63 protein-coding genes, 6 tRNA genes and 2 pseudogenes (1 of these 71 running past the window's edge) are annotated in these 55505 nt (G+C 38.2%); 39 read left to right on the top strand and 32 right to left on the bottom strand.

Annotated elements, in window-relative coordinates:
- Both rimO and panC read right to left on the bottom strand, forming a co-directional pair.
- On the bottom strand, window positions 1-1103 hold the 5' portion of the coding sequence (gene rimO / locus CYP26_RS02725) for a 30S ribosomal protein S12 methylthiotransferase RimO (protein WP_103630276.1). The gene continues 208 nt to the left of window position 1, outside the view; only the first 1103 of its 1311 coding nucleotides appear in the window; its start codon is at window positions 1101-1103; its stop codon lies beyond the left edge, outside the window.
- 2 nt (window positions 1104-1105) lie between these two features.
- The gene (gene panC, locus CYP26_RS02720; RefSeq protein WP_103630275.1) at window positions 1106-1927 is read right to left on the bottom strand and encodes a pantoate--beta-alanine ligase; all 822 of its coding nucleotides are present in this window, start codon (window positions 1925-1927) and stop codon (window positions 1106-1108) included.
- A 119-nt stretch (window positions 1928-2046) separates the two neighbouring features.
- On the opposite strand from panC, the gene prfB reads away from it, so the two are divergent.
- Window positions 2047-3147: a peptide chain release factor 2 gene (gene prfB, locus CYP26_RS02715; protein ID WP_103630274.1), complete on the top strand. Its 1101-nt coding sequence runs from the start codon at window positions 2047-2049 to the stop codon at window positions 3145-3147.
- Between the two features lie 21 nt (window positions 3148-3168).
- On the opposite strand, the gene CYP26_RS02710 is transcribed toward prfB, so the two are convergent.
- Window positions 3169-3720, bottom strand: a complete 552-nt coding sequence (locus CYP26_RS02710) for a tetratricopeptide repeat protein (protein WP_103630273.1) — start codon at window positions 3718-3720, stop codon at window positions 3169-3171.
- A 78-nt stretch (window positions 3721-3798) separates the two neighbouring features.
- Here CYP26_RS02710 and CYP26_RS02700 point away from each other — a divergent pair, with 78 nt between their 5' ends.
- The 4 genes from CYP26_RS02700 to CYP26_RS02685 are packed head-to-tail and all read left to right on the top strand — an operon-like array spanning window position 3799 to window position 6759.
- A complete protein-coding gene (locus CYP26_RS02700; protein WP_103630272.1) occupies window positions 3799-4116 on the top strand; it encodes a type II secretion system protein in 318 nt (105 codons plus the stop codon).
- Window positions 4113-5453 (top strand): dihydrolipoyl dehydrogenase family protein, encoded by a 1341-nt coding sequence (locus tag CYP26_RS02695; protein ID WP_103630271.1) that lies wholly within the window; start codon window positions 4113-4115, stop codon window positions 5451-5453. Before CYP26_RS02700 ends, CYP26_RS02695 begins: the two co-directional genes overlap by 4 nt.
- 10 nt (window positions 5454-5463) lie before the next feature.
- Complete coding sequence (locus CYP26_RS02690; protein WP_103630270.1) at window positions 5464-6123, top strand: tetratricopeptide repeat protein; 660 nt, start codon at window positions 5464-5466, stop codon at window positions 6121-6123.
- A gap of 12 nt (window positions 6124-6135) precedes the next feature.
- Window positions 6136-6759, top strand: coding sequence for a tetratricopeptide repeat protein (locus tag CYP26_RS02685; RefSeq protein ID WP_103630269.1), 624 nt, complete (start codon window positions 6136-6138; stop codon window positions 6757-6759).
- Window positions 6760-6802: 43 nt separating this feature from the next.
- Here CYP26_RS02685 and CYP26_RS02680 read toward each other — a convergent pair whose 3' ends face one another.
- The 8 genes from CYP26_RS02680 to CYP26_RS02645 form a co-directional block, all read right to left on the bottom strand.
- Window positions 6803-7117, bottom strand: a complete 315-nt coding sequence (locus CYP26_RS02680) for a winged helix-turn-helix domain-containing protein (RefSeq protein ID WP_103630268.1) — start codon at window positions 7115-7117, stop codon at window positions 6803-6805.
- 285 nt (window positions 7118-7402) lie between these two features.
- On the bottom strand, window positions 7403-7939 hold the full coding sequence (locus CYP26_RS02675; protein ID WP_103630267.1) for a hypothetical protein: 537 nt from the start codon (window positions 7937-7939) through the stop codon (window positions 7403-7405).
- Window positions 7932-8453: a membrane protein gene (locus CYP26_RS02670; protein ID WP_002941847.1), complete on the bottom strand. Its 522-nt coding sequence runs from the start codon at window positions 8451-8453 to the stop codon at window positions 7932-7934. The genes CYP26_RS02675 and CYP26_RS02670 overlap by 8 nt, the downstream gene beginning before the upstream one ends.
- A complete protein-coding gene (locus CYP26_RS02665) occupies window positions 8450-9454 on the bottom strand; it encodes a hypothetical protein (RefSeq protein WP_021089561.1) in 1005 nt (334 codons plus the stop codon). Before CYP26_RS02665 ends, CYP26_RS02670 begins: the two co-directional genes overlap by 4 nt.
- A 60-nt stretch (window positions 9455-9514) precedes the next feature.
- Window positions 9515-9961, bottom strand: a complete 447-nt coding sequence (locus tag CYP26_RS02660; RefSeq protein ID WP_103630266.1) for a hypothetical protein — start codon at window positions 9959-9961, stop codon at window positions 9515-9517.
- Window positions 9951-10730 (bottom strand): lysophospholipid acyltransferase family protein, encoded by a 780-nt coding sequence (locus CYP26_RS02655; RefSeq protein WP_103630265.1) that lies wholly within the window; start codon window positions 10728-10730, stop codon window positions 9951-9953. Before CYP26_RS02655 ends, CYP26_RS02660 begins: the two co-directional genes overlap by 11 nt.
- A complete protein-coding gene (miaB, locus tag CYP26_RS02650) occupies window positions 10711-12012 on the bottom strand; it encodes a tRNA (N6-isopentenyl adenosine(37)-C2)-methylthiotransferase MiaB (protein ID WP_103630264.1) in 1302 nt (433 codons plus the stop codon). The genes CYP26_RS02655 and miaB overlap by 20 nt, the downstream gene beginning before the upstream one ends.
- Window positions 12012-12254, bottom strand: coding sequence for an HP0268 family nuclease (locus CYP26_RS02645; RefSeq protein WP_002941786.1), 243 nt, complete (start codon window positions 12252-12254; stop codon window positions 12012-12014). The genes miaB and CYP26_RS02645 overlap by 1 nt, the downstream gene beginning before the upstream one ends.
- 172 nt (window positions 12255-12426) lie before the next feature.
- Here CYP26_RS02645 and nusA point away from each other — a divergent pair, with 172 nt between their 5' ends.
- On the top strand, window positions 12427-13530 hold the full coding sequence (gene nusA / locus CYP26_RS02640; protein WP_103611714.1) for a transcription termination factor NusA: 1104 nt from the start codon (window positions 12427-12429) through the stop codon (window positions 13528-13530).
- Entirely contained in the window at window positions 13530-14009 is a 480-nt protein-coding gene (locus CYP26_RS02635) for a GNAT family N-acetyltransferase (RefSeq protein WP_103630263.1), read from the top strand. Before nusA ends, CYP26_RS02635 begins: the two co-directional genes overlap by 1 nt.
- Before the next feature lie 48 nt (window positions 14010-14057).
- Here CYP26_RS02635 and CYP26_RS02630 read toward each other — a convergent pair whose 3' ends face one another.
- Window positions 14058-14660 carry an outer membrane beta-barrel protein gene (locus CYP26_RS02630; RefSeq protein WP_103630262.1) on the bottom strand — a complete coding sequence of 201 codons (603 nt, stop codon included), beginning with the start codon at window positions 14658-14660 and terminating at the stop codon, window positions 14058-14060.
- A gap of 159 nt (window positions 14661-14819) precedes the next feature.
- Here CYP26_RS02630 and CYP26_RS02625 point away from each other — a divergent pair, with 159 nt between their 5' ends.
- Window positions 14820-15032, top strand: a complete 213-nt coding sequence (locus CYP26_RS02625; RefSeq protein ID WP_002941953.1) for a transcriptional regulator — start codon at window positions 14820-14822, stop codon at window positions 15030-15032.
- A 143-nt stretch (window positions 15033-15175) separates the two neighbouring features.
- On the opposite strand, the gene rho is transcribed toward CYP26_RS02625, so the two are convergent.
- From rho to CYP26_RS02610, 3 genes and pseudogenes are all read right to left on the bottom strand, one after another.
- Window positions 15176-16519: a transcription termination factor Rho gene (gene rho / locus CYP26_RS02620; RefSeq protein WP_103630261.1), complete on the bottom strand. Its 1344-nt coding sequence runs from the start codon at window positions 16517-16519 to the stop codon at window positions 15176-15178.
- Window positions 16520-16682: 163 nt separating this feature from the next.
- A pseudogene (locus CYP26_RS02615) lies at window positions 16683-17500 on the bottom strand (pyridoxal-phosphate dependent enzyme).
- A gap of 278 nt (window positions 17501-17778) precedes the next feature.
- Window positions 17779-18162, bottom strand: coding sequence for a RidA family protein (locus CYP26_RS02610; protein WP_103630260.1), 384 nt, complete (start codon window positions 18160-18162; stop codon window positions 17779-17781).
- A 147-nt stretch (window positions 18163-18309) separates the two neighbouring features.
- Here CYP26_RS02610 and CYP26_RS02605 point away from each other — a divergent pair, with 147 nt between their 5' ends.
- From CYP26_RS02605 to ccoS, 3 genes are read left to right on the top strand one after another with little or no spacing between them, the layout of a single operon-like run.
- Window positions 18310-18930: a helix-turn-helix transcriptional regulator gene (locus CYP26_RS02605; RefSeq protein ID WP_103630259.1), complete on the top strand. Its 621-nt coding sequence runs from the start codon at window positions 18310-18312 to the stop codon at window positions 18928-18930.
- On the top strand, window positions 18927-21305 hold the full coding sequence (locus tag CYP26_RS02600; protein ID WP_103630258.1) for a heavy metal translocating P-type ATPase: 2379 nt from the start codon (window positions 18927-18929) through the stop codon (window positions 21303-21305). The genes CYP26_RS02605 and CYP26_RS02600 overlap by 4 nt, the downstream gene beginning before the upstream one ends.
- Window positions 21305-21574 (top strand): cbb3-type cytochrome oxidase assembly protein CcoS, encoded by a 270-nt coding sequence (gene ccoS, locus CYP26_RS02595; protein WP_103630257.1) that lies wholly within the window; start codon window positions 21305-21307, stop codon window positions 21572-21574. Before CYP26_RS02600 ends, ccoS begins: the two co-directional genes overlap by 1 nt.
- Here the strand turns inward: ccoS and CYP26_RS02590 are convergent.
- Window positions 21509-22117 carry a LysE/ArgO family amino acid transporter gene (locus CYP26_RS02590; RefSeq protein ID WP_258031379.1) on the bottom strand — a complete coding sequence of 203 codons (609 nt, stop codon included), beginning with the start codon at window positions 22115-22117 and terminating at the stop codon, window positions 21509-21511. The two genes, ccoS and CYP26_RS02590, sit on opposite strands and share 66 nt — an antisense overlap.
- Before the next feature lie 117 nt (window positions 22118-22234).
- On the opposite strand from CYP26_RS02590, the gene CYP26_RS02585 reads away from it, so the two are divergent.
- Window positions 22235-23896 (top strand): DNA polymerase III subunit gamma/tau, encoded by a 1662-nt coding sequence (locus CYP26_RS02585; RefSeq protein ID WP_103630255.1) that lies wholly within the window; start codon window positions 22235-22237, stop codon window positions 23894-23896.
- Between the two features lie 788 nt (window positions 23897-24684).
- On the opposite strand, the gene glnA is transcribed toward CYP26_RS02585, so the two are convergent.
- A complete protein-coding gene (gene glnA / locus CYP26_RS02580; protein WP_103570159.1) occupies window positions 24685-26115 on the bottom strand; it encodes a type I glutamate--ammonia ligase in 1431 nt (476 codons plus the stop codon).
- A gap of 88 nt (window positions 26116-26203) precedes the next feature.
- Entirely contained in the window at window positions 26204-26983 is a 780-nt protein-coding gene (locus tag CYP26_RS02575; protein WP_103570160.1) for a histidinol-phosphatase, read from the bottom strand.
- A gap of 136 nt (window positions 26984-27119) precedes the next feature.
- Here CYP26_RS02575 and CYP26_RS02570 point away from each other — a divergent pair, with 136 nt between their 5' ends.
- From CYP26_RS02570 to CYP26_RS10660, 17 genes are all read left to right on the top strand, one after another.
- A complete protein-coding gene (locus tag CYP26_RS02570) occupies window positions 27120-27878 on the top strand; it encodes a chemotaxis protein (RefSeq protein ID WP_103630254.1) in 759 nt (252 codons plus the stop codon).
- Window positions 27878-29137: a peptidase U32 family protein gene (locus CYP26_RS02565; RefSeq protein ID WP_103630253.1), complete on the top strand. Its 1260-nt coding sequence runs from the start codon at window positions 27878-27880 to the stop codon at window positions 29135-29137. Before CYP26_RS02570 ends, CYP26_RS02565 begins: the two co-directional genes overlap by 1 nt.
- Window positions 29134-29628 carry a 5-(carboxyamino)imidazole ribonucleotide mutase gene (gene purE, locus CYP26_RS02560; RefSeq protein WP_103630252.1) on the top strand — a complete coding sequence of 165 codons (495 nt, stop codon included), beginning with the start codon at window positions 29134-29136 and terminating at the stop codon, window positions 29626-29628. Before CYP26_RS02565 ends, purE begins: the two co-directional genes overlap by 4 nt.
- An 11-nt stretch (window positions 29629-29639) precedes the next feature.
- Window positions 29640-30113 carry a DUF3972 domain-containing protein gene (locus CYP26_RS02555; protein ID WP_103613014.1) on the top strand — a complete coding sequence of 158 codons (474 nt, stop codon included), beginning with the start codon at window positions 29640-29642 and terminating at the stop codon, window positions 30111-30113.
- A gap of 3 nt (window positions 30114-30116) precedes the next feature.
- Window positions 30117-30533 carry a GyrI-like domain-containing protein gene (locus tag CYP26_RS02550; protein WP_103573267.1) on the top strand — a complete coding sequence of 139 codons (417 nt, stop codon included), beginning with the start codon at window positions 30117-30119 and terminating at the stop codon, window positions 30531-30533.
- A gap of 10 nt (window positions 30534-30543) precedes the next feature.
- Window positions 30544-31404, top strand: coding sequence for a glycine--tRNA ligase subunit alpha (glyQ, locus tag CYP26_RS02545; protein ID WP_021084368.1), 861 nt, complete (start codon window positions 30544-30546; stop codon window positions 31402-31404).
- 6 nt (window positions 31405-31410) lie between these two features.
- Complete coding sequence (locus tag CYP26_RS02540; protein ID WP_103630251.1) at window positions 31411-32133, top strand: Nif3-like dinuclear metal center hexameric protein; 723 nt, start codon at window positions 31411-31413, stop codon at window positions 32131-32133.
- Between the two features lie 16 nt (window positions 32134-32149).
- Window positions 32150-32857 (top strand): zinc ribbon domain-containing protein, encoded by a 708-nt coding sequence (locus CYP26_RS02535; protein ID WP_103630250.1) that lies wholly within the window; start codon window positions 32150-32152, stop codon window positions 32855-32857.
- A 9-nt stretch (window positions 32858-32866) separates the two neighbouring features.
- On the top strand, window positions 32867-34003 hold the full coding sequence (waaA, locus tag CYP26_RS02530; protein ID WP_103630249.1) for a lipid IV(A) 3-deoxy-D-manno-octulosonic acid transferase: 1137 nt from the start codon (window positions 32867-32869) through the stop codon (window positions 34001-34003).
- A complete protein-coding gene (locus CYP26_RS02525; protein ID WP_103630248.1) occupies window positions 34000-34758 on the top strand; it encodes an RluA family pseudouridine synthase in 759 nt (252 codons plus the stop codon). The genes waaA and CYP26_RS02525 overlap by 4 nt, the downstream gene beginning before the upstream one ends.
- Before the next feature lie 62 nt (window positions 34759-34820).
- Window positions 34821-36161: a signal recognition particle protein gene (gene ffh, locus CYP26_RS02520; protein WP_103575948.1), complete on the top strand. Its 1341-nt coding sequence runs from the start codon at window positions 34821-34823 to the stop codon at window positions 36159-36161.
- A 71-nt stretch (window positions 36162-36232) separates the two neighbouring features.
- Entirely contained in the window at window positions 36233-36460 is a 228-nt protein-coding gene (rpsP, locus tag CYP26_RS02515) for a 30S ribosomal protein S16 (RefSeq protein WP_009293992.1), read from the top strand.
- A complete protein-coding gene (locus CYP26_RS02510) occupies window positions 36460-36702 on the top strand; it encodes a KH domain-containing protein (protein ID WP_009293991.1) in 243 nt (80 codons plus the stop codon). Before rpsP ends, CYP26_RS02510 begins: the two co-directional genes overlap by 1 nt.
- Window positions 36695-37225 carry a ribosome maturation factor RimM gene (gene rimM / locus CYP26_RS02505; RefSeq protein WP_103630247.1) on the top strand — a complete coding sequence of 177 codons (531 nt, stop codon included), beginning with the start codon at window positions 36695-36697 and terminating at the stop codon, window positions 37223-37225. Before CYP26_RS02510 ends, rimM begins: the two co-directional genes overlap by 8 nt.
- Complete coding sequence (gene trmD / locus CYP26_RS02500) at window positions 37222-37914, top strand: tRNA (guanosine(37)-N1)-methyltransferase TrmD (RefSeq protein ID WP_103630246.1); 693 nt, start codon at window positions 37222-37224, stop codon at window positions 37912-37914. Before rimM ends, trmD begins: the two co-directional genes overlap by 4 nt.
- Before the next feature lie 8 nt (window positions 37915-37922).
- Complete coding sequence (rplS, locus tag CYP26_RS02495) at window positions 37923-38279, top strand: 50S ribosomal protein L19 (protein WP_002941851.1); 357 nt, start codon at window positions 37923-37925, stop codon at window positions 38277-38279.
- 136 nt (window positions 38280-38415) lie between these two features.
- The gene (locus CYP26_RS10660) at window positions 38416-38937 is read left to right on the top strand and encodes a helix-hairpin-helix domain-containing protein (protein WP_181000845.1); all 522 of its coding nucleotides are present in this window, start codon (window positions 38416-38418) and stop codon (window positions 38935-38937) included.
- Between the two features lie 161 nt (window positions 38938-39098).
- Here CYP26_RS10660 and CYP26_RS10350 read toward each other — a convergent pair whose 3' ends face one another.
- Window positions 39099-39197: a S26 family signal peptidase gene (locus CYP26_RS10350; protein ID WP_219809001.1), complete on the bottom strand. Its 99-nt coding sequence runs from the start codon at window positions 39195-39197 to the stop codon at window positions 39099-39101.
- A 121-nt stretch (window positions 39198-39318) separates the two neighbouring features.
- Between CYP26_RS10350 and CYP26_RS02485 the strand changes: the two genes are divergently transcribed.
- Window positions 39319-39612 (top strand): type II toxin-antitoxin system RelE/ParE family toxin, encoded by a 294-nt coding sequence (locus CYP26_RS02485; RefSeq protein ID WP_103630245.1) that lies wholly within the window; start codon window positions 39319-39321, stop codon window positions 39610-39612.
- On the top strand, window positions 39609-39887 hold the full coding sequence (locus tag CYP26_RS02480) for an addiction module antidote protein (RefSeq protein ID WP_009293986.1): 279 nt from the start codon (window positions 39609-39611) through the stop codon (window positions 39885-39887). The genes CYP26_RS02485 and CYP26_RS02480 overlap by 4 nt, the downstream gene beginning before the upstream one ends.
- A gap of 398 nt (window positions 39888-40285) precedes the next feature.
- Here CYP26_RS02480 and CYP26_RS02475 read toward each other — a convergent pair whose 3' ends face one another.
- Genes CYP26_RS02475 through CYP26_RS02465 form a run of 3 tightly spaced genes read right to left on the bottom strand, consistent with a single transcriptional unit; the run spans window position 40286 to window position 43024 of the window.
- Window positions 40286-41380, bottom strand: coding sequence for a hypothetical protein (locus tag CYP26_RS02475; RefSeq protein ID WP_103630244.1), 1095 nt, complete (start codon window positions 41378-41380; stop codon window positions 40286-40288).
- Window positions 41381-41411: 31 nt separating this feature from the next.
- Complete coding sequence (locus tag CYP26_RS02470) at window positions 41412-42764, bottom strand: DNA methyltransferase (RefSeq protein ID WP_103630243.1); 1353 nt, start codon at window positions 42762-42764, stop codon at window positions 41412-41414.
- 38 nt (window positions 42765-42802) lie between these two features.
- Window positions 42803-43024, bottom strand: coding sequence for a hypothetical protein (locus tag CYP26_RS02465; protein WP_103559220.1), 222 nt, complete (start codon window positions 43022-43024; stop codon window positions 42803-42805).
- A 145-nt stretch (window positions 43025-43169) separates the two neighbouring features.
- Here CYP26_RS02465 and CYP26_RS10425 point away from each other — a divergent pair, with 145 nt between their 5' ends.
- Together CYP26_RS10425 and CYP26_RS10420 are read left to right on the top strand one after the other, a co-directional pair.
- Window positions 43170-43565: a transposase gene (locus tag CYP26_RS10425; protein WP_258031378.1), complete on the top strand. Its 396-nt coding sequence runs from the start codon at window positions 43170-43172 to the stop codon at window positions 43563-43565.
- The gene (locus tag CYP26_RS10420) at window positions 43562-44179 is read left to right on the top strand and encodes a transposase (RefSeq protein ID WP_258031377.1); all 618 of its coding nucleotides are present in this window, start codon (window positions 43562-43564) and stop codon (window positions 44177-44179) included. The genes CYP26_RS10425 and CYP26_RS10420 overlap by 4 nt, the downstream gene beginning before the upstream one ends.
- On the opposite strand, the gene CYP26_RS02455 is transcribed toward CYP26_RS10420, so the two are convergent.
- The 9 genes and pseudogenes from CYP26_RS02455 to CYP26_RS02415 form a co-directional block, all read right to left on the bottom strand.
- Window positions 44176-44592, bottom strand: a complete 417-nt coding sequence (locus CYP26_RS02455; RefSeq protein WP_103630242.1) for a hypothetical protein — start codon at window positions 44590-44592, stop codon at window positions 44176-44178. The genes CYP26_RS10420 and CYP26_RS02455 overlap by 4 nt on opposite strands.
- Window positions 44593-45041: 449 nt before the next feature.
- Window positions 45042-46039, bottom strand: a pseudogene (cas1, locus tag CYP26_RS02450) (CRISPR-associated endonuclease Cas1).
- Window positions 46040-46048: 9 nt separating this feature from the next.
- Entirely contained in the window at window positions 46049-46327 is a 279-nt protein-coding gene (gene cas2 / locus CYP26_RS02445; RefSeq protein WP_103630241.1) for a CRISPR-associated endonuclease Cas2, read from the bottom strand.
- A gap of 8 nt (window positions 46328-46335) precedes the next feature.
- Window positions 46336-46836: a CRISPR-associated protein Cas4 gene (locus CYP26_RS02440; RefSeq protein WP_103630240.1), complete on the bottom strand. Its 501-nt coding sequence runs from the start codon at window positions 46834-46836 to the stop codon at window positions 46336-46338.
- Window positions 46836-49037 carry a CRISPR-associated helicase Cas3' gene (cas3, locus tag CYP26_RS02435; protein WP_258031375.1) on the bottom strand — a complete coding sequence of 734 codons (2202 nt, stop codon included), beginning with the start codon at window positions 49035-49037 and terminating at the stop codon, window positions 46836-46838. The genes CYP26_RS02440 and cas3 overlap by 1 nt, the downstream gene beginning before the upstream one ends.
- The gene (gene cas5, locus CYP26_RS02430) at window positions 49012-49722 is read right to left on the bottom strand and encodes a CRISPR-associated protein Cas5 (protein ID WP_103630238.1); all 711 of its coding nucleotides are present in this window, start codon (window positions 49720-49722) and stop codon (window positions 49012-49014) included. Before cas5 ends, cas3 begins: the two co-directional genes overlap by 26 nt.
- 1 nt (window position 49723) lies before the next feature.
- On the bottom strand, window positions 49724-50665 hold the full coding sequence (gene cas7b / locus CYP26_RS02425) for a type I-B CRISPR-associated protein Cas7/Csh2 (protein WP_103630237.1): 942 nt from the start codon (window positions 50663-50665) through the stop codon (window positions 49724-49726).
- A 10-nt stretch (window positions 50666-50675) separates the two neighbouring features.
- Window positions 50676-52442, bottom strand: coding sequence for a TM1802 family CRISPR-associated protein (locus CYP26_RS02420; protein ID WP_103630236.1), 1767 nt, complete (start codon window positions 52440-52442; stop codon window positions 50676-50678).
- 171 nt (window positions 52443-52613) lie between these two features.
- The gene (locus tag CYP26_RS02415) at window positions 52614-53306 is read right to left on the bottom strand and encodes a CRISPR-associated endoribonuclease Cas6 (RefSeq protein ID WP_103630235.1); all 693 of its coding nucleotides are present in this window, start codon (window positions 53304-53306) and stop codon (window positions 52614-52616) included.
- A gap of 210 nt (window positions 53307-53516) precedes the next feature.
- Between CYP26_RS02415 and CYP26_RS02410 the strand changes: the two genes are divergently transcribed.
- The 6 genes from CYP26_RS02410 to CYP26_RS02385 all read left to right on the top strand — a co-directional run bounded on the left by CYP26_RS02410 (window position 53517) and on the right by CYP26_RS02385 (window position 54143).
- Window positions 53517-53592: transfer RNA gene (locus CYP26_RS02410), tRNA-Lys, on the top strand.
- 14 nt (window positions 53593-53606) lie between these two features.
- A tRNA-Glu gene (locus CYP26_RS02405) sits at window positions 53607-53682 on the top strand.
- Window positions 53683-53698: 16 nt separating this feature from the next.
- Window positions 53699-53774 (top strand) — tRNA-Val (locus CYP26_RS02400).
- A 12-nt stretch (window positions 53775-53786) separates the two neighbouring features.
- Window positions 53787-53863 (top strand) — tRNA-Asp (locus CYP26_RS02395).
- Window positions 53864-53986: 123 nt separating this feature from the next.
- A tRNA-Lys gene (locus CYP26_RS02390) sits at window positions 53987-54062 on the top strand.
- A gap of 6 nt (window positions 54063-54068) precedes the next feature.
- Window positions 54069-54143, top strand: a tRNA-Glu gene (locus CYP26_RS02385).
- Window positions 54144-54623: 480 nt separating this feature from the next.
- Here the strand turns inward: CYP26_RS02385 and CYP26_RS02380 are convergent.
- Complete coding sequence (locus CYP26_RS02380) at window positions 54624-55376, bottom strand: DUF4198 domain-containing protein (RefSeq protein WP_103630234.1); 753 nt, start codon at window positions 55374-55376, stop codon at window positions 54624-54626.
- Between the last annotated feature and the right edge of the window lie 129 nt (window positions 55377-55505).

Raw genomic sequence — 55505 nt, 5'->3', positions numbered from 1 at the left:
TGCTTGCCAAGCTCTTTTTGTAAGCTCTCATTTATCGCTTTTTTGGTGATCTTTTCTATCTTGCTTAGCCTTTTTGAGATGATTTTTGCTGGGATTTGCTCCATTTCAAAAGAGGCTGTGTCCTCTTCTTTTGAGTAGGCAAAGGCTGAAATTCTATCAAATTTAAACTCTTCTAAAAACTCGCAAAGCTCCTCAAAATCCTCCTCGCTCTCGCCCGGGTGTCCCACGATGACGCCAGTTCGCAAGAATGAATTTTTGGCATTTCTCATCAAATTTAAAAGCTCTTTTATCTTTTTAGTGCCACTTCCACGCTTCATTATCTTTAGCATATTTTCGCTGATATGCTGGATCGGCATGTCAAAGTAGTTGTGAAATACTGGCGAGGCGATGATACGTTCAATAAGCTCCTTGCTGGTCGTGCTTGGGTAGAGATAAAGTATCCTAGCACTTCTTACGCCTTTTATCTTTTCTATCTCGTCTATTAAATTTATTAGCCCGTCGCTAATGCCCTGATCGCGCATATACGAGCTTGAGTCTTGGGATAAAAAGCTAAAGTCGTAGTAGCCTTTTTTGACTAGATTTTTGACCTCATTTACGATGTTTTCAAGCGAGCGCGATTTTAGCTTGCCCTTAAATGTTGGTATCGCACAAAAGCTGCATTTTTGGTTACAGCCCTCTGAAATTTTGATGTAGGCGTGGTAGTTTGAGCCAGTTATCACACGCTCTTCGTTTGCTTGCAGATAAGTTTGCGGGCTAAATAAATTTTGCTTTTTTAAGATGATCTCGTCGATCTTGTCATAATCCGCCACGCCGGTAAAGAGATCGACTTCAGGCAGTTCTTTGATTAGCTCATCTTTGTAGCGCTGCATAAGACAGCCAGTCACTACCAGCAAAGAGCCATTTTTGCGGGCTTCGTGCATCTCAAGTATGGTTTGGATGCTCTCTTCTTTGGCGGATTTGATAAAGCCGCAGGTATTTACTATGATGACGTCAGCGTCGCTGATATCGTCTGTGATATCGTAGTTTTGCAAGCGTCCTAGCATGATCTCAGAATCAACTAAATTTTTATTACAACCAAGCGAGATTAGATGAAGTTTTGGCATTTTTAGATCCAGATGTTGTCTATTAGCCTAGTTTTGCCAACATAGGCGGCTACTAAGATGATGGTGTTGCCTTTTTCTACCTTTGAAATTTCATTTAAATTTCTATCCGTAACCGCGACGTAATCAACTTTTAGTGGCTCTAATACCTCAAGCATATTTGCCTTGATCTCGCTTGCCTCTTCTTCGCCGTTTTGGATCAAATTTAGCGCTTTATTTAGCGATCTTGAAAGCCTTAGTGCGTTGCACTTATCTTCATCGCAGATATAGACGTTTCTGCTTGAAAGCGCAAGGCCGTCAGGCTCTCTAACGATATCGCAAGCTACTAGCTCGATGTTTAAGAAAAATGTCTTTATCATATTTTGCACGATGATTAGTTGTTGCGTGTCTTTTTTGCCCATATAGACGCTATTTGCACGAGTTAGGCGAAATAGTTTGTTTAGCACTCTTAAGACGCCGTCAAAGTGTCCTGGTCTAGTTTTGCCCTCTAAAATGGCTGAAAATTTCTTTGGAGCGACGATGAGAGGCTCATCTTCAAAGTAAAGCTCTTTTTCGTCTGGTATAAAGATAGCGCTAACGCCGTTTTGCTCGCAAATTTGGATGTCGCTTTGCTCTTTTCTTGGGTATTTTTCTAGGTCTTCACCTGGTAAAAATTGAGTTGGATTAACAAACGTTGAGACGATGCTTATCTCATTTTCGCTGACACATTTTTTGATAAGGCTAACGTGTCCGTTGTGAAGTGCGCCCATTGTCGGGACAAAACCGATCTTGCCGCTTGCGTTTGAGACAAATTCCTCAAGCTCTTTTATAGTTCTTATGATTTGCATATTGACTCTTTTTATCTAAATTTTAACTTGGCATTGTAACAAAAAAGGATTAAAAGGGCGTAAATTTAAAAATGTAAGCAACTTTTGGCTAAAATCGGCAAAAATTTATGGAGAAAAACTTGGATAGTTACGAATACAACGAGCTTTTAAAGAAGCTACAAACAAAAGTTGAAAACATAGGCTCTATCGTAAAGCCTGATGAGATAAAGGCTAGGCTAAAAGAGATCGAGGCCATAGAGCAAGACCCTAGCTTTTGGCAAGATATCGCAAGAGCTGGAGCACTAAATAAAGAAAAGACAAAAATTTCAAACATGCTTGCTAAATTTAGCGATGCTCACCAAGCAGTTAGTGACGCAAAGGAGCTCTTTGAGCTAGCAAATTCTGAAAATGATGAGGAGACTATAAATTCTTTATTTGAAGATGCTAAAAATTTAGATGAAAAGATAGTAAATTTAGAAATTTCTATGCTTTTAAGTGGCGAGGATGATGGCAAAAACGCGATCGTATCGATCCACCCTGGAGCTGGCGGCACTGAGAGCAACGACTGGGCGAGTATGCTTTATAGGATGTATCTTAGATTTTGCGAGCGTGAGGGCTTTAAGGTCGAGACTCTGGACTTTCAAGAGGGCGAAGAGGCTGGGTTAAAGGACGTGAGTTTTATCGTAAAGGGTGAAAACGCTTATGGATATTTCAAAGCAGAAAATGGCATCCACAGGCTTGTTCGCACAAGCCCATTTGATAGTGCAGGACGCCGCCACACAAGCTTTTCTAGTGTCATGGTAAGCCCTGAGATAGATGACGATATAGAGATCGAGATCGAAGAAAAAGATCTAAAGATAGACACCTATAGAGCCAGTGGCGCAGGCGGTCAGCACGTAAATAAGACTGAATCAGCCATCCGTATCACGCACATACCAACTGGCATCGTTGTGCAGTGTCAAAATGACCGCAGTCAGCACAAAAACAGAGCTACAGCGATGAAGATGCTAAAGTCGCGCCTTTACGAGCTTGAGCTGATGAAACAGCAAGAAGCGAGCAACAGCGTCGAAAAGAGCGAGATCGGCTGGGGACATCAGATAAGATCATACGTGCTTTTCCCATACCAGCAGGTAAAAGACAACCGCAGCGGCGAGGCATACTCGCAAACTGACGCGATACTTGATGGTGATATCAAAAAGATGATCGAGGGCGTCTTGATCGCTCAAAAGGCTGAGGCGTAGTAAATTTAAAAGAGATGAGAGCTAAAATTTCATCTCTTTTAGCTTCATACATGCCTCTTCTTTGCCATGGTAGCAAGCCTCGTCAAGATAAATTCTCGCTTTTTTATAGTCGTTTTTACCTAGATATATAAGCCCTAGATCGTAGCTAGCTTCACTTGAGCCAAGGCTTGTGGCTTTTTCGTAAAAATATATCGCTTTTTCTAAATTTTTATTGACCCCAAGGCCGTATTCGTAGATGTATCCAGCGCTTCTTAGCCCGTCTATATTACCGTATCTGCCAGCTGTCTCAAACCAAAAAAGTGCTCTTAAGATATCTTTGCTAAAGCCTTTGCCGTCACGAAAACAAACGCCAGTTTGCTGCATGGCTAGGACATTGCCATCTTTTGCGTAGTCGTAAAATCTCTTGCAAGCCTTTGGGTAGTTGCCCTCGTTATATAAGTAGATGGCATCTGCTATCTGCTCTACTTCAGGATCAAGTGGTGGCTCACTAAGACCTAAATTTTGCGACAATTGCTGCGCCGAACAGCCCCAAAATAGCAAAATGCTAAATAGAAAAATGATAAATTTTTTCATATTTGTCCTTGAAAATTTAGGCGATTTTATCGAATTTTATCTTATAATGATCGCAAATTTTAAGCAAAAAGGAACGATATGGATCATAACGCACTTTTGACACAGCTTGGCTACAACGTAGATGAAACGACCACTGGGCATATGCGTAGAATTTTAAATAACACTGACGGCCTTTTGCCAAAGAGTGTGATCGAGCTAAACGATCATCTAAAACCACATCTTTGCTTTGTAGCGATGAGCGGGAGTGAGGATAGGTTAAAGATAAAAAACGTTGTGACCATCAAAGAGATAAAAGAGCGTGTTGATGAGATCATCAAAAGCTGGGCAAATAAATACAAAATGGATATCAAAAAGATAAACGAAACTACATACTACATAATAGGAAAAATTAAATGAAATATGACATTGTTATCATTGGATTTGGTAAGGCTGGCAAGACGCTAGCTGTAAAGGCTGCTGCGCTTGGCAAAAAGGTCGCGCTAATCGAGAGATCGCCAAAGATGTATGGAGGCACTTGCATAAACGTGGGCTGCATACCGACAAAGCGTCTAATCACAGCTGCAAAAGAGGCGATATATGCAGACAATAGCGTTGAAAACGAGTATTACACGCTTAGCATCGAAAACAAAAATAAGCTAATCTCGGCTTTAAATTCTAAAAACTACGCGATGCTAAATGATAAAGAAAATATAGATGTGATCGATGGTGTCGGCTCGCTTAAAGATAAAAATAGCGTCCTAGTTACAACCTCAAGCGGCGAGCAAAAAGTCGTTGAAGGCGAGTTCATCATCATAAACACTGGCTCAAAAGAGGCGTATGCGCCATTTGAGATAACAAACTCAAACGTTTTTTCAAGCAAAACTTTGCTCGATCTAAAAACTATGCCAAAGCATCTTGTCATCGTTGGTAGCGGATTTATCGGCATCGAGTTTGCGTCGATGTTTGCAAATTTTGGCTCAAAAGTGACCATCGTTGGACGCTCACCACTGCTAAAAAACGAAGATGAAGACATAGCTAAGAGCGTAAAAGATGCGCTAAACGTGCAAGGCATCGAAATTTTGGAGGGCTGCGAGATAGATAGCTTAAAAGACAATGCGCTAAATTTCAAACAAGATAATGAAGATAGGCTCATCAAAGCTGATGCGTTCTTAGTAGCGCTTGGCAGAGTGGCAAATTTAGATGATCTAAATTTAAAAGGAGCTGGTATCGAGCTAAATGAAAAAGGCTTTATAAAGACAAATGAGCGCCTTCAAACAAATGTGTCAAACATCTACGCAGTGGGTGATGTGCGCGGCGGAGAGCTTTTTACTTATACGAGCTTGGATGATTTTAGGATAGTTTTCTCGCAAATTTTTGGCGATAAAAAACGCACCACACAAAACAGAAGCATCCACGCAAACGTGCTATTTACCGACACTCCGCTAGCAAGAGTTGGCGTAAATGCAAAAGAAGCTAGCAAGCTTGGGCTAAATTTCAAGGAGCTAAAGCTTAGTATGGCAGCAGTGCCAGGAGCAAAGGTGCTAAATCACGATGTGGGCATGCTAAAAGCGATCGTTGAAGCAAGTAGCGGTGAGATTTTGGGGGCGAGCTTTCACTGCATCTATGCAAATGAGATCATAAACGAGATCGCGATCGCTATGAATTTAAAAGCAGGTGCAAATTTCTTTAAAAACCAAATTTTCACTCACCCAAGCATCAGCGAAGCCCTAAATGACTTGTTTGGACAATACTAAAAGGACAAAAATGAAAAAATATCTACTACTTTTAACTGCTCTATTTTTCACAGGCTGCTTAAATGTCATCGGCATCGGGGATACGCCAAAACAAGATGACTCATGGCAGCAGCCAAAGGACGAAAAGGTGGTGCAAAACAAAGAGCAAATTTCAAAAAATGCTATCGATCTTTTAACACCAAAGTGCGAGAGCGGCGATGCTGAAGCGTGCAATGATTTGGGCGTAAATTTTGAGCTTATGAAAGAGTATGACAACGCTTATGCAAACTACAAAAAGGCTTGTGATGCGAAAGTGCAGCTTGCTTGCTCAAACCTCGGCACGCTCTATGAAAACGGTCTTGGCGTAAAAAAAGATCCAAAAAAAGCGGTCGAAATTTACAAAGATAGCTGCAACAGTGGCGGTGTGCAAGCTTGCTATCATCTAGGCAATGTCTACCGCAAGGGCGAGATCGTAAAACAAGACTACTACCTAGCGATGGAGGCCTACACAAACGCTTGCAACGCTGGAGATCTCCCAAGCTGCGCAAATATCGGTGCGATGTATGAGCTAGGCCTTGGTATGAACAAGGATGAAAAGAGAGCTTATGGAATTTACAAAGTCGCTTGCTTTCGCGGTCTAAACAAGGCGTGCCCACAGATGAAAAGACTAGGCGCAAAGCTTGGCATGTAAGCAGGAAAATAAGTGAAAAAAGTTTTAAATTTCGGGCTTATCGTAGCTACTAGCTTTATGCTAAGTGGCTGCTGGTCGTGGCAAAAGATGGTGAGCTTTGGCTTTTGGCAAAGTGATGAGGAGGCTAGGGCGGAGCGTCTTGAGCTTGAAAAAGAGAAGATGGTGCAAAACTGCGAGAGCGGAAATAGCATCGACTGCAACAATCTAGCTGTAAATTTTAGCAATGAAAAGGACTTCGTAAAGGCAAAAGGCTACTATGAAAAGGCTTGCAACGCTGGGCTTGCGACTGCTTGCTCAAATTTGGGTCAAATTTACGAGCAAGGGCTGGTTGATGAACAAAAAGATATCGAAAAAGCTCTAAAGCTTTATAAACTAGCTTGCGATAGTGGCGACGGCGTTGGCTGCTACAACGAGGCCATGGGGCTAAAATCCTACATCGAAAGCGAAAATTTAAAAACTCATAAGATAGATAGAACTAAGGCTGAGGCTAGAGTTTTAAAGCTTTTGGCAAAGAGCTGCGAGCTTGAGTATGCGCAGTCGTGCTTCTTACTTGCAAAGCTAAGCGGCGATGAATCAAAGGCAAATGTACTTTACAAAAGAGCCTGCCAACTTGGCAAATGCGTGGATAAAAGGTAAGAATTTGTGTAGCTTAAATTTATAAAGCTACACAAAGTTAAATTTAGTTTGCTCCGCTAAGTTTATATCCTGCACCTGAGATGTTTTTGATGAGGTCGGCGTCGGTTTTTGCCCTTATCTTATTGATAGTCATTCTAAGCGCTTCGTTACTCATCGACTTCTCGCTCCAGACGTAGTTTTCTATCACTTCATAATTTACAACTTTTTCTATATTACTCACAAGTAAAAAGAAGAGTTTTGCCTCATTTTTTGACATCTGCATCTCTTCGCCATTTTTAAAAAGCTGTTTGCTTGTCATATCGTATTCATAAATTTCTTTAAATTTGATCCTACTTTCAAAAACATCTTTTGTTGCCATTATGATCGTAGTTTGAAGCTCTCTTTAATGGTGGTTATATGTCTAAGTATATAGTGATATCAGCCTCACCTATCGAGTAAGAGTATGACATGGCTTGGTATGATATTTTGACTTAGAAGCTCTTTATATAGTTTTATAACCTTGCTTTGTGCGCTAGTATCTGCGTGTAAGAGCATGTTTGGTACCTTGCAACAGTGGTGGTGACTCTAGTTGGTTTTTATATCCATACCTTTGTTAAGGGCACAGCAATTTTAAATTTGATTCGGAGAAATTTATTAAACTTGGTTACTTCAGTCCAAAAACTTTTATGTTAAAAGTTGTGTGTATCTTGTCGTTTTCGCCCTTCATCACGATAGGAAATTCTGCTTTTATGATGCTATCGTAGCTGCTAAGTGCGTCTAAAAAGTCATAAAATTTCTGAGGAGTTTTAAGTGAGCTAGTGACGTTTAGGCGGTATCTAAAGAACTTCTCAGTTGCGTTATTTTCACCTTCTTCTATCTTGCTAAGGCTCACTTCGCTAAAAAATTGCGATGCGAAATTTATAAATTTATCCTTATCAAAAGCTGTATCATAAGCCAAGATGATAGCACCATCTTTTTGTCTTGTCGCCTCAAGTGCTTTAAATTTAGCTTCAAATTCGTTTTTTACCTTCGTATATGATGAGGTTTGCGAGTAGTTTTGCCTTGAGAGGCTTTTAAGCTCTTTTATATTTGGCACGATAAAGCCAAATATCATAATAAAACAAACTATGATAAAAGCAAATATAAAAAGTAAAAGCTTTACTGGGTCGATTTTTTCTAAGCTCGTATCTTTTTTACTCATTATATCCCTCAGAATTATCAATCTTATTTGTGCTTATAAAGCCGTACCAGCCGTTTTTGCTCTGATAAAAGCTAGTGTTTGACGTGGTGAAAATCGACCTTAGTGGCGAGGCTAAAAGCTGGTTAAAGACATCCTTTGTTGGCGTTATGCCGCGGATGATGAGTGAGTTTTTATCCATAAAGACCTCTTCAAGCGTGATGCTATCCGGCACAAGGTCAAAAAGGTTGTGCAAGCTTTGCTTTAGGATAGAATTTGACGTAAAGATATCGTTTGCAGAGTCTATTTGCACGGCAAGCTTGGCTGAAATTTCATCCGTGGTGACTATCTTTTGACTAAGCTCTTTTTGCTCATTTGCTAGAAATTCTATATTTTTTTTGGTTGAGTAGTTTTTATAAACGATAAAGAAATTTGCCACCAAAAGCACCACAAAGACAAAGCCTATGAGGCTTAGCCAAAGCTTGCTAAAGATAGAAAGAAGCGGTCTTGGTTCTGGAGTGATGAAGCTAAATTTCATAGTGTTATCTCTTCTTGCATGATCTCATTCATGATGTGATTTGTGTTGATCGGATAGCTTGATGTCTCCACAAATAGCTCAGACTGCAGGTATTGTAAAAAGGTCGCACTTGTCTTTGTGTTTTCAAAAACGATGATCTGCTCGATAAAATCGCCGCCATAGATTGGATTTTCATAAAATTCTTTCATAGCCTTTGCGATGTAGTCAAACATCTTCATATCGCGCCCAAAGATCGCTACTGATTTTTCGACGTTTGTCGAAGTTGGCATGTTTAGCTCGTAGTTTAGATCTTCAAATTCTTTTGGCTTATCGTCGCTTAAGAAATCATCCAAACTCTTGAAATCATCAAGCGCCGTTGCGCCATCTTCTTCTTTGACGATGAGATTGTCAATGTCTGTTATGTCCTCTTCTTTTAGGCTTTCTATCTCTTCGTTACCCTCTTCAGCGTCACTCATATTTAAAAACGTAGAGAGCTTCATCTGCTTGTCTTTAAATATCGCAAGTGCAAAAGAGTGCGAGTGGATGTAGAGATATAGCGTAGTTTTTGGCGAAATTCCACGCTTTAAAAGCTCGTGAAAGAGCAGGGCGATAGGCGAATAGATAAGATCGACACTACCTTGCCCAAAGAGGTTTTTATATCTTCTTATAGCGTTTAAATTTGCATATATGCTCCAGCTATCTTGCATCACAAGGCTGGTTAAATTTTGTGTGTTGATGTTAAATTTTTTGTACTCGTCAAAGTTAGCAGTAGGCAGCGCACCTTGCGAGTCGTCGTTAAAAAAGAGCGAAACATAGACGCCAAAATATGTCTTTTCTTGCTCCTCTATGTATTTTAAAACTTTTTCATCGACACTATCGATGCTTATGTCTGTAAATTTAGCATTTATGGTTTTTATAAGCTTGCCATTTCTAAAGACCTGACCGTAAAAAACGCACTCATTACCCTCGATCACGGCGCTTAAGAAAAGGTTTGAAAAAAGCTTTTTGATGCTAAAAGACATAACTCTCCTAAATTTAGTGCATTATTTTTGGTATGTTAGCTAAAAAGGGATTAAATAAGTTTAAAACAGCTCGTTTTTTAGTTTTGCAAACGCCTCTTTCATCTTCAGAGCTTCGCTTTTTAGCTCATCATCAAGCAGTGCAGAATTCTTTAAGCTTTCAAAATCCTCTATCATCACATCACACATCATTTTGATGCGCTCATTATCAGCCTTGCTGACGCCATTTTGGCTCATTTTTTTGATGCGTTCAAGATACTCTTTGCCGTTTTTTATGTATGAGCTAAATTTCATAGCTGCCTTGCTTTGATTAAGCGTGGTGGCTGCCATCTTGTTGTAGGCGTCAAGATCAAGAGCTTTTTGGCTTAAATTTATAGCCTTTTCATACTCTTTGCTCTCGTAGTAAAATTTCGCTTCAAGAGCGAGCTTATAGGAGTTGTCGCTGTAAAAAAATAGCCCAAACAAGGATATTATAAAAATGGCAATAAAGATAGAAATTTTATTTTTCATAAATTTCGTCCAAAATTTCTCTTATCTCGTCGCTTATTTGCGGATTTTTATGCGCATATTTTTTCCACCAAATTTTTAAATTTGACCTAAAGTCCTCTTTATTTTGTAGCACGCTCTTGCCGCCGTCATTTTGTGAGGCCTGCCAAAGCTCATTTTGTATCCTTTCTTTTGCCTCTTTTTGCTCTAAATTTGCCACGCTAAAAGGGGCTGAGAGGCTAAAATTTATAGTTGAAAATGGCTTTGGAAGTATCATCTTATCCCAGCTTTTAAACTCCCAAAACGAGTTTGCTTCGAAATTTAGAGCATAAATTTCACAAGATGACTTTTGTGCGATCACTGCAGCTCCGTCTGCTACGCTATGTCTTGGTCCGCGTGGGCCATCTGGCGTGATGATGACGTCGTGACCTTGTTTTATCTCTCTTAGAGCCTCTATAAGCGCCCTTGCGCCACCTTTTGAGCTGCTGCCTCTAATGGTGCTAATGCCAAAAAATTTGATTATTTTGGTGATGAGCTCGCCATCTTTGTGGTCGCTTATTATTACCTTGCCTTGTTTTCTGTTTTGGCTGCTCCACCAGCGCCTGTAAGCAAAGCTCATAAAGCTAAGTCTGCCGTGCCAAAAGACGACGACGCAGCCATTTTGTGGTAAGAGATTTTGAGTGTAGCTCTTTTTGCAGGTTAGAAAAATGAGCCACATCAAAATGTAGATGAAAAAGACGCCCACGTTTAGGGCGACCTTTTCAAGGGTGTTTTTAAATTTGCAGCTCGCCATACAAAACCATTCGTTTTGGGTTTGTGATCTTTACCTTTTGCGTAGTGCCAAGAAGCTCTTCGCTGCCATCAACTTGAACCAAAAAGTTATTAAAACTTCGCCCAGCAACGCCGCCATTTGCCCTTAGCTCTTCAAAATATACATCAAAAATTTTATCTTTTTGCGCCGCCACGATATCGTCTAAAATTTCGCTGTGGCGATTTTGCAGGCGCGTTAGCCTTTCTGAAGCTGTTTTATCGTCTATTTGATTTGTAAAAGTAGCTGCTTTTGTAAGCGGACGAGGCGAATACTTAAAGCTAAAAATTTGCTCAAATCTAACTTGCTCAAGTACGTCCATCGTATCTTCAAATTCGCTCTCGCTTTCGCCTGGAAATGCGACGATGATATCAGTTGAGATGCTAACATCTGGGCACATCTTTCTAAGTCTTAGCGCGCGGTCTAAAAACCACTCTTTTGTGTATCCGCGCTTCATCTCGCGCAAAACTTTGGTGTTTCCGCTTTGAAGTGGCATGTGCATAGACTTGCAAATTTTTGGATTATTAGTGAAAATTTCAAGAAATTTATCATCCATGTGAAGTGGGTGCGGACTTGTAAATCTTATCCTTTCAACGCCCTCTATCTCGCTTATCTTTACTAAAAGATCGCTAAAATCGATATTTTCTTGCGCGCCTGAAAATCTTTTGCCGTAGTTATTGACATTTTGCCCTAGTAAAAATATCTCTTTTGCACCACTTTTTGCAGCCTTTTCTGCCTCTTTTAAGATGAGGCTTGAAGGGATGGAAATTTCATCGCCTCTGGTGTGTGGGACGATGCAGTAGGTGCATTTTTTATCGCATCCGATTGAGATATTGATGTGGCTTTTGTATGGTGAGCCTCTAAACTCGCCAAATGCGTATTCGCTCTCGTCGTGGTTGATGTCGGTTGAGATAAATTTAGGCGTATTTACCGCCTTTGTGATCTTGCTAACATTTCTTGCGCCAAGGACAAAATCAACATAAGGCGCGCGCTTGAAAATTTCACTACCCAAATGGCTTGCAGTGCAGCCGCAAACGCCTATCTTTGCACCTCTTTTTTTGGCTTTTTCAAAGGCTCCAACCTCGCTAAAGAGCTTATGCACTGGCTTTTCACGAACTGAGCAGGTATTTATAAGGATTAAATCAGCTTCTTCGATGTTTTGTGTTAAGGAGTAGTCTTCTTTTTGTGAGAGCTCGGCTATGATATGCTCGCTGTCACGAACATTCATAGCACAACCTAGAGTTTGGATAAAGAGCTTTTTACTCATTAAAGTATATGCACTTCATACATATAATCGCTATCATCAAGGCCGTATTTCACGGTTCTGTGATAAACACTTAGCCCTTTTTCTTCAAAGTGCTCGACTAAGGCGATTAGTTGTTTGTGTGTGTTTTCTTTATCAAAATAGAAAATTTTCTGACCCTCTTTTTCGACAGCTGCCTCTATCTTTTCTAGTGAAATTGTTTTTGGTTTTGCGTCTAATTCGGCTCTTGCAAGTTTTAGCTCCATTTTTAATCCTTTCAAAATCTTAAATTTTAATCGGTCAATATACCCAAATCATCATAAAAAAAGGATTAAATAAAAGTTAATAACAAGCTTAAAGTTATTAAAAGTATGGCTTATGTATAATTTCAAAACTTCACGAAAAATCCCCGAAATTTATCGTCACAATGGAGAAAAAATGGAAAGAATATCAGACATTATAGAGTCAATTGCAAATGAGAAAAATTTAGAGATAGAAGATGTAAAAGAGCGTGTCATAAGGGCTTTGATAAACACTGCTAAAAGGGTTTATGGCGAAAATTATGAATATGATGTGAGCATCGATGCAAATAAAAATTTAAAGCTTTATCAAAAAATTTCAATCGTAGCAAACGACGATGAGAGGCTTGCTGAAGACAATGAGCACTTTTTAAGCTTAAAAGAGGCTAAAAAGATAGATAATGGCGTAGAGATCGGAGATGAGCTCACTTACGAGCTAAGCCTTGATAACCTTGGCAGAACAGCCGCCCAAACGCTTCACAAGGAGCTTGAATATCACATCCAGCGCCTAGTCGAAGAGAAAATTTTACAAAAATATAATGAGATGAGCGGCCACATGGTCTTTGGCCCGGTTGTTAGGGTTGATAACGATGAAAACACCTTTATCGAGATAGATGAGCTTCGTGCCATCTTGCCACGTAAAAACCGCATAAAAGGCGAGAAATTTAAAGTAGGCGATGTGGTAAAAGCGGTCATTAGAAAAGTTTTTACAGATAAAAATTTAGGTATAAAGGTCGAACTTTCAAGGACTTCACCTAAATTTCTTGAGGCGCTGCTAACTTCAGAGGTGCCAGAGATAAAAGATGGTGGCATCATCATTCAAGGAAGTGCGAGGATCCCTGGCGAAAGAGCAAAAGTAGCACTCATCTCAACCACTCCAAACATCGATCCAGTCGGCGCAACGGTCGGCACAAAGGGCGTTAGGATAAATGCCGTAAGCAAAGAGCTTCACGGCGAGAGCATCGATGCGATCGAATACACCACCGAGCCAGCGATCTTGGTAGCTCGCGCTATGGCACCTGCGATCATCACATCTGTAAAGATCGAAGAAAACAAGGCGATCGTAACGCTTGCAAGCGAGCAAAAGAGTAAAGCTATCGGCAAAAATGGCATAAATATCCGCCTTGCAAGCATGCTAACTGGCTATGAGATCGAGCTAAACGAGCTTGGCTCAAAAACTAGCAGCAGCGGCGAAAATGGCGAAATGGTTAAGGATCTAAAAGCACTCTTTGGTGACAACTAATGAAATTTCAAATAAGAAAAGCGACTAAGGGCGATATAGACGTGATATGCGAGCTTGTAAGGGAGCTTGCGGCTTACGAAAAAATGAGCGATCAAGTCACTTTTACAAATGAAATTTTTGCGGACTCTATTTTTAATAAAAATCACGCAAAAGCCCTTGTCTGCGAGAGCGAGGGCAGGGTGATAGGATATGCTATCTATTTTTACACGTTTTCTACATTTTTAGGGCTTGGCGGGATCTATCTTGAGGACATCTACGTCAAAAAAGAGTTTAGAAATCAAGGCATCGGCAAGGCATTTTTTAAATTTCTAGCTCAAATTTGCAAGGATGAAAATTTAAAAAGGCTTGAGTGGTGCTGTCTAAACTGGAATGAACCAAGCATCAAATTTTATGAAAGCATGGGTGCTAAAAACCAATCTCTTGAGTGGAGAACCTACCGCTTAGACGGCGAAAATTTAGAAAAGCTGGTAAATTTATAGTTTCTAATAAAAGCTCAAATTTGCTTTGAAATTTGAGCTTGCGAATTATTAAAATTTATATGTATATCCCATATAAAGACCGAGGTTTGTCTCTTTAATATCGACTAAATTAAATTTATTGATCTTACCATAGTCGGTTCTATCAGCTTTTAAACCAAACTCAACCGCATTATTTTCATTGATAGAGTATTCTGCACCGACTTTTGTACCTAGTATCCAGCCAGTTGCGTTGCCTTTTTCAGAACCATCATGTGTGTCAAATACATCCAATTTAAGTTTTGAAAAACCAGTGTAGCCACCAAGAATTAGTTTAAGATCTTTTGCTACGCTCGGAGTATAGTCAGCTCCAACTATAAATTTATGTGTATTCCATTTTACTACTGTGCCATCTTCATCACCAAGTGACTTTTTAGCTTGAAAGTCATATATATAAGCACCATAAACTCTAGCTACATCAAAGTCATAACCAGCTTTTAGACCAAGACCTGGTTGCGCTTTTTTAATACTATCTTTTGATCCATCACCTCTTTTTACTTTTAATTTTGATCCAAAAGAGTAGTCTCCCTCAACTCCAACAAACGCTCCTTGCGCTAAAGCAGCGGCACTAGCTAGGCTTAAGCCTAAAGCAACTTTTAAAACTACATTTTTCATTTTTACTCCTTATTTAAAAAATGTTACGCGGCTATTTTAAATTTTCTTATATTAAATAAAGTTTAAATATTCAATAAAATTAATAAAAAACATAAAATAATTCAATTGTTTTCTTATCAGAATAAAATTTATAAAATCACTCAAAAAAAGGAGTGTAAAGTGGCTAAGATGACAAAACGTGATATGGCTTATCATTTAGACGTTGATGTCGCAACGCTTTACAACTGGCGAAAACACAAGCCAAACCTTTATCGTATCGTAATGCTTGGATTTAAATTTGATGAGCTTATCGAGCAGAGCAAAAAGACTTGCAACGAGCTTTGCGAGTATGAAAATTTGATCAATCAAGACATAGAAAAATTTAGTAAATAATCGTTTAAAAATCGTAATCTCTTTTATAATTACAAGTGTTGAAAAATTCAAAATTTCTAAGATATTTTTGGCTAGAAAAGCTGGAGTTTATATTTTAAGTGAGAAATTTGAGCTCAAAGCAAGCGCTTCAAGCTCAGTTAAATTTACTCGTTTAGGATAGAGAGAAGCTCTTTGTTGTCTTTTGTTTTTAGCATCTTTGCGTATAAGAATTTAAGCGCTTCGACGTCGTCCATTGTAGCTATCGCAGAGCGAATAGCCCAAATTTTTTGAAGTTCATCAGGCTTTTGAAGTAGCTCTTCTTTTCTAGTGCCTGATTTTAGCACGTTGATAGCTGGGTAAATTCTGCGGTCTGAGATATTGCGGTCAAGCACGATCTCGCTGTTTCCAGTTCCTTTAAACTCTTCAAATATCACTTCGTCCATACGTGAGCCAGTGTCGATCAGTGCGGTTGCGATGATGGTTAGTGAGCCGCCGTACTCAATGTTTCTAGCTGCGCCAAAGAAGCGTTTTGGCTTGTGAAGTGCGTTTGCATCCACGCCGCCTGTTAGCACCTTGCCGCTTGGCGGAGTCACTGTGTTGTAGGCGCGTGCTAGACGGGTTATGCTATCAAGCAAGATGATGACATCTTTGCCCATTTCAACTAGACGTTTTGCCTTTTCGATGACTAGCTCTGCTACGCGGACGTGATTAAGCGCTGGCAGGTCAAATGTCGAGCTAAATACCTCGCCTTTTACGCAGCGTTGCATATCGGTAACCTCTTCTGGTCTCTCATCTACCAAAAGCACCATTAGCTGGGCTTCTGGATGATTTTTTGCGATGCCGTGAGCTAGCTCTTTCATAAGCTCAGTTTTACCACTTCTTGGAGGTGCGACGATGAGGCCGCGCTGACCCTTGCCAATAGGCGTGAAAAGGTCGAGCACACGGCCCGTTAGCTTCATCGGATCATACTCTAAATTTAGCTTTTCAGTTGGGAAAAGCGGGGTTAGGTTGTCAAAGAGTGGCCTCTCTTTTGCGTCTGCTAGAGGCATATAATTTACCGCTTCTATCTTTAAAAGGGCGTAGTATTTCTCCTGATCTTTTGGCTCTCTTACTTGGCCGGTGATGATGTCGCCCACACGAAGTGCAAATTTGCGGATTTGAGAGTTTGAAACATAAGCGTCGTTTGAGCTGTCGCTTAAATTTGCATCAACAGCCCTTAAAAAGCCGTAACCCTCGTTTGTAATCTCTAAAATTCCAGTAAATAGTATAAATCCGCCTTGTTTTGTCTGGGTTTTTAGTATCTCAAATATCAAATCCTGCCTGCGAAATTCGCGTGGATTTTCGACGCCAACGCCATTTGCGATCTGCACTAGCTCGTCTAAGCTAAGCGTTCTTAGCTCTTCGATCTTGTGTCCGTCAACTGGTACGTGGGTTCTTGATGCTTGATGTTTTTTTGTAGTTTTTGTGTTTTGAGCAGCACTTTGCTCGGTTTGGTTATTGTTTTCCATTTTTCCTCTTTAAATGCGGGGATAAGATTGCAGAATTCTGGGCTTCAAAAGTTTTTTGAAAGTTTTGGCATTTTATAAAAATAAAACTTTGTTGTCAAGAAATGCCACAACCAAAGTCGCTAAAATAGGCAAATTTGCAGGCAAAATGGCCTGCAAATTTAAATTAGTGCTCGCTTTTTAGCCCAGCGCCGCACATCGAGATGATGCTTTTGCCATCTATCTTGTGCGATTTTGCGTAGCTTGCGTAGGCGGCGTAGATGGCTGCTGTGGTGTGCTCGACGTAAAAGCCGCGGCTTGCTAGGAAATTTCTAGCTGGCATGATCTCATCTTCTTTTATCGTGATCACCTCGCGCTCGCCAGCGTAGTTGCTAGCTAAAATTTCGGCGCCACGAGCAGGTTTTGCGATCGCTATGCCCTCAGCCAAAGTTGGCTCTGCCTTTATCGCAACTGGCTCGCTTGTCGCCCCAAGAAACGGCGCGCAATTTTCACTTTGAACGATGAAAATTTTAGGCAGTTTTTTGATCACTCCAGCCTCAAAAAGTTCTTTTAAAGCGATCTCGCAGCCTATTAGCAAGGTGCCGTTGCCAACTGGCAGAAATAAATTTTCAGGTACAAATCCAAGCTGCTCGTAAATTTCATATATATATGTTTTAGTGCCTTGGTAAAAAGCGGGTTAAATACGTGGTTTGCGTAAAATATGCCCTCATCTTTTGCCCTTTTTCTGCAAGCATCTGCCGTTTCGTCGCGCGTGCCGTCAAAGACAACCGCCTTTGCGCCGTAGTACTCAAGCATCTTTATCTTTTTCTCGCTTGTGCCTTTTGGGACGTAAATTTCACACTCTATCCCAGCTCTTGCAGCGTATGCGGCGACTGAGTTTCCAGCGTTTCCGCTGCTATCTTGCAAGATCTTTGTGATGCCATGAGTTTTGCAAAACCAAATAAGCATCACCGCACCCCTATCCTTAAATGAAAGCGTTGGCATCGCATAGTCCATTTTGAGGTAGAGTGAGTCATCAAATTTCACGCTCTTTGTTAGCCCTTCGCCAAGGCTGATATCGCGCCAAAGATCGTTTTTGATAGGGAAAAATTCGCGGTATATAAATAGGCTAAACTCGCGCTGATCGATCAAATTTAGATCAAATTTGGCCGGTTTAAACTCCAGTTTATAAAGCCCACCGCACTCGCACGTAAATATCGCCCCCTCAAATTCTGCGCTCTTACCGCACTTTGAGCAGATAAATTTAGGCATTGTTGCTCCTTTTAAAATTTTCTATCAAGTATTGCTGTGGCTTCGATCTCTAGCAGGCAGCCAAAGTGAAGTTTGTTTGTCGGCACTACGACGCGAGCTGGCTTGTGCTCGCCAAAAAATAGTGCATACTCGTCATCTATCTCGTCCCAAAAGTCGATATCTGGCGTATAGATGCGGCACATCAAGATGTCATTTCTTGTCGCATTTGCTAGTTTTAGCACGTTATCAAGGTTTTTTAAAGCCTGTCTTGTTTGCGTCTTTAGCCCCTCTGGAATTTGCCTAGTCTCTGGGTCCATGCTAAGCTGACCTGAGATGTAGAGGACGCCGTTGTGCTCGGTTGCCAAAGAGTAGTGAGCCTTTTTCTTTTTTGAAATTTCGGTCTCATAAATTTTCATATTTTCTCCTTAAAAATTTAAAGGATTATAGATAAAAAATTATTATTACCACTTAAATTTCACAAATTTTCATAAAAAATTATATTTTTTCTTATCGAAATTTTAAAAATATTTTGGCTAAACTTAAACAAAAACAAAAGGCGCCTTATGCACCATATATTAAAGGCATTTATCCCAACGGCAAATCTCATACAAAAAAGCTCGCCATTTGCCTGCGAAGTCGTGCTGCACGATCTCTCAAACCCGCAGCGCTCAGTTGTATATGTAGCTGGCGACGTCACTGGCAGAAAGGTCGTACAAAGCTTTGACCACCTTGTAAGCGAGGTCTTAAACAGCGAAAATTTCAAAGACGACTACGTGGCAAACTACTTTTTTACCAAGGACGAAAAGCTGGTGAAGTCTTCAACTGCCTTTATCAGAGACGAGCACGGAGAGATCATCGGGGCGATATGCGTAAATGTCGATGCAAGCGTAGCAAAGAGCCTTTTTGAAATGGCTGGGAATTTCTTAAAGACGAGTGAAAATGAGCCCAAGAGCGAGCAAAACGACGATGTAATGCAGATAGTTTTAAATTTGATCGACAAGATCATCGCCAAAAACGAGAGCAAGAAGCTCAAAAAAGAGCAAAAGCTCGAGCTTGTTGGCTTTATGAACGAAAAGGGCATTTTTAACATAAAGGGTGCTATCGAGGTCGTGGCAGCCAAGCTAAACGTCTCAAAGATCACGATATATGGCTATTTAGACCAGCTTAAAAAGAAGCGTCCGTGAAGTGTAGGTGCTCTCACTGCAAGCAAAGCTTTGATGAAAGCGCGATGATAGAGGCTAAGGGCGGGCTTAAGTTTTGCTGTGTCGGCTGCAAAGGCGTCTATGAAATTTTAAATGAAAGCGGCCTTGGCGAGTTTTACGAGAGGCTTGGCAAAAACACGCTAAATCCTGCAAGTAGCGGCGCAAATGTCAAAAATTTAGCGGCAAATTTTAGCGAGCTGGTGACAAAAGAGGGCGAGTTTTCTAAAATTTCACTTCTCATTGACGGTATCACCTGCTCGGCGTGCATCTGGCTGCTTGAAAAGGCGCTTTTTAGCCTGCCTGGAATTTTGGAGGTAAATATCAACTCGCTTAGCCAAAAGGCGGTCATCGTTTACGATGAGCAAGAGCTTTTGGTGGAGCAAATAATTGAGAAAATTTATGCCGTTGGCTACACTCCAAAGGCCTACGCGGCGAGCCAAAAAGAGGACGAACTAGTCAAAAAAAGGCGAAATTTCTACGCAAAAGCGCTTGTTGGCGTCTTTGCTACGATGAATATCATGTGGCTGGCGATCGCGCAGTATGGCGGCTACTTTAGCGGTATCAGAAGCGACGTGAAGGACCTGCTAAGCTTTGCGCAGTTTGTGCTGGCAACGCCTGTGCTTTTTTATACTGGCAGCGAGTTTTTCAAGGGGGCGAAGATCGCTATTAAAAACGCCTCGCCAAATATGGACCTGCTCGTTATCACGGGGGCTAGCATAACCTATATCTACTCGATTTTTGCGATGCTTACAAGAAGCGGCGAGAGTTATTTTGACTCGGTTGCGATGATCATAACCTTTGTTTTTATCGGCAAATTTTTAGAAATTTTAGGCAAGAAAAAGGCACTTGAAACATCAAATTTCTTAAGCGATATGCTGCTTGCAAAGGTCTGCGTTTTAGAGAATGGCAAGGATATTTTAAAAGAGCCAAAGGATGTAAATTTAGGCGAAAAGATCGTGCTAAGAGCTGGCGAGAGGGCGCTACTTGATGGTGTGGTGCTTAGTGGTGAGGCAAGCATCGATAGCTCAAGCTTAACAGGCGAAAGTTTGCCACTTTTACTAAGCTGCGGGGCTGAAGTAAAAAGTGGCGTCGTTTGTTTAAACGGCCAGATCATCTATGAAGCAAGGCAAATTTTTAAAAACTCATATCTTAATAAGCTTATAAATTTACTCCAAAACGCAGAGCTAAAAAAGCCAAATATCGAGCTAGCAGTCAATAAAATCGCCTCGAAATTCTCTCTTAGCGTGCTAACTCTGGCATTTTTTACATTTTGGTTTTGGTACTTTAAATTTAGCTTTTCAGAAGCAATCGTCACGGCTGTGAGCGTCATCGTGATCGCTTGCCCTTGTGCGCTTGCCCTTGCCACGCCAGTTAGCAGCGTTTGCGCCCTTGGGGTGGCCTTTAAAAACAAGGTGCTTTTTAAGGAGGCTAAATTTTTTGAAAGCCTTGCAAAGTGCGATGTAGCGGTATTTGACAAGACTGGGACGCTTACAAAGGCTAAATTTGAAGTTGGCGAGTTTTTTATAAAAGAGGGCGTGAGTATTGATAAAATTTACTCGCTTTGTCTCATCTCAAACCACCAAATAAGCGTTGCGGTGGCTGAGTTTTTAAAGCAAAAAGGTGCAAAAAAAGTTGAGCTTGAAAATGCAAATTTAAGCGTGGCAAAGGGAGTTAGCGCTGATATCGCAGGTGAGCGTTTTATCGCTGGGAGCAAGCGCTTTTTGGCTGAAAATGGGGTGAAATTTGATGAGAGCGAAGAAAATGTGAGCTTTTTTGTGGGCAAGCAGGGCGAGCTGGTGGCTAAATTTTACCTACAAGATAGCGTAAAGCCCGAGGCAAAGGCTCTCATAGATGAGCTAAAAGCAGCTGGATTAGAGACCTTTATCCTAAGTGGCGACGTTCAAAATGTTGTAAAAAACGTGGCAGATGGGCTTGGGGTGAGCGAGTTTAGAGCAGGGATGTTACCTGATGAAAAGGCTAAATTTATAGCTGGTCTCAAACAGCAGGGCAAAAACGTGCTGATGGTTGGAGACGGCATAAACGACGCAGCTGCACTAAGCCTTGCTCACGTGGCCATTTGCATGGGAAGTGGCGCGGCCGTGAGCCTAGAGAAAAGCGACGTGGTGCTACTTGATGATAGCCTGCAAAGCCTAGCAAAAGCGGTGAAAATTTCAAAATTTACCTATAAAACGATAAAGCAAAATTTACTCTTTTGCCTGCTTTATAACGCCCTTAGCCTGCCATTTGCCGTGTGTGGCTACGTCATGCCGCTATTTGCCGCGCTTTTCATGTCAGCAAGCTCGCTAAGTGTGATACTAAACTCGCTTTTTATAGTTAGAAAATTTAAGGACAAATAGTGGATACAACGACTCTTGCGATGCTTGTTTTTATCTCTGTTTTGATGGGGGCGGCCTTGCTTTTTGGCGTGCTTTGGGGGATAAAAAATAGGCAGTTTGAAGACTACCGCAAATTTTTAGACGGAGCAAATTTAGACGACGAAGACGCGCTAAATGAAGCCTACCAGCTCGAACTTCGCAAAAAAGAGGCGCTAAAAAAGAGGCTAGAAGCTAGCAAAAAGGAGCATGAAGGCAAGGGCGAGCATGACGAGGCCGACAAAAAACTCTAAAATTTTCCAAGAGATGGGCCTTGCAAAGATGGGCGCTAAAAACCTAGCCAGATAGCCAAGTGTGAAGAAAAAGCAAAATGAGGCAAGGCTAGCTCCCACGCCAAATATCAAATTTTCATCTTTAAATTTAGTCGAAACCGAGCCTATTAGGATCATCGTGTCAAGATAGACGTGAGGATTTAGCCAAGTAAATGCGAGCGTTAAAAGGATGTTTTTCTTTAAATTTGATCTAGCATTTTCGCTGCTGGTATCCATGCTAAGGTCCTTAAAAAAGCACGAGTGAAAGCTCTTTAGCGCGTAAAAAAGCAAAAATAAAAAGCCGCCATAAAGGGCAATTTGCTTGATGATGGGGAAGTTTTGCACGAGGCTACCGAGCCCAAAAACTCCTGCAAAGATCAAGACAGCGTCGCTAATAGCGCAAATAAGGCAGATGATAAAGATATTTTCTCTTTTGATGCCCTGTTTTAGCACAAATGCGTTTTGCGCGCCGATAGCTAAAATGAGCGATAAAGAGATAAAAAATCCAGATATAAATGCTTGCAAATTTATCCTTTCCGCTAAAGTTTGACTTAAATTTAGCAAAATTTAACTTTATCATAACCATAAATTTATGCCTTTTTTTATAAAATCAGCAAATTAAAATTGCAAAAAGGAAAGCAGTTGCAAGCACTAGCCCTAAAATATCGACCAAAAAATTTTGACGAGCTCATCGGACAAGAAGCCGTAAGCAAGAGCCTAACCCACGCACTTGATGAGAACAGAGTGAGCCATGCCTATTTGTTTTCAGGCCTTAGGGGAAGCGGCAAGACATCGAGCGCTAGGATATTTGCAAAGGCTTTGGTCTGCGAGAAAGGGCCAACTTCTAGGCCTTGCGAGGTCTGTGCGCAGTGCGTGATGGCAAACGAGTCGCGCCACATGGACATCATCGAGATGGACGCAGCCAGCCACAGAAAGATCGATGACATAAGGGAGCTTATCGAGCAGACAAAGTACGCTCCGACGGCTGCTAGATATAAAATTTTCATCATCGACGAAGTGCATATGCTAACAAAAGAGGCGTTTAATGCCCTTCTTAAAACGCTTGAAGAGCCGCCAAGCTATGTTAAATTTATCTTAGCAACGACCGACCCGCTTAAGCTGCCAACAACGGTGCTTTCAAGGACGCAACATTTTAGATTTAAGCAGATAAGCAGATATGAGATCGTAAAACATCTTGAATTTATCCTTAGCAAAGAGGGCGTGAGCTACGAGAGGGAGGCGCTTGAGATACTAGCTAGAAGTGGCGGCGGTTCGCTAAGAGATACACTAACGCTGCTTGATCAAGCTATCATTTATGGCGCTGGCAATATCACAAAATCAAGCGTGGCAGCGATGCTCGGACTTCTTGATCCAAGTAGAATCGAGCAGATCATCGAACACGTCGCAAATGCCGATAAAAACGCCATAAGAGTGCTTGTAACCGAGCTTGAGACCTATGAGCCAGAGATGATCATAGATGAAATTTTGGCAAATTTAAAGCAGAGATTTTTAGACAACGACCCAAAATTTTCACTTCTTATATATGAGAGATTTTTTAGGATTTTGGCGCAGGCAAAGTCGATGCTAAGCGTATCAAGCGACAATGGATTTGTGCTGATGCTTATGCTTTTTATGATGATAGAGGCGCTAAATTTACAAGATATCGATGAAGCAATAAAGCTTGCTAAGAGCGAGCCTAGCGTGGCTATAGAGCCAAAAGCTGGCGTGAGTGAGCAAATTTTAGCCATAAAAGAAGCGCCAAAGACGCCATACGAGCAGTTTGTGGCAAAAATTTATGATAGAAGCTTTGAGCTTGGAGAAATTTTTAAAAATCACATAAGTTTTAGCTTTTTAAATGAGAATGAGCTTGGCTTAGTCGTCAATGCAACTGGCGATGAGCTGGCATTTTTCAAAAAAAGCTGGGGTGTAATGCATGAAATTTTACATACAATTTTTGGTAAAAAGATCAAGATCGTAAATGCTAAAACTCAAATTCCTGCCGCAAAGCCCAAGCCAGAAACTCCGCCACAAGAGCCACAAGATAAATATAGCTACCTTGACGAGGAGATCGCTAAGATAAAGGCTAGGCAGCAAGACGAGCAAAAAGATGAGCCAGTAAGCAAGCCCGAGGTAGTGCCTGAAACTAGCGTAAATGCGCTATCTCAGCCGCAAAATGACTTTGCAAAAGAGCTGATGTCACTAAGTCAGAGCAAGAGCCCAGAAGAGCTTAAAAAGCAAAGAGAAGAGGGCGTGATAAAAGAGGCAAATAGGCTCTTTGGACAGCCTGAAGTGCAAAATAGCTAGGAAATTTGGCTCTTTTGTAAATTTGACTTTTTGATCTAAATTTCTAAATAAAAGTGGTCAAATTTAGCTTTTTTAATAAATTTATCTACTGTTGCTATCCTGACTAAATAAAATCTCAAATTTATATTGCAAATTTAAAAGAGCTAGAGCTTATTAAATTTGAACTTTTAATGAGGCGATAAATTTAAAACTCTGGCAAATTTACCCTTGTTTGCAAAATAAAATTTAATTCTATTTTTAACCACCGTAGGATTTTATATTTCAAATTTGAAGTTTAAAATTTATCCGATGTGGTTTTTTTTGATATAAACTTAAAATTCTAAATTTGCATGAACTTAGGCTTATTAAATTTAACCTTTCTAAAACAAAATTTCTAAATAAAATTAGTCAAATTTAGCTTGTTGTTTTGTTTGATGCTTAAATTTAAAGCCAAAATTTATCTGCTATGACCATTTTTGCTAGACAAAATCTCTAAACTAAAAAACAAATTTACAATGGCTATGACTTGTTAATTTTTAAATTTATCCTTTTGGACAAAATTTCTAAACAAAAGTAGCCAAAATTTAGATAGGTGTTTTTGTTTTTTATATTTAAAGCTTGAAGTCTTAAATTTATCCGCCATGGCTTTTTTGGATATGAGCTTAAATTTCTAAATTTGCATGAGTTTGGGCTTATTAAATTTAAAATTTATTCTTGTGCGTAAAGCTAAATTTAGCTCAAAATTTAACTATATAGATTTTATATTTAAAAAAGTCTCCAAGCCCAAAAAAGAGCTTGGAGATTGCGTTTTAGCAAGAGAAGCAGGTTTTAAACTCATAAGCGGTTGGGCGTGCTTCGTAAGGCCAAACCTGAGTTTCAAATTTCATGTGCTGATAAGTGTCGATGAAAAGATCGCTCATTATCGGTTTTAGATATTCGTTATCGCGGATAAGCGCCTCAAGGCTGCCACGAAGTGTGTGTGGGAGCTGCTCTATGCCGCGCTCTCTGATCTCATCGAGGTGAAGTTTAAATAAATTTTCATCCATCGGACCAACTGGCTCGTATTTGTGTTTAACGCCGTCAAGGCCCGCCATTAGCATCGCTGAGAAAGCTAGATAAGGGTTTGCCGTGCTATCAGGGAATCTCATCTCAGCTCTAACTGACTTCTCGCCAGCGCCGTAAGGTATGCGGATGCTCGCTGAGCGGTTTTGGCTAGAGTAGGTGAGGATAGATGGCGCTTCAAAGCCCGGGATTAGGCGTTTGTAGCTGTTTGTGCTTGGGTTTGTGAAGGCTGCAACGCTTCTTGCGTGTTTTAAAACGCCGCCGATGTAGTATCTTGCAAAGTCACTTAAATTTGCGTAGTTGCCCTCTTTGTAGAATAAATTTTTGCCGTCTTTCCAGACTGATTGGTGCACGTGCATGCCGCTGCCGTTGTCGCCATAAAGCGGTTTTGGCATAAATGTAACTGTCTTGCCGTTTAGGTGAGCGACCATGCGAACGACGTATTTGTAAATTTGAACGTTGTCAGCAGCCTCGACTAAGTTGCCAAATTTCACGCCGATCTCGCCTTGACCTTGAGCGACTTCGTGGTGTCCTAAAAATACTTCAAGACCAACTTGCTCTAAAACTTGCATCATTTCAGCTCTTAGATCGACCATGCTGTCGATTGGCTGAGTCATCAAGTAGCCGCCTTTTCTGCGTGGGCGGTGGCCTGTGTTGTAGCTATCTTTGAAGTCTGCAGCGTCGTTCCACTCGCCTTCTTCGCTATCTACTTGATACATCGCGCAGTTTGGGCTGTCGATGATTTTGACGTTGTCAAATACAAAAAATTCATTCTCAGGGCCAAAATATGCCTCGTCTCCAAGTCCGCTATCTTTTACATATTGCATCGCTCTTTTTGCGATCGAGCGAGGGCATTTTTCATAAATTTGACCTTTGTAGATGTCGTAGATATCGCAGAAAACAACGACTGTGATGTCAGAGGTAAATGGGTCCAAAAACGCCGATGTCGCTTCTGGCTTCATTATCATATCGCTCTTGTCGATTGGCTGCCAGCCGTTCATCGAGCTAGCGTCCATCGGGATGCCGTTTGTGAAATTCTCTTTTGTAACAGCTTTTATGTTGTAGCTTATGCTGTGCCAAGCGCCGTTTAGATCGGTAAATCTAAAATCTACAAATTTAACTTCATTTTCTTTGCAAAAATCAAAAAAATGATCGATGTTTTGGACAAATTTTCCCATTTTTTATCTCCTTCTGGTTTTTTAATTTTCGTATTGTATCACAAAATTTTATATTTAAGATTATCTTTATATTTTATTTGACCCCAAACTAAAATTTTACTAATTCTCTATCTCTATTTTTAAATATCGCACACTTTGAATATCCCAAATTTCTAGCTATTTGCTCGCAAATTTCGCCGTTTTTACCGATATCTTCTTTGGCGTGAGCGTCTGAGCCAAAGGTAATGGTTATGTCATTTTCGGCGATAAGCTCAAGTAAATTTATGCTTGGATATTGCTCGCCGATGGGCTTTCTAAAGCCAGCTGCGTTTATCTCAACTACCAAATTTGCCTCTTTTATTGCTTTTATCGCGTTTTTGGCTAGGATCCTGACATCTTTTTTAGGTAAAAATTTAAAGAGTTTTAAAAGATCGATGTGCCCCATGATGTCAAATTTACCAAGCTTAGCTGACCTTTCTATGTGGTCAAAATACTCTTGCCAAATTTGATCCAAGTCTTTGCCCTCGTAGCCACCGATAAATTCTGGGTTGTCAAACGCCCAGCCGTTAAAAAAATGCACAGAGCCTATTAGATAATCAACCTTTCTAGCAAAAACTCGCTCGTCCATAAAGCCATCTAAAAAGTCCATCTCGTAGCCAAGTAAAATTTCTATCTCACCGCTAAATTCCTCTCTTAAACGTAAAATTTCGTCTTCGTAGCTTTGCATCTCTTCAAATTTCATCCTATAAGCTTCATCGTAGTTCATCGGTGCGTGATCGCTAAAGCCAAAGTATCTTGTGCCAGCTTTTATGGCGCATCTCACAAATTCTAGCGGTTCGCCAACTGCGTGGTTGCAAAGCGGTGTGTGGTTGTGAAGATCGACGGTCATTTTTAGCCTTTTAAAGTCGTTTATTTTTCAAAAATGCTACCTAAAATTTGATAAATTTAAAGATAAACGCATGCTTTTTAAACTTTCTTTTTATTTAAATCCTATATAATCAAGCCAAATTTTATTAGGAGCTTTTATGACCCAAGAGGAACTTGACGCGCTTATGGCGGGCGGATTAGAGGATGATTTAGGTGATACTAAAGATGCCAGCCAAGAGGTCGCGGACGTCAAAGAGGAAACAGACGAGGTAGCAGAAGTTGCAGAGGCAATGAGTGCTAAAGCAGATGAGCCACAAGCAAAGTCAGAGAGTAGCTCAAAACAGGGCGAAAACTACAGAGTGAGTGCAGACGGCGTTTGGCCACCACCACCACCGACTGAAGACCATAAAATGGTACACCAGCTTGATGATGTGACAAGAGATAGCGAAGAGAAAGCTACTCAGATGTTTGACAAGCTTGAGACGATAAATAACTTTTTTATGGACGCTGAGAGCGACTCAAACAGCCTAAAAGATGCGATAAATTCAAACGTTGAGCTATTTACAACGCTAAGTGAGAAATTTCCAAATATCGCTGCATTTAGCGAGGCTTTGGATAAAAACAACTCGCTTCTTGGCACGATCGATAATATCATCTCAAATTTACAAATGGGACAAGATGAGATCATGATGGCTATGGATATGATGCAGTATCAAGACATCCACAGACAAAAGATAGAGCGTGTTATCAACGTTATGAGAGCGCTAAGCAAGTATATGAATACATTGTTTGAAGGTCGTATCGACGATGATAAGCGCGTTGGCTCTGCTGTTCATATCGCTGGTGATACAACGACTGAAAACCTAGTCAGCAACGACGACATCGAAGCCTTGATAGAAAGTCTAGGTAAAAAATAGTGCTAAAAAGGCCTGAGCTTTTATCTCCAGCTGGAAATTTAACAAAACTTAAAATCGCCCTTGAATACGGAGCCGACGCTGTTTATGGCTCGGTTGCTAGCTTTTCGCTAAGGACTAGATCAGCAAGAGAGTTTAACCTTGAGACTTTTAAAGAGGCGATAGACTACACACACGAAAAGGGAAAGAAATTTTATGCGACCATAAATGCCTTTCCTTTTAACTCTCAGATAGAGCCACTAAAAAGGCACTTACAAACCATCTCAGCGATGAAGCCAGATGCCTTTATCATCGCAACTCCAGGTGTCATGAGCCTAGCAAAAGAGATCGCTCCAGATATCGAGATACACCTCTCTACTCAGGCAAACGTTATGAACGTGCTGGATGCTAAAATTTACCACGATATGGGTGCAAAACGCATCGTCGTGGCTAGAGAGATGAATTTAAAAGATGTTATAAAGATAAAAGAGGAAATTCCAACCCTTGATATCGAAATTTTCGTCCATGGCTCGATGTGCTTTGCCTATTCTGGTAGGTGCTTGGTAAGCTCAGTGCAAAGCGGACGTATGTCAAACCGCGGCAGCTGCGCAAACGACTGCAGATTTAAGTATGAACTCTATGCCAAAAACGAAGAGAGCGGCGTGCTTTTCCGCTTAGAAGAGGACGAAAATGGCACTCACATCATGAACTCAAAGGATCTTTGCCTCATCTCACACATCAAAGAGATCGTTGATAGCGGCGTGATAGATAGCTTTAAGATAGAGGGCCGCACAAAGAGCGAATACTACGCAGCCTGCACAGCAAGAGCCTATAAAATGGCGATAAATGACGCCATGAACGACAAATTTGACGCGCAAATTTATGAAAATGAGATAAATACGCTGAAAAATCGCGGCTTTACGGACGGCTACTTGGTGCATAGACCTTATGAGCGAACCGATACGCAAAATCACACAAGTAGCCTAGAAGAGGGCACTCATCAGGTAAATGCCATAAGTGAAGATGGTGAGTTTTTTAAGTGTAAATATAAAATTTTCCCAGATAAAGGCTACGAGATCGTAGCACCGACTGGCTCACACATAGATGATAGTGAAAATGAAATCTCAAAGGTCTATTCACAAGATGGCAAGAAATTTATCAAATTTAAGCAGCTCGTTACCAAAAAAGGCAAGGTCATGAGCGAAATTCACAGCGGTAATGAAAATGAGATAAACCTTGGCGTTAAGCTGCCAAAATTTAGCTTTTTGAGGGAGAAGATATGAAATTTGTTTCTATTATAATGGGAAGTAAAAGCGACTATGAGATAGTTAGCGAGGCGGCAAATACTCTGGAGAAATTTGGCGTAAAATATGAACTGATAATCAGCTCAGCCCACAGAAGCCCAAAAAGAACTAGCGAGTACGTCGCAAACGCCGAGAAAAAAGGGGCAAAAGTCTTCATAGCAGCTGCTGGCATGGCAGCTCATCTAGCTGGAGCGATCGCTGCAAATACAACAAAACCAGTGATCGGCATACCAATGGCTGGTTCAGCTCTAAGCGGCGTTGATGCACTTTACTCAACCGTGCAAATGCCAAGTGGTATGCCAGTGGCGACCTTGGCTATCGGCAAGGCTGGCGCGATAAATGCAGCCTATCTTGCGGTGCAAATTTTAGCCCTTGAAGATGAGGGGCTAGCAAGTGCGCTAAAGGCCGACAGAGAGGCAAAGATAAAGGCTTTAGAGGAAGACTCTTCAAAGGTTGAAGTGATACTATAAAAGGAGAAGCGGTGCAGACCTATCTTGGAGTTGATGAATTTTGCAAACTTGTGCATTTAGAGCGCGAAGTTATCGAGGATATGATAAATCGTGGCGTTTTGAAAACCAAAGAGGAAAATGGAGAAATTTTGATAGAAGCGAGCGAGGGAACGATGAGCGTGGTGCCTAGTGTTTCGCAAAATTTATCCTTGCAGCCGCAAAGCCAAGATGGTTTTAGCTTTGTCGAAAAGACGATTGGCACGATACTAAATTTACACGAAAAGGTGCTTGACGCAAAAGATGAGACGCTTGAGACCTTAAGAAATGAGAATAAATTTTTAAAAGAGGCGCTCATTTCGATGCAAGAGCTCTATGACGAGGATAGAAAAACGGTCGAGACGCTTACAAAACAGCTTAAAATTTCACAAGATGAAGTTGAATTTTTAAAACGAAAATACAAGCTCATGTGGAACCAAGCGGTTGAAAATTTTAACGGACAAAGGTAGTTTATGAAGACTATAAATTTAGAAGATAGCTTTGAAATTTATGGAGTAAAAACTCGCACTAAAAATGAAGATGAAATGGACGGCAACGGCAAAATTCCAGCTTTATGGTCCAAATTTATGAGTGAATACTATGATGGCAAGAGTGAAATTTATAGTGTTTACTGTAACTACGAAAGTGATTTTAATGGACATTACGATAACTTCATCGGCACAATATCACGCCAAAAAGATAGTGAAAATTTAAATATACAAAGCGGAAAGTACGCTCTTTTTAGCTTTGCAAATGAGCCACAAAATGTTGCAAAATTTTGGGATGAAATTTGGAGATATTTTGAAAGTAGCGAGCTAGAAAGAACCTATAAAACAGACTTTGAAAAATACCTAAAAAATAAAATAGAAATTTATATATCAATAAAATAAAAGGCAAAAAATGACATTTTCACAAATAATACTAACGCTTCAAAACTATTGGCAAGAGCAAGGCTGCGTCATACTTCAGCCATACGATATGCCAGCAGGTGCGGGTACATATCATCAGGCGACATTTTTAAGAAGCCTTGGACCAAAGCCATGGGCGACTGCATACGTAGCCCCAAGCCGCCGTCCGACTGATGGCAGATACGGCGAAAATCCAAACCGTCTTGGCGCTTACTATCAGTTTCAAGTGCTTATAAAACCAAGCCCAGAAAATATCCAAGAGCTTTACCTAAAAAGCCTTGAAAGACTTGGTTTAAATTTGAAAAATCACGATATCCGCTTTGTCGAAGACAACTGGGAGAGCCCGACGCTGGGCGCTTGGGGACTTGGCTGGGAGGTCTGGCTAGACGGCATGGAAGTGACGCAATTTACCTACTTTCAGCAGGTGGGCGGCATCGCATGCGAGCTCATATCTGGCGAGATAACATACGGCCTTGAGCGCTTAGCGATGTATCTACAAGATGTAAATAGCGTCTATGACATCGTTTGGGACGACTCTAATGGCAACATCGTAACCTACGCCGACGTTCACAAACAAGGCGAGTACGAGTGGAGTAAATACAACTTTGAAGTGGCAAATGTTGATATGCTTTTTAACCAGTTTGAAAACGCATTTAATGAGTGTAAACGTTGCTTGGAGGCTAAAATTTCACTGCCAGCCTACGACTACTGCATGCTTGCAGCGCATACGTTTAACGTCCTTGACGCGCGTGGAGCGATAAGCGTTACGCAAAGACAAGACTACATCTTAAAAATTCGCGAGCTTGCAAAAGAGTGCGCGCTAACATATAAAGAGAGCCTAGAGCAAAAGTAAAATTTGATGAAAATAGCTGAAATTTATAAAATCTTAGATGAAATTTGCCCATTTGTGAGCCAAGAGTCTTGGGATAATAGTGGCCTGCAGGTTGGCTCATTTGACAGCGAATTTGAGCGAATTTATCTAAGTCTTGATATTGATAGCGAGCTTTTGCAAAATGTCTTGCCAAACTCGCTCATCATCACGCACCATCCGCTCATTTTTAAGGGCCTAAAGTGCCTAGACTACAGCCTCTATCCAAGCTCACTAATAAGGGAGATGGTGATAAAAAATATCTCACTCATCTCACTTCACACAAACGCCGACCTTGCCTTTTTAAATGAAAAATTTGCGACGCAGGTTTTGGGGCTTGAAATTTCAAGCAAAGAGGGCTTTTTGATCTACGCTGATGTGGATATGAAATTTAGCGAGCTTTGTAAATTTGTAAAAGAAAAACTTGGGCTAGAATATTTAAGAGCAGTTCATGCAAAAGATGAAATTTCTAAAATTTGCATCTGCACTGGAAGCGGCGCAGATCTCATCCAAGATGTCAAAGCAGACGCCTTTTTAACGGGCGATCTAAAGTATCACCAAGCCCTTTACGCAAAGGAAAATGGACTAAATTTGATCGACATAAACCACTATGAAAGCGAGCGTTATTTTAGTGATTTTTTAGCAAAATATTTGCAAAATCTAAAAATTGAAGTTATAATAAGCAATTCTAAAAACCCATTTACATATTGCTAACAAAAAAGGAAACATTATGAATAAATATTTGCAACAATTAGTTGAATTATCTGATCTTGACAAACAAATAGACGGCTTCACGCCACGCATACAAGAAGTAGAAAAAGCCTATAAAAGCATAGAAGAAGAGTGTGAAACTATAGCGGTTAATGTAGAAAGGCTTGACGAAGAGGTAAATGATCTGAAATCACAAAAATCAGGCACAAACGCTCATATCGCTGAATTTAGCGCCAAGATCAAAGACGTAGCTAAAAAAAGATCGAACGCTAAAAGCGAAAAAGAGATAAAAGCGCTAGGTCTTGAAGAAGATATCGCAAAAGAACAGCTTGAAGCAGCAAATGAAGAGATCGCTAGACTTGAAAAACTAATAGACAATAAAAATGCTCAAAAAGATGAGCTAAATGCTAAAAAAACAGAGCTTGAAGGAAATTTAGAAAAGATAAAAAGCGAGGTTTCATCTGAGCTTGAAAAGATCGAAAAAGAGCGCAAAGAGGTATATGCTAAAAAAGATAAACTTGTCGCTGCGATGAATCAAAAGATCTTAGCATTTTACGAAAAGATCAGAAAATGGGCTCACAACACAGCCGTTGTGCCAGTTAAAAAACAAGCTTGTTATGGTTGCTTTATGCAGATAAATGATAAAACTTTCTCTGCGGTTGTAAAAGGCGAAGACATCGTCACTTGCCCGCATTGTGGCAGAATTTTATACAAACAAGAGCAATAACACACTTTCGTGATAATAATATATTATTTTTTAGCCTCAATACTCTACTTTTTTGGGGCTATTTTTCTACTTTTCTTAAGTTTCAAAAAAAAATATCATAGATCGATCCCAGCACGTTTTTTTCTCTTTAATAATCCAAAATTTCAAGATGCAGATGTGCATTTTCACGCTTGCTCATTTGGCGAGGTGCAAGCGCTAAAACTATTGATGCAAAAATTTGACAACAAGGCCGTAAGTGTGGTGACAAATACGGGCTTTGAAGCAGCGAGTAAAATTTGCTCAAACACGAGATTTTTACCATTTGAAATTTTCTTGCCATTTTGGCTAAAAAAGAGCAAAATTTTAGTCATTTTCGAGGCAGAGCTTTGGCTAATGCTAGTTTTTATGGCAAAGCTAAAAGGTAGCCGAGTGATCCTGATAAACGCTAGAATTTCAGATAGAAGTTATAAAAGCTACTTAAAATTTGGCTTTTTTTATAGATATCTTTTTAAATTTGTAGATAAAATTTACGCCCAAAGTGAGCTTGATAAAGAGAGACTAAAGTCGCTTGGAGCGGGCGAAATAGAGGTCGTTGGCAATATAAAAGCTGCATTTTTGCCAAGCGTTAGTAGAGTTTATGAAAAGCCAAAAGCTAGAGTGATCGTACTAGCAAGCACGCATGCGGGCGAAGAAGAGATGATACTAGCAAATTTAAATTTAAAAGAAAACGATCTTTTAATCATCGCACCTCGCCATCCAGAGAGATTTGCAGAGGTGGAAAAGCTAGCGAGCGATTACGCTAAAAAGCATAGTTTTAGCTTTGCTAAATTTAGCCAAACGCATAAATTTGATGCTAAAGTAAATTTGCTTGATACTTTAGGCGAGCTTGTAAATGTCTATGCTATTAGCGATATAGTCGTGCTTGGAGGTAGTTTTGTGCCAAATATCGGCGGGCATAATCCAATCGAGTGCGCACAATTTAACCCAGTTATAATTAGCGGCGAGTTTATATTTAACCAAAAGGCGTTATTTAGCCTAGTTGAAAACATCTACATCGCAAAGGCTAGCGAGATCGGCGGAATAATGGGTAGTGATGCCAAAAAGAGCAAGATCGCCGTGCAAGCAAGCGCTGATGCTATCATAGAAGATATAAGGAGCACTTTATGAGTGAAGAAAAAGCGTATAAAATTTTAGCCAAACAAAAAAATATCTCAAACAACGAGGCAAAGGAGTTAATTGACAGCGGGCTAGTCTATGCCAAGGGGCAAAAGGTGGTGATCGCTCGTGCCTTGATGAGTGAAAATACTAAATTTAGCGTCGAAGAGATGCCAAAGCCAAGCGTTATCTTTGAAGATGAAAATTTAATAGCCATCAATAAACCAGCTGCAATAACTAGCGAAAAAATCAGTCAAATGTATAAATTCCCACTCCTTCATAGGCTCGATAAAGACACAAGCGGCGTGCTGCTTCTTGTAAAAAATGACGAATTTGCGAGCCTTGCCATAAATGAGTTTAAAAAGATGAAGGTTGAGAAAATTTACGTGGCAGCAGTTAGGGGCATCATGAGCGAGGAAGTGTTCGTAAATGAGCCGATCTTAACGATAAAAAATAAAAATGGTGCCATTTCAAAGATCTCAAAAGATGGCAAAGAGGCGATCAGTGAAATTTCACCGCTCATGGTTGTGGGCAAAAAAGCGCTGGTAAAAGTTGCCATAAAAACAGGCAGAACGCATCAGATAAGGGTGCATTTAGCTAGTTTAAATTTACCTATCGTTGGCGATGAGAAATACGGCAAAAATAGAGCAAATAGAATGTTTTTGCATGCTTACTCTATCGCTCTTTTAGACTATAAATTTAAAGCACCGATCCCAAGAGAATTTAACTCTCTTGGATTTGAGATATCTAATAAATTTGAAATTTAAAGAGCAATAAAGAAATTATTTAGTAATATACGCCCTTTAATAACAACTTAGAAAGGTGATTAGTGTTCGAACAAATTAGCGAGTCTTTTAGATTAGCCGTTAGTAAGATACGTTTTGTAGATGACGAAAAAGCTCTAAAAAACGCACTTGACGTGCTCAAAAAAGCTCTTTTAAAAGCTGATGTTCATCACAAAGTTACCAAGGATCTACTCGCGTCTATCGAAAGCGAACTAAAGCAAACTGGCGTTGGTCAAAAGAATTTTTTAGATGCGATCAAGTCAAATTTAACGACTATCTTAACAGCTCCTGGCAACCAAGGCTTTGTCTATGCGCCAGTTGCACCGACTATTGTTTTGATGGCTGGCTTGCAAGGTAGCGGTAAAACAACGACAACTATCAAGCTTGCAAACTATCTAAAGCTAAGAAAGAAAAAAGTTTTAGTTGCGGCCTGCGACTTGCAAAGGTTAGCGGCGGTTGAGCAACTAAGACAGCTCTGCGTTGCAAATGAGATAGATCTTTTTTATATAGAAAATGAAAACAACCCTATAAAAGTAGCAAAAGAAGCGCTAGAAAAAGCAAAAAGCGGTCTTTATGATGTACTTTTAGTGGATACCGCTGGTCGTCTTGCGATCGATGAAAAATTAATGCAAGAGATAAAAGATGTAAAAAATGCGATAAATCCACATGAAATTTTCTACGTGGCTGACGCCATGAGCGGCCAAGACGCCGTAAAGACAGCTACAAGTTTTAATGAAATTTTAGGAATTTCTGGAGTTATTCTTTCTAAATTTGACTCTGACTCAAAGGGCGGCGTAGCTATTAGTATCGCAAAACAGCTAAATATCCCACTTAGATTTGTCGGTACTGGTGAGAAAGTAGCTGATATCGAGAGCTTTATACCAGACCGCATCGTAAGCCGTATAATGGGCGAGGGCGACTTAGCCACTTTGGTTGAGAAAACATCGACTATTATTGATGAAAAAGAGGCGAAACGTCTAAATCAAAAGATAAAAAAAGGCCAGTTTAATTTTAATGACTTTTTAGATCAAATGGAAAGCGTTAAAAAGCTTGGTAGTATGAAGTCTTTGATGGGGATGATACCTGGACTTTCAGGACTTGCAAATCAGATAAAAGATATAGACCTTGATAATTCAAAAGAAATTTTGCATATTAAAGCTATGATAAACTCTATGACGCAAAAAGAGCGTGAAAATCCAGACCTTTTAAACAATAGTAGAAAAAGGCGTTTGGCAGCTGGCTCTGGGCTATCTCAAGTAGAGGTAAATCGCTTTTTAAAGCAGTTTGAAAATGCCTCAAAGCTTGCTAAGAAATTTTCAGGAAAAGGCGGAGCAAAAGGACTTGCAAATATGCTTTCACAAGCAAATTTAAAAAGACCTGTTTGATAAAAAGGTTTAAATTTAGATATTTGTTATCTAAATTTAAGCTTTATTTAAAAACAAGAGGAGAATATAATATGGCAACAGTAGTAAGACTAACAAGAATGGGACGTAAAAAAAGACCTTTTTATCGTATAGTTGTTACAGATAGTAGAAAAAGACGCGATAGCGGTTGGATAGAGAGCATTGGTTATTACAACCCTATGGTTGAGCCAAATGTTATAAATTTCAACAAAGAGAGATTGGATTACTGGAAAAGCGTCGGTGCTAAACTTAGCGATAGAGTTGCGCAAATTACAAAATAATGGTTGAAAATTTTTTATACGAATACGCCAAGCTGATAGCTGATTTTCCTGAAAAGGTAACTATCGAGCGTCAAGAGCTTGGTGAAAATTTTGTCGAGATTATTATAAGTGCCGATAAGGTTGATACTGGAAAACTTATCGGCAAAGACGGCAAAATGATAAATGCTATAAAGACCGTTATTATTGGCTGTAAAGCCAAAGACAATACAAGTTATAGAGTAACGGTAAAAGCTATTGAATAGTGATATTGTTGAAGTCGCTACTATTGGGAGATGTGTTGGCTTAAAGGGCTATTTAAAGCTTCACAACAAGAGCGACTTCCCAGAGCAATTTAAAAAAGGCGCAACCTTTTTTGATAAAAACAATGATCAGCTCATCATAAAAGACTACAACAAACAAAAAGAGCTGGTTTTGTTTGAAAATTTTGATGACTTAGATCTTGCCAAAACACTTGTAAATAAAACCATCTATACTACAAAAGAGCTTACTAGAAAAAACTGCAAACTAAAAAAAGATGAATTTTTTCAGTTTGATATTATTGGATTAAAAGTAGTAGAAAATGGTGAAATTTTGGGCATTGTAGAAGATATCCAAGATAATTTTGCAAATTCACTTTTATACATAAAAACAGACGAAGAGCTTATCGTAGCCGGCAAACCAAAAAATTTCTACATTCCATATTTGGGGCATTTTATCGAAACTGTAAATTTGGAAAGCGGAGAGATTTTGGTAAAAGGCGCTAGAGATATCTTAGAAAATTCATGAAATTTACATTTATTACACTTTTTGAAAATTTAGTCAAACCTTACTTTTGCGATTCTATTTTAAAACGTGCGATTATTAATAAATTTATTGAAATTGATTTTATAAATCCAAGAAATTTTACCAACGATAAGCACAATAAAGTTGATGATTATATGATCGGAGGCGGAGCAGGGCTTTTGATGTTTCCACAACCTTTGGATGAGTCGTTCAAATTTATAAAAGAAAAAGATAAAAATGCTCACGTGATCTTTTTGACACCAGCTGGTAAAAAATTTAACCAAAATGACGCAAAAAGACTTTCTAAAAAAGATCATATTTGCTTTGTTTGCAGTAGATATGAAGGTCTTGATGAGAGAGTTGTCGAGCTTTGGGCGGATGAAGTTTTTTGCATAGGTGATTTTATTTTAACTGGTGGAGAGTTACCTGCACTTTGTATGAGTGACGCGATATCAAGAAACGTACCTGGGGTTTTAGGAAACGACATGAGTCTTGAAGTAGAGAGTTTTGAGGGTAATCTGCTTGAAGCTCCATCTTTTACAAAACCTGATAATTTTAAATCACTCTTTGTGGTTTCAGAGTTTTTAAAGGGTAATCATGCTAAAATCCACAACTTAAAAAACAAGATGGCTCACTGCAAAACAAGGTACTTTCGCCCTGATTTATATCAAAAGCTAAAGCCACATAAATAAGGAAAAACATGAGAAATAAATACATTGAAGCGTTTGAAAATGCTCAAATTGCTGGTAAGAATATCCCTGACTTCCGTGCAGGAGATACATTGCGTGTGGCTACTCGTATTCACGAAGGCGACAAAACAAGAATTCAAAATTTTGAAGGCATTTGTATAGCTAGACGTGGTAGCGGCACTGGCGAAACATTTATCATTAGAAAAATTGGTGCTAACAGCGTTGGCGTTGAGAGAATTTTCCCAATCTTTAGTGACTCTATTGAAGAGATTAAGGTTCTTAGAAAAGGTCGTGTCAGAAGAGCTAAACTATTCTACCTACGCGAACTACGTGGTAAAGCAGCTAAGATCCGCGAACTTAGAAAATAAAACTTTTTCCCTGAAATTTTCAGGGATTTTCTTCTATAAACTATATTTAAAATCATTTTTATATTACTCAATATTTATACTTCATTAATCACTCTTTGCTAGAATTTTACTTCAAATTTACTTTTAAGGAATAAAAATGAAAAAAATATTGTTTTCACTTGCAGCTATTGCGTCTTTGGCTATGGCAGCAATCAATCTAAACACAGCTACTAAAGAGGAGCTTATGAGCCTTGATGGCATTGGCAGTGCAAAAGCAGACGCGATCATCGAGTATAGAAAAGCAAATAAATTTAACTCAATCGACGATCTTAAAAATGTAAATGGCATCGGAGATAAAACTTTTGATAACCTAAAAGGTGAAATTTCTACTACTGGCAAGAGCGAAGTACGCGAAAAAGCAAAAGCTAGTAAGAAGAAAATGAATGAGGCAAAAGACGAGATGAAAGAAAAAATCTCTGATAAAAAAGATAAATTTAAAAAGAAAGCTTCTAAAACTAAAGAAGAGCTAACTTCTAATAAAGAAGATGAAACTAGTATGAGTGAAAAAGCAAAAGATGAAAAAGACAAAGTTGTTGACAAAGTAAAAGAAAAGAAAGAAAAAGCTGCTTCAAAAGCTAAATCTAAAAAAGAAAAACTTAAAGAAAAACTAGAGAAATAAAACATTTTAAACCTGCTTGTCTTTACAAGTGGGTTTTATAAATTCATATATTTTTTGTTTTAATTATAATTGATAAAAAATTTCATAACCTTCTTTAAATTTCATTGATCCGATAATTTGCTTAATTTTCATCTTTAGCCAAGGTGTTTTACTAATTTGTGTCAAAATATCTGCCATCTAACTTTACCAACTAAAAATTTGTATGGAATTGCCCCAAAAAAGCGACTATCAAAAGAGTGATTGCGGTTATCATCAATCATGTTTGGCGAGTTTCAAACTCCAACGGAGTAGATTCTAATGAACCGCCGACCTTCGGGTTATGAGTGTTATGGGCTATTTTTTATAAGTAGCCATTAAGCTACATTTGTTAAAATTTGCCCTATGAAAGTATTAAAAAGTTCAACATTTGATAAGTGGTTGCATAAGTTAAATAATCTTATTCTCAAGGTTTCTATATTGAGAAGATTAGAGCAGATAGAAGCAAAAGATCATTTAGGGGATTATAAATTTATTGATACAGACTTATACGAACTTAGGTTTTTTAATCGTGGTGGGTTAAGGATATTTTTTACTTTTGATGGCGATGAAATAATTATATTGTTAAATGCTGGTGATAAAGATAGCCAAAGCGATGATATTAAAAAGGCAAAAGAAATTTTAAAGGATTATAAATGAAAGAAGAATTTACTAAATTTAATTTAGAAGACTATTTAACAACTGATGAATTAAGAAAAGAGTATTTAAATCAAGTCTTGGCCGATGGCGATATTGAAGAATTTAAAAGAGCATTATTTTATATAGCAAAATCAAAAGGCATTGAAAACGTTGCAAAGAAAGCAAATTTAAATAGAGAAAGCTTTTATAAGATGTTTAAAGAGAATTCAAAACCTAGATTTGAAAGTATATTTAAGGTTGTGAATGCTCTTGATATTAAGCTTGTTTATGCTTAGTCTATTTCATTATTATTTCTAGCTTCTTTTTTTGCTGTATTGGCTGGGGTTTTGGTTTTTTGAAGTATCTGCATAAAACTATATTATCATCAGTTTGATATATCTTTGCAAGATAGCAATTATTATTTATCTGATCTATTATTTTAAATCTCTTCTCTGAAAATTTTGACTTTTAAATTTATCGTTTCTGCGTTGTTTCAAATTCCAACGGAGTAAATTCTAATTAGATGACAAAGGTTTTAAAGTGATCGTGCAGTTGTTTTAAACTCCAACGGAGTAAATTCTAATGTTGGAGTTTTCGCACCGACAATAACACTTTTACGATTGTTTCAAACTCCAACGGAGTAAATTCTAATAAGTTTATTCTTCGGTATTATGTAGCATCCGCACAAAGATTTTTAATTACTTATAAAAATTATATTTGAATTAGTTCTATAATTTTTCCCTTTAAATTTAAATTCAATGGGAATAAGTTTAAAATTGTCTATAAAACTATTTATTACTGGAGATAATAAAGTTATATTTCGCTTTAGTTTCCACGATTCAGCATAATTATTATTATCATATAAAACCACAAATAATCTATTTTCTGCTCCGAATCGCATCTCGCCTTGATTTTCATAAAGCCATTTTATTAATCCTTTTTTATCTTTTTTAATATTTTCAAAAATATTTCTTATTTTATCTTGGTAATCGTTTAATACTTGTTGAGCCCCGGTATTGCTTTTCGCAATATCATTAATTTGAGATAAGATAACGCTTCTAATAGATGTTTCATTGCTTTTTTTATCAAATGTTATATTTAGCTCGTTAGCTTTACTTTTTAAGAATGAAAGTTCAGATTTGGTATCTTTGTATATTGTTTTCCATTGCTCTTTAATTTTTTCCGAAGGCATATATGTAACTTTCAAATCAACTGGGGTATTGTTTATAAAAAAGTCGACATTTTTTATTTGACCAGATGCTGGAATAACACTATCGTGTTCACAAAATAGATTTTCTATTAAATAACTGCTCCATTGGTTATACCAACTGTTATATAGATAACCAGACACTGTATATAAAATTGATGTTTTTAGTTTATTTTCCAGCTCTTCAAATTTATAAAACTCTTTAACATAATATTTAACAATAAATTTATCTAGTGAATTTGTGTGGTCTCCTCCCCATCTATAAGTCTCCAGTTTATAAAGCTCGTTTTTAACGTCATCAACAGGCAATTTTCTTATTTTTTCAAGATGTTTATTTTTTAAAAATTTATTAATTTTATCATCCGAAAAAGTAGATTCGTATACTAGCTTAAAAAGACTATTGCCTTTATTTTCTTTGATATTTATTTTAGCATCTATAAAATTTATAAAATCACACAAAAGTTCTTTTCTTGAAATTGCTTTTGTTTTTAACCATTTGATAGATTTTGGATTTTCTTTTTTAAATTCTTGGAGGTTGTTTTCTTTAAAGAGTTTATCCCAATATTCAAATTTAGTCGACATAATATTTACCTCTCAGCCATAACATAAATCTTTATGGGTATTGTATATTAAAGGGAGTTAAAGAATCGTTAAAAAGTTTTACTTTTTTTATAGCTTCGGGTACTTGATTATTTTTTGAAAAGAACAACATATAATCTTTGGTTAACGCCCCTTTTCTATTTGACTGAACGACCGATTTGGTGGAATATTCCATTGGAGCACAACCTAAATAGTATAGTATTTTATTTTGGTATACTTTTTTAATAAAATTCCAATCTTTTTCATTGCTCGCATTAAAAAATAGCACCAAAAGACCATCCGTTTTTAAAATACGTTCTGTTTCGTAAAAAAAACTTATCATATCATTTGTATACTTATGAATATTTTTATCTCTTTCGTTAGCGTTTGATACGATAATTTCGTCCTCAAAATTACTTTTGCACCCTAGTACGGAATTAAATATTTCAGATAATTCCAAGTATGGAATTCGATTAGAGTGTGGTGGGTCGGCAATAATGAGCTTTACGCTATCGCTTGAAATATCTTTCATCTTTTTCAAACAGCTTTCGTTGTAAATCTCAATGTTGCTATAAACTTTATGAACACTGGGTAGATTTTTTAATAATTTTTTGGCCTTATTAATAAAACAGTTCCACACATTTATCTCGAAATGCTCTTTTGGAAGCCAAAAACCTATAACCCAACTGCCCACTTCTCGCTTACCATTTCTATTAATCACAAAAACCATATTGCTCATCTGGCCGATAGCTGAAGTAACAGTTAAAAGTAAGGCTCTTTTGATATTTTCATCTTTAAATAGATGGATTTCATCTAACAGTATATCTATATTGTAGAGCGCCCTTTTTGTAAAAAAATCATATATCGTCATACTAGAATTAACATTAATTTTATTATTATTGAAAAATGTTATGTCGTTTAAGTATTTAGTCTTATATTCATTATATTTATTTAAAGTATTTATATCTTTTTTTGTTGCAATTATCACTTGCTTTTTGCCGTCATTTTTTATCCAAACTTCAGAGATTTTTCCATCTTGCCATACATAATGCGTTGCTATGTTATTTTGCGAATCCGTATAGCTATTATTGATTCTATTTTTAATCGTGTCTTCTAGTTGAGCAATGGCTTTTTTATATTCTGCTTGCGTCGGTAAATTTGTTAAGAAATCGGCAAATATTTTAGAAAAGGGGTTTATATCTATACCTATGAATTTTCTCGTATCGTCTAAAATCGATATTACGTTTGAGCTTCCTAAAAAAGGCTCTAATACCGTATCGCCTTGGGTGGTTAATGTATCTATAAAATATTCGTAGTATTCGAGAGGCTTTTTCCCCCAATATTTGTGAAATCCGTTTATGTCGGTATAAGTTGTGATTTTTTTCATTCTTAGTATCTATATATCTTTGTTAAAGTGTATGATTATTAATAATTATTTTTATTTTTTAACTCTCTTATAATTATATCCTTATCTCTATTTGAAAGATATAAATTAATCCAACTATCAACCCACTCTGGCGTTTTTCTACCTTGCCTAGTAGTAGCCCAGCCGTTCATAGTTAACTTATTCGTTTTAGTAAGCTCGGCAAATTCGTCTCTATCAATTCCCGCTTCTTTAAGCTTTAATAAAAATTCATCGTAATTCATTATGTACCTTAATTATATATCAGCGTATTATACAATTTTTCTTAATTTAAAAGCAAGTAAATTTAGGTAAATAACTTATAATATTTTAAGCAATATTTATGTATAATACATATATTAAAAATAAAAATACATAAAAGGCTTAAAAATGTCCCAACACTTCCTCCTCTCATCAAAAGCTAGAACTATCTCGGTTAGAAAGATAGCTAGTATGAGCGAGAACGAGTGTTACGAATATTTTAAATCAATTCGTTGGAGCAGCAATAAGGGCAATCCCATTTGTCCGATTTGCGGAAGCGCTTCATCTCACTACTTTATAGAAAGTAGATTACAATATCGCTGCAAGGATTGCTTTCATACCTTTAGCGTTACAAGCGGAACGATATTTCACTCTCATAAGCTTGATTTTAAAGTTATCCTTCTTGCCATCGTAATATTTTCTAATGCTACAAAAGGAATTTCAGCCTTACAGCTTAGTAGAGACCTAGACGTCAATATAAAACGGCTTGGGTTTTATCTCATAAAATCAGAGAAAGCCTTATGACTAGCGATAGCGGAAATAAATTTAGCGGAGTAGTCGAAATGGACGGAGTATATGTCGGAAACTATATAAAGCCAGCTAATAATATAAACGATAGGATAGATAGACGCAAAGCTTTTAAGCCTAATAAACGAGTTATCATATCTTTACGAGAGAGAAATCTATTTGGAAGCGGAGCTAGTAAAACTAAGACATTTATCCTAAAAAGCGAAAACAACGTAGATATAAACGCTATCGCCAAATCGCATATTGCGCCAAACAGCGAAATTCATACCGATGAAAATTTGGCTTACGACGATTTGCTAGCTCATTACGATTTAACAAGAGTAAATCACCAAATAGAATATAGCGGTATAAACGGAGAGAATAATAACCAAAGCGAAAGCTTTAACGCTAGATTTAGACGCTTACAATACGGTCAATGCCATAAACTAGGAACGCTTTACTTATCAAACTACGCAAACGAGATTGCTTACCGCGAAGATATGAGAAGACTATATAATAAAGCTATAATGGACGATATTTTATCAAGATGTTTGGCTAATAATTCAATCTCAAATGAATTTTGCGGTTACTGGCAAGGCAATCACAGAGTAGCCGAAAGGCTTGGAGCTTAGGAAGCTATTTTATAAAATTTTACTCCGTTGTCGATAAATAACGAGATAGTTCCTCTTTTTATAAGCTTTGAAATTAAAGAGGATATGTTTTGCTTATATTTGGCTATAAGAGCGTCATCTACTTTTTCATCTTTAAAAACATACTCGGCTATTTCATTTACAGTGCTAGGCTTTATTTTTACACATTCTATAATTCTACAATTTAATTCTCCGTGAGGAAAATACGAAGAATTACTAATTCTTTTAGCTCGAATGAACGTAGTTTTATAACTAGGGTCGAATATCGCAATAGCCTTATCTATGGTTTCAAGCTCTGATTTTAGCTTTAAAACTATATCCTGATAATATTTGATATTTCCTTGAAGCTCGGAGTGCTTACTAACTAGAGCCGATATTACGTGAGTTTCGGCCATATAAATCCTTTACGATATGCTATAATAGGCTGAATTTTAGCGGATTTTAGAATGAAAGTCTTGTGCGGATGCTACATAATACCGGTAAATTCTAATCTTGCCCTAGCTTCAAAATCCACTTAAAGACATTAGTGTTTCAAACTCCAACGGAGTAAATTCTAATTTTGGTCTTTACCCTTTACCGATCCTTTTCCCTGCTGTTTCAAACTCCAACGGAGTAAATTCTAATTACGAAACCACAACACTTGAAATACCAAACATCTATAGTTTCAAACTCCAACGGAGTAAATTCTAATAGCACCAAAAAGCTGATATTATAGACCTTTTGGTTCAAGAAGTCTATATTTATTCGCCTTAAATTTGACTAAATTTTAGCTACATATAAATACGCAAAGCCCTAAATTTCAAGTATTTTAAAATCTTAAAAAACGCTTTATCAAAATGCGATTTCACTCCCACCTAAATCCTTCATAAGGCGCGTCCTCGCAGATGCACTTCTTGAGCTTATTTGTCTCGCGGCGGACACCTGCCTCCACGTTAGCTCCCTGCCATCCACTGTGAGCGTCTCACAAAGGCGCGAGATCAACTTTAGCTCGATCTTTTGCACGGTATCGTTGCTAAATTTTATCCTGCCGGCGTCCGTTTGGAAGTCTTTTGCGGTGATCTCCTTTTTATTTAGCATATTAAATATAAGCGTGTCGCCCAAGATCGGCTTAAAAATCTCCGCTAGATCGAGATGTAGGCTCAAGGCTCGGTAGTTTGGCTCGTGCAAAAAGCCGATGCGAGGATCTAGCTCGGTCTTGTAAATTTCGCTTAGACAGATGTTGTAGATACGCGTATTTACGTAGCTTATGAAGCTGTTGATTTTATCAGCGGGCGGGCGTTTTGAGCGGACGGTAAATTTAAAGCTTCGCTGACCTGCGATGATCTCGTTCCACTTTTCATAGTAGAGCTTTTGAAATGCACCCTCTACCGCCATTATTGCAGGCACGTTGGTGGCTGCATCTAGCGCCTTTAGGTGTGGCTGTGCGTCAAATTTAACGCCATGCCTTTTGCAGTTTGCAGCGTCATTTATGATGTGAGCTCTAGTGATCTCGCGCGCGATATATGCACGTTTGGTCGGATCATCAAAAGAGCGGAGCTGGCACAGCAGCACAAAGCCACTTTTATTTACGGAGTTTGGCGTATTTGGGTAGAAATTCCCGCGAAAGCTCTGATACGGACTAAAGATATGCAAAAGGATGTTATTATCCGCCAAAAACGCGATGGTGTAGGTGTCGATCTGTACTTTTGCTAGCACGTAAATTTCATCGATCGCGTTTATCGGCAGGATTTTACTGGCAAGAGCCGCGCCCATCTCGTCAAATTTTTCAAAATAGATATTGTTATCTTGTCTATAAAGCCTACCTGGATTAAGTATAAAGTGCGTCCTATCGCTCTTTTGCATATTTGCTCCTTAACTAAATACCGGGCTATTTTTATCCACGCCAATGACGATGCGCTCGGAGTATTTTAGTGAGTTAAATGTGTAGATCACGATGGAGTCAAGCTCGTCTACGCACTCTTTTTTCAGCGTCTTGCTTAGCTTTTTAAAGTCGCTCTCGCGGATCTCGCCCTCATAGACCGAAAACTGCACGCGAGGCAGAAATTTCTCGACCGCTTTTCTGATGCGATTTGCGTTATTTCGCTCTTTTTGCTCGCGCCCTGCGATGTCGTAAAAAAGTATCACATACATCTTGCCTCCTAAGCAGTGCAATAGTCGTGATATGCACAGTTCTGGCAAAATTTACCCTGCGTAAATTTGGGCGGCTTTTCTAAATTTGCAAGCGCGCTTATCTCGCTTAAAATTTGCTCCATTAGAGCGAAATTTTCGCTGCTATCCTCCACCAATATCACCTTTTTACCGCTTATTAGCTTGCCTTTTACCTCTTTTAAATTTAAGCCCGTTTTTAAAAGATAGATGTAAAAAAGTAGCTGCATCTTGCCCGCAAGCTCGTTTTTTAGGCTTTTCTTATACTCTGTGATGAGGTAGTGACCGTGCTGTTTTGAGAATTTGTCAAATTTAAGGTTGCTAAAGGCAAATTCTTGCAGATCTTGCTCTTTGATATCAGCCAAAGCCTTGCCCATTAGCACGTTTTCGTCTTCTTGATCTGCGTGGATCTGATGCGCGTAAAGCCACGCCTCGCGCTTACAGGTAACGTAGTAATTCACAAGCGTACCGGTGATCTGATCTTTTGAGAACATTAGTCAAAGACCTCGTCGGTTATGTCCAAATTCGTATCTTTTTTAAGGCCATACTCGGCACTGTAAAAATAAGACGAGCCAAATGGCAGATAAAACATATCTTTTAGTCCGTTTATTTGTTTTAAATTCGGCATTAGCTTATTCATATCTTTTAACGTTACATTTATGCTAAATTTCGACAACTTTCTGATGTGGTTTTTAAAAAGATCTCTTATGGTAAATTTCTCATTCGGACTATTTTTGATCTCAAAAATTTTAACTTCAAAATCTTTAATGAAATTTTCTTCAGGCTCGATTATTATGGTTTGTTTGTAGTTGTTATTCATGATATCCTCGATTTTTTGATTTATATTTTCAAATTCCAGCTTTTCTATCTCGCTTTTTATATGCAAATTTTCCAGTTGATTGCTTATTTTTTGAAAATACAAATTTGAAATTTCTAAAATTTCGCTCTCTCGCACCTCTTTTTGCTTAAGATCACTCAAAATAGCCCCGCTTACTTTATATAGATCGCCGTAAATCAAATTTGTAAATTTGCTTATTTCAGGAAAGACGTATAGCTCGCCCCTTGTTGCTTCAAAATGCCTATTTACGCGCCCTGCTGTCTGTATGATAGAGCTAATAGGCGCAACTTCGCGAAATCCAATGTCAAAGTCAAGATCTACTCCAGCCTCTATGGACTGCGTGGAGATAAGTAAAATTTTGCTTTCGAGCGGATCGTTTTTATTTGTATTTATTGCGCGCTTGACCGCCTCGATAGTAGTGCGTTTGTGATCATCATACATATATCCGTTTAGGCAAAAGCAGCTAAATTTATCTTTTAGTTTTGCGAATAGCTCTTGCGCTTTTTTGATGGTATTTACGACGACTAGAGTATTTTTATCGTTTGCAGCCTCGCAAATTTTTTCTAAAAGCTCATCTTCGCCGCCTGTATCAAGCCATTTTATGACGTATCTATCCTGCTTTGAAAAATAGTCTAAATTTGAAATTTCTTTAAAATTTTCGCTTTTGATAACCGGCATTGTCGCCGACATAAATATAAAAATAGTGCCAAGCCGCTGTGAAATGATCTCGCAAAGTAGGATAAAATCTTTTCTAAAATTATATGGGATCGCTTGCGCCTCATCGATGATAACGACGCTATTTTTGAGCTGATTAAATTTAACATTATCTTTGTTTTTGTTACCAAATAGCGCAAATATCAGCTGATAAAGCGTGGTTACGTTTATCTCGCCACTAAAAGATTCCATTAGAAATTTGATCTTTGAGTATCTATCCTCGTCGGTTAGATTTTCTTCACCTATCGTCGTTTTGTGATGTGCCTTGCTGACCAAAATATCGCTATTTTTATAAATTTTCGCGACTATATCGTAGGTTTGATCGATTATCGATGTAAATGGAAGCGCATAAATTATGCGAGATTTGTTAAATTTCAATGCAAAATTTAGAGCAGTCAAGGTCTTGCCGTAGCCAGTAGGCGCAGTCAAAGTAAAAAGTTTGTAGTTTTCGTCAAAGTTATTTAAGACGAAATTTCTAAACGCATCTCTCTTTTTATTTGGCGGCAAATTTTGGATACCAGCTTCTAAAACATCTATCGGTATATATTTGGTTTGCTGTTTTGGCATGCTAAAGATCGCCTCAAATTTATCGCTATAAATCAAATTTGAATATAGGCTTTTGAAATTTATAAAGTCCTCATAGGTAAATTTGTGTCTGTACTGCGATAAAACTAAGTATTGACGAAGCTTCTCAGCTCTATCTAAAAACTCATCTTTTTTTGTAGATAATCCCGAATAAATATTGATATTTTTAGCCGCGTTAGCCACTTCATCCCACTGCTCTAGCTCTTTTGAATTTTTAAAAAATTTATTAGCCTCTCTGGCTAGCGTCATTAAATTTACCACATCGCCATGGTGCGAAACGATGGCAAGAAAGCCAAACAGGGTTGATATCTCATCAAATTTTGAGTTTAACAAGAAAAAATATGCCGACAAAAGCGAGTGGTTTTTATCTAGCTTGTCGTTTGAAGTATCTCTGATGTAAATTTGAAAATTATTCTTCAGTTTTGCGATGTCGTGATAGAGTTTGACCTGCCTATCCAGCTCTTTATCGTCAGGCGAGATCATATTTTTTATATGATTTTCTAAAAGTTTATTTGGATGAGACCAAAACTCGTCAAATAAAATAGACTCTTTCATCATTTATCTGATAAATATTTCCGCGATTTTTAGATTTTATAAGCTCTTTGCCGTTTATCTCCATCACAAAGTCTTTAAAATCTTTAAAAATTCGTCCATTTTCGCAACCACAAGGCATTCTTGCCGTAGTTAATTTCGCATTTTCATCAATGCCTTCAAAAACAAAATCATCCATAAGCGTAAATGTATTTATAAAACTTTCAGCTTGCGATATTTTTTCGCATATTTTTATATCGATCCAGCTAAAATCCGCTATACAAAAATTTATCCCAAGATAGGGCGTAAAGGCGGTTTTATGCTCTTTTAAATTTGAGATTATTTTATCTTGATAACTTTGCTCTAAATTTTCTAAATTTAAAAATACGACATAAGATGGCGAACAGATTAGCTCTCTGTAAAACTGCTTTTTCTCTTTTGCATTTTGATAGCCTTCCTCTATGTGCATATTGCTTGAGAGGGCAAATTTTATGCCGTTAAAAACAAAACTCTTTTTTAAAATTTGCCTATCTATTTTTACGCTGTATTGGATGTTTGAAAGCTTAAAGTACTCTTCCTCGCCTATGACAGCGCCTAAAAAGCCCATTATGGTAGTCTTTGGTGGCACTGGATAGGTCAAGCTAGAGTAAATCGTCGCCGGATGCGAAAAATGAGCGTAATCGCCAAATAGTCTAAAAGCAACAATGCTCATTTTATGCCTCTATCTTTTTCCAACTGCTATCAAAATTCCCTTTATTTATCGCTTCAAAATCATAATCGCTCATATACTCTATCTTTTCTATATTTGCAGCATATCTTGCGAGTTTATTTTTTAAATTTGTAAAGTCGATAGTGTATTCGTTGATGCTTCTTATCACTCTATCTTCTTTTTCGCTTTTTAGGCTTATGCTATTGTTTAGATCGCCTGCAAATGTATCGTCTTTGTATGTGATGATTAGCATAAACCTCGGAGTCTGACCGATTTTAGAGCGAGTTGTTAGGTTTTTAGTACCGTGCCACAAAGCTTTTAAAATTTTAGCTTCATCTGCTTCGCTAAAGCCAGTTTTTGCTGCATTATAGTTATCTATGATGCCGTAAGTAGCAAAAATAGCGTATTTTATAAATTCCTCTTCTCTAAAAGTCGCTTGATCTTTTTGTTTTTTTGGATCGTTTGGATCGTAATCGCTAGCAAAAGCGCCAGTTCCTTTAACATGCTCTACTTCGACCTTGTTTAGGGATTTGCTTAGTCTAAACTGCACCGGTCCAGTAAATTGAACGCCTGCGGTTTTTATCTCCTTATCCTGCCTCATCTCATCTTTATCTGAAATAGGTAAAACTCCACCAAATGCGCGGATATCGATAAATTTAGACAAAATTTCTTTTTGCAGTTCGCTTTTGTTTTGCTTTATGTTTATGCTCTGTCTGATAGCCGTTTTAGCGTCTAACAGGGCGTCCTCTATCCTATACTCCTTTATAAAAATCGACGCTTCATCTTTTTTTATGATCTCATCTCTGATGGTTCTTTTTATACGCACGTCCGTCACCTCAGCTACGCCAGTTTCATCATCTCGCCTAGGAGCGTTGTCCTTTAGCATGTCACCATTTGGGTTCCAGTTCTCTCCGTCCCATAAAAAAAGTATCTCTTTTTTTTGCATCTTATTCTCCTTATTTTGTTTTTTCTTTTATAAATTTACGATAGTCGCTTCCGCCCATAGCAAAGGCAAGCGTAGTATGCGAGGTTTTTACCATCTTTCTCTCCTTATAAAAGACCTGCGGTAAAATTTCGATCAAACACTCTTTTATGTTTTCAATGTTAGGATTTGGCTTACCAGAAGCGGCCTTAAGCTTTCTAATCATCTCGTCGCACTTGGTCCAAATTCGCTCTAAATTTTCCATACTTATAGATCCGCAGTCATTAAGCCAGTTGCTAAAAGATACACCGCCGTTCACGCCAAGCTGCCAGTTTATCAGGGCTGCGCTTAGCATACCAAGCAAATAAGCGCTAATGAGCGCATCGTTTTGATGTAAAAACTCGCTATTTTTGATTAGCTCTTTGATCAGTTCTTTTTTATCGGTTAAATTTTCCAAATCGCACTCCTTTTGAAAGACTAGTTTTTTGTTTAAGACATTGATTTCATTAAAGAAATTTTGATATTTTGCAATATTTTCAAACTTTCTTTCTTTATAAAAATCGTTAAAGTATTTGCTCCATTCCAGCTTTTTTGTGTAACTTTTATTGACGCTACCATGATAAATCAGATCGCTATATCTTTCTATCATAATCTCTAAATCAAATTTATTTCTTGATAGTAAAAAGCTCATCACGCCAAGCCTGCTTTCAAATAAATTTTGCAGATAAATCGTCTCATCTGTGCCACTATTTTTTTCATAGAAGGCTTTTATGTTAAAGCTATCCATCAAATTTGAAATACGAGAGATAAAAGATGGCAAAACATCGTCTATCGCAAGCTTCAAATCGATAGCGGCGTTGCTTTGTGTATAAAATAAAATCGTATTTAAAACAGGTAAATTTTCCTGCTTTTTAGCTGTTGCCTCGAGATAATAATCTATGCTAAATTTTATGGCTTCCTCGGCGATTTCAATATTTTTTATATCGCTCTTTGAAGTCTCTTCAAGTATTTTTACAATCTCTTCTAAATTTACTGAGCTACTCAAAATAGTCGGTAAAATCGCTATTTTCATACCATAAAAATTGTGTGATAGCTTATCTTTTATCGCTTTAAAACCATTTTCTACCTTTTTTGCGCTAATGGCGCTTAGCGGCAAGAGTTTTGATTTGACAAATTGCATATTGGCCGGCATCTCATTTACCGAGCAAAACGCTAAATTTGCATCGCCGCCGATACCCTTTTCGTTTGTTAAGATATCGTATCCGTAAGATGATTTTTGCTCTTTTATACTGATATGATTTTCAAAAATTTGCTTAAAATATGCAGAAACTGGCTTGCCATTATATGAGAGCGAGAAAAAAGTAGCGACTTTTTTGCCTTTTTCGTTTTTTAGCTCATCAAGGCCTTTGATCTCATCTATAATACCAGCAAAATATTCTTCGTTTATACTTGATAGTATGGATAAAATAGCGTCTTTTTCTATATCGCTCGGCTCAAAAAAGGAGAGTAAATTTGAAACCGATCTCAAAACGCCTTTTATAAATTTAGCTTCGTCTTTATTTACGTCTTTGGATAAAAATTGAGAATTTGGGAAAAGATTGCCCGAATTTGCTCCAACACCAAATCTACATATTATTAAGTCATCTTTGTCGATGTTTAAATTTGGTTCGATCTGCTTGGTCACAATGTCACAAAGATAAACTTTGATCTTGTCATATTTATGAGCGCCATTTTTGAGCTTAAGCTCTTCTTTTTCATACACCTCGCCTATGTCAGCAAGAATTTTAACTATATCAGCCAAAACATGCTCCTTAAACTAAGTAAGTGTTACTCTACTCCAAATAACTTTAAAAGTAAAGTTATCATAATTTACATAAAATTCTACTTGATTTTTTCTGCCATTTCATATAAAATACCTAATTTGAAAAGCAGGTATTAAGCTTTTATCCTTGTAGGATTTGAAATTCATATTTTACGTAACTTGCTTTTCTTCTATCACTTCTAAAAATCCAAGTCCGCAGTTCATACATCCACTACCAACTCCCGCATCAAGGATCAAATTTATAAGCTCTGGCTTTGCTTTTATGTGCCATTTTGCAGGCCATGCTCTGACTGGCATATTGTTGTTGCCGTAGTAAAAATATAAAGGCTTTTGTAAATTTTGCCAGAGCAATTTTAGCTCAAACTCGCCCTCATATTTATACCCCATAAGTGTTTCAAATCTTTGAAGCGCATTGGTTTTCATCATTTCAAGATGCCTGGAGTCTTGCGGCTCAAGATGCACTTTGTGTCCCAAAAGTCCAACGACCGAACACGCAACACATCCCTGAAAAGTAGCCTCATTTTGTGAAATTCTATGCTCTTTTACCGACACAGATGTGTCAAGCAAACAAATGCCGCCAAGTTTTAATTCATCTTTTAGCACAGCAAAAGCGATCGTTTTTTCAAATTCTGGCACAAATGAGCTAAATCTTATCTCTAAGCTTAAGCCGTTTAACTTAAAATCAAAATTTGATCTTTTAAAATTTTTACCACTCTCTTTATGTTTGTATCCGTCATGTTCAGCTTTTGGCAAATAGCTATAAATATAGCCTTGTATGAGCTTAGATAAAGACTTTGCTATTTTTAAATTTTGAGTTGGAAGGCGTGAATTTATAATGATCATCCTTGCTCCTTGTTTGTTGCCAGAATGAATTATAACCCAAAATTTTGTAAAAAATAGACAACTATATAAAATAAATTTTTTAGAATTTATTTTTTATTTTAAAATAATATGGATAAATAAAATCAAAGATTTATTCTAAAATTTAAATGCTCTTTTCTTGACATATAATAATGTTTTTTGTATAATCTCAATTCTTTTTTAAATAATTATGTCTTGCTAGCTCAGTCGGTAGAGCATCTCACTTTTAATGAGGGGGCCGTTGGTTCGAATCCAACGCAGGACACCATTTTTTGGGTTTATGACCCTTTCGTCTAGTGGCTCAGGACTCTACTTTCTCTGTGTAGGAACAGAGGTTCAAATCCTCTAAGGGTCGCCAGATTATAAATTTATTAGGTCGCTTAGCTCAGTTGGTAGAGCGCCACCCTTACAAGGTGGATGTCATAAGTTCGAGTCTTATAGCGACCACCATTAATTTTAGGTGCAGCGGTAGTTCAGTTGGTTAGAATGCCGCCCTGTCACGGCGGAGGTCGCGGGTTCGAGCCCCGTCCGCTGCGCCATCTACTAAACCTTAGGTTAAGGTTCTTGATTCTATTTTTCTTGTTTTTTGAGTGATCAAATTAAATTTTAAGATTATAAGTTCTAAGATAACACTTTATGATTTATTATTGATACTTAATCTTGCCTCGTTAGCTCAGTTGGTAGAGCATATCACTCTTAATGATGGGGTCGTAGGTTCGAGACCTACACGGGGCACCATCTTTTGGCCCATTCGTCTAGCGGTTAGGACACCAGCCTCTCACGTTGGTAACACGAGTTCGAGTCTCGTATGGGTCACCATTTTTCCTATAAATTTAACTCAAATTTTGAAAATTTACTGCTAGTGTAATAAATTTGACCAATAAATTGAACGCATTTTGCTACCGAAATTGCTTACTGGTATGCGAAGCAATTTTGGTATTTAGGTAGCAGAAATTATATTGAAATACTGTATCCTAAAATCTCATAATTCTTTGCTGAAGGTATAAATAAAACTCGTTTTATAACAATACGCTTGAGCTTTGAAAGAGGTTTTTAGACTAAAACGGATCAGCAGTTTTTAAAAGTTTAGAGATTACAAATAATGATGAAATTAATGACTGCTGGAGTTATTAAATCTTTTAGAAATACACAAATTTAAAATTTAGCTACAACATAAATTTGATAAATTTGCTGATTTTGACTTGACAAATTTGACTTATAAGATAAAAGGGGTAGGGCGCATTAAAATACGCCCTTTTACAAATTTAAGATGAAAACTTGTTTGATCTTAAATTTGATCTATTTTAGCTCAAACGCAAGTGTTGCAGCGATCGTCTCATCATCACAAATTTTTGAGTCGGCAAACGGCATTTTATGCACTGTTTGTAGTAGCCATTTTCCAGGTTTAAGTGCAAGCACTTCTATCGTACCATCTGGCTCAGTTTCTCCGTGAAATGCGCTTTTTTCTTTCAAAAAGCCATCAAATGTTCCATCAAGTGTAGCATTTTCTAAAGGTTTGCCCTCAAATAGAATTTTCACTTTAAATGGCACGCCAACTTTGAAATTTGCTGGATTGTCAAGCGGAACTATCTCTAGGCGTTGGTTGGATGGCTTTGTGACTGAGCCATCTTTTGCGTTTTTATTTATGACGCCTTTTGCGCTCATGCTCGCTTTTTTGCAGTATTTGGCGTCCTTGATGTCCTCTTTGGTTTTGCCCATGTGCCATGTGCCATCGCCTGCTTTTGTCCAAAACGTAGGCTTGTACTCGCCAGCTATAATGTATGAGCCGTCTTCTAGTTTGGCCCTTTCATAATGGTAGTTTTCGCCGCTTTGTTTTAGGCCCAGTTTTTCGCCATTTTTGTTTATAACGTATGGGGCTTCAAATAGGGCGATCCTATTATCTGCGATCTTTTCAACGGTCGGAAAGTCGTCTGCGTAGCCGATATCAACGCTTGTTACGTCCTTGCTGCTTCCAAAAAGCCAAAATTCGTGAGCTAAAGAGTGACTGCTAAAAGCCGCCAAAGCCAAAAGTGCAAATAAATGCTTGTTCATTAGTTATCCTTTGAGGTTAAAATGTCTTTTTTATATATGTCACAAAAATATTGTTAAATTTTTATAGATCTAAATTTTGCTAATTTTTATAAAAATTTAGTAATCAAAACCAAATTTATCTTATTAAAT

Origin of the sequence: Campylobacter concisus (assembly GCF_002913225.1) — a bacterium.
Classification (GTDB): Bacteria; Campylobacterota; Campylobacteria; order Campylobacterales; family Campylobacteraceae; genus Campylobacter_A; species Campylobacter_A concisus_J.
This window is presented reverse-complemented; position numbering and strand designations above follow the sequence as displayed.

Excerpts from the sequence above, each read along its gene's own strand:
- CYP26_RS10660 (WP_181000845.1), top strand. The coding sequence starts at position 38,416 with ATGAAAAAAATATTGTTTTCACTTGCAGCTATTGCGTCTTTGGCTATG.
- CYP26_RS02645 (WP_002941786.1), bottom strand. The coding sequence starts at position 12,254 with ATGGAGCTAAAACTTGCAAGAGCCGAATTAGACGCAAAACCAAAAACA.
- CYP26_RS02695 (WP_103630271.1), top strand. The coding sequence starts at position 4,113 with ATGAAATATGACATTGTTATCATTGGATTTGGTAAGGCTGGCAAGACG.
- CYP26_RS02380 (WP_103630234.1), bottom strand. The coding sequence starts at position 55,376 with ATGAACAAGCATTTATTTGCACTTTTGGCTTTGGCGGCTTTTAGCAGT.
- CYP26_RS02535 (WP_103630250.1), top strand. The coding sequence starts at position 32,150 with ATGAATAAATATTTGCAACAATTAGTTGAATTATCTGATCTTGACAAA.
- CYP26_RS02575 (WP_103570160.1), bottom strand. The coding sequence starts at position 26,983 with ATGACCGTCGATCTTCACAACCACACACCGCTTTGCAACCACGCAGTT.
- CYP26_RS02670 (WP_002941847.1), bottom strand. The coding sequence starts at position 8,453 with ATGAAATTTAGCTTCATCACTCCAGAACCAAGACCGCTTCTTTCTATC.
- cas7b (WP_103630237.1), bottom strand. The coding sequence starts at position 50,665 with ATGCAAAAAAAAGAGATACTTTTTTTATGGGACGGAGAGAACTGGAAC.
- CYP26_RS02465 (WP_103559220.1), bottom strand. The coding sequence starts at position 43,024 with ATGAATTACGATGAATTTTTATTAAAGCTTAAAGAAGCGGGAATTGAT.
- rho (WP_103630261.1), bottom strand. The coding sequence starts at position 16,519 with ATGGAAAACAATAACCAAACCGAGCAAAGTGCTGCTCAAAACACAAAA.
- CYP26_RS02610 (WP_103630260.1), bottom strand. The coding sequence starts at position 18,162 with ATGAAAATTTATGAGACCGAAATTTCAAAAAAGAAAAAGGCTCACTAC.
- panC (WP_103630275.1), bottom strand. The coding sequence starts at position 1,927 with ATGCAAATCATAAGAACTATAAAAGAGCTTGAGGAATTTGTCTCAAAC.
- cas2 (WP_103630241.1), bottom strand. The coding sequence starts at position 46,327 with ATGTATGTGATACTTTTTTACGACATCGCAGGGCGCGAGCAAAAAGAG.
- CYP26_RS02675 (WP_103630267.1), bottom strand. The coding sequence starts at position 7,939 with ATGAGTAAAAAAGATACGAGCTTAGAAAAAATCGACCCAGTAAAGCTT.
- CYP26_RS02630 (WP_103630262.1), bottom strand. The coding sequence starts at position 14,660 with ATGAAAAATGTAGTTTTAAAAGTTGCTTTAGGCTTAAGCCTAGCTAGT.
- CYP26_RS02570 (WP_103630254.1), top strand. The coding sequence starts at position 27,120 with ATGACCCAAGAGGAACTTGACGCGCTTATGGCGGGCGGATTAGAGGAT.
- CYP26_RS02660 (WP_103630266.1), bottom strand. The coding sequence starts at position 9,961 with ATGAAAAATAAAATTTCTATCTTTATTGCCATTTTTATAATATCCTTG.
- nusA (WP_103611714.1), top strand. The coding sequence starts at position 12,427 with ATGGAAAGAATATCAGACATTATAGAGTCAATTGCAAATGAGAAAAAT.
- CYP26_RS02550 (WP_103573267.1), top strand. The coding sequence starts at position 30,117 with ATGAAGACTATAAATTTAGAAGATAGCTTTGAAATTTATGGAGTAAAA.
- CYP26_RS02635 (WP_103630263.1), top strand. The coding sequence starts at position 13,530 with ATGAAATTTCAAATAAGAAAAGCGACTAAGGGCGATATAGACGTGATA.
- CYP26_RS02485 (WP_103630245.1), top strand. The coding sequence starts at position 39,319 with ATGAAAGTATTAAAAAGTTCAACATTTGATAAGTGGTTGCATAAGTTA.
- glyQ (WP_021084368.1), top strand. The coding sequence starts at position 30,544 with ATGACATTTTCACAAATAATACTAACGCTTCAAAACTATTGGCAAGAG.
- CYP26_RS02710 (WP_103630273.1), bottom strand. The coding sequence starts at position 3,720 with ATGAAAAAATTTATCATTTTTCTATTTAGCATTTTGCTATTTTGGGGC.
- trmD (WP_103630246.1), top strand. The coding sequence starts at position 37,222 with ATGAAATTTACATTTATTACACTTTTTGAAAATTTAGTCAAACCTTAC.
- CYP26_RS02680 (WP_103630268.1), bottom strand. The coding sequence starts at position 7,117 with ATGGCAACAAAAGATGTTTTTGAAAGTAGGATCAAATTTAAAGAAATT.
- CYP26_RS10350 (WP_219809001.1), bottom strand. The coding sequence starts at position 39,197 with ATGATTGATGATAACCGCAATCACTCTTTTGATAGTCGCTTTTTTGGG.
- cas3 (WP_258031375.1), bottom strand. The coding sequence starts at position 49,037 with ATGATGAAAGAGTCTATTTTATTTGACGAGTTTTGGTCTCATCCAAAT.
- cas5 (WP_103630238.1), bottom strand. The coding sequence starts at position 49,722 with ATGAGCATTGTTGCTTTTAGACTATTTGGCGATTACGCTCATTTTTCG.
- CYP26_RS02700 (WP_103630272.1), top strand. The coding sequence starts at position 3,799 with ATGGATCATAACGCACTTTTGACACAGCTTGGCTACAACGTAGATGAA.
- CYP26_RS02655 (WP_103630265.1), bottom strand. The coding sequence starts at position 10,730 with ATGGCGAGCTGCAAATTTAAAAACACCCTTGAAAAGGTCGCCCTAAAC.
- CYP26_RS02480 (WP_009293986.1), top strand. The coding sequence starts at position 39,609 with ATGAAAGAAGAATTTACTAAATTTAATTTAGAAGACTATTTAACAACT.
- CYP26_RS02605 (WP_103630259.1), top strand. The coding sequence starts at position 18,310 with ATGCACCATATATTAAAGGCATTTATCCCAACGGCAAATCTCATACAA.
- purE (WP_103630252.1), top strand. The coding sequence starts at position 29,134 with ATGAAATTTGTTTCTATTATAATGGGAAGTAAAAGCGACTATGAGATA.
- rplS (WP_002941851.1), top strand. The coding sequence starts at position 37,923 with ATGAGAAATAAATACATTGAAGCGTTTGAAAATGCTCAAATTGCTGGT.
- CYP26_RS10420 (WP_258031377.1), top strand. The coding sequence starts at position 43,562 with ATGACTAGCGATAGCGGAAATAAATTTAGCGGAGTAGTCGAAATGGAC.
- glnA (WP_103570159.1), bottom strand. The coding sequence starts at position 26,115 with ATGGGAAAATTTGTCCAAAACATCGATCATTTTTTTGATTTTTGCAAA.
- CYP26_RS02475 (WP_103630244.1), bottom strand. The coding sequence starts at position 41,380 with ATGTCGACTAAATTTGAATATTGGGATAAACTCTTTAAAGAAAACAAC.
- CYP26_RS02415 (WP_103630235.1), bottom strand. The coding sequence starts at position 53,306 with ATGATCATTATAAATTCACGCCTTCCAACTCAAAATTTAAAAATAGCA.
- CYP26_RS02440 (WP_103630240.1), bottom strand. The coding sequence starts at position 46,836 with ATGTTCTCAAAAGATCAGATCACCGGTACGCTTGTGAATTACTACGTT.
- CYP26_RS02690 (WP_103630270.1), top strand. The coding sequence starts at position 5,464 with ATGAAAAAATATCTACTACTTTTAACTGCTCTATTTTTCACAGGCTGC.
- CYP26_RS10425 (WP_258031378.1), top strand. The coding sequence starts at position 43,170 with ATGTCCCAACACTTCCTCCTCTCATCAAAAGCTAGAACTATCTCGGTT.
- CYP26_RS02510 (WP_009293991.1), top strand. The coding sequence starts at position 36,460 with ATGGTTGAAAATTTTTTATACGAATACGCCAAGCTGATAGCTGATTTT.
- CYP26_RS02470 (WP_103630243.1), bottom strand. The coding sequence starts at position 42,764 with ATGAAAAAAATCACAACTTATACCGACATAAACGGATTTCACAAATAT.
- rpsP (WP_009293992.1), top strand. The coding sequence starts at position 36,233 with ATGGCAACAGTAGTAAGACTAACAAGAATGGGACGTAAAAAAAGACCT.
- CYP26_RS02525 (WP_103630248.1), top strand. The coding sequence starts at position 34,000 with ATGAGTGAAGAAAAAGCGTATAAAATTTTAGCCAAACAAAAAAATATC.
- CYP26_RS02540 (WP_103630251.1), top strand. The coding sequence starts at position 31,411 with ATGAAAATAGCTGAAATTTATAAAATCTTAGATGAAATTTGCCCATTT.
- miaB (WP_103630264.1), bottom strand. The coding sequence starts at position 12,012 with ATGAGTAAAAAGCTCTTTATCCAAACTCTAGGTTGTGCTATGAATGTT.
- CYP26_RS02665 (WP_021089561.1), bottom strand. The coding sequence starts at position 9,454 with ATGTCTTTTAGCATCAAAAAGCTTTTTTCAAACCTTTTCTTAAGCGCC.
- CYP26_RS02455 (WP_103630242.1), bottom strand. The coding sequence starts at position 44,592 with ATGGCCGAAACTCACGTAATATCGGCTCTAGTTAGTAAGCACTCCGAG.